This is a genomic window from Niveibacterium sp., assembly GCF_041909475.1.
Taxonomy (GTDB): Bacteria; Pseudomonadota; Gammaproteobacteria; order Burkholderiales; family Rhodocyclaceae; genus Niveibacterium.
Window position 1 is genome coordinate 56,983 of the sequence record NZ_JAYRDJ010000008.1, and the last position, 54,390, is coordinate 111,372.

Sequence of the window (54,390 nt, forward strand, 5' to 3'; positions counted from 1 at the left end):
CTGGCAGGGCGCCCGCCAGGTGCGATTGGCGTTTCCGCAGGCGGTCGGCATCTTCATCCTGCCGCCCTCCATGGAAGAACTCGAGCGCCGTCTGCGCGGTCGTAATTCTGATTCGGATGAAGTCATCGCCCGTCGCCTCGACGCCGCGCTGGGCGAGATGGAGCATGTCGACGAATTTCATTACTGTATTATCAACAATGACTTAGCCGAGGCTCAGGCGGATCTGGCGGCGGTGGTCCGCGCCTGCCGCGTGCGCCTCAATGTGCAGAAGGCGCGTCATGCCGACGCGTTCTCCTTCCTGCGGGCTGAGCACTGAATCGGGGAAGAGCGCATGGAATCTGATGGCATGCATCGCTGTCGACCGGCTACGCAGAGCGGGGCGGGTCGCGTGCATGCACGCCGATGGTGTCGGGGGTGAGTATGGAAGCCGCCGCGCCACAGATGCCGAACCCGACGACGCTTGCCAACGCCGCCGCTGCGCCGCACGGCGGCGAGATTGACCCGCTGGAGGGTGTCGACCTCTCGACCTTGCGACGACGCGTCGCCGAATACCTCAAGGACGACGACCGCGAACGCCTTGAGCGCGCCGCGCGCTTCTCGGCGGAAGCCCACCTCGGACAGTTCCGCAGCAGCGGCGAACCCTATGTCTCGCACCCGGTTGCGGTGGCCGAGATCCTCACCGAGTGGCACCTCGATGCGCAGGCGCTGATCGCGGCCCTGCTGCACGACGTGATGGAAGATACCGAGATCACCAAGCAGGCGATCGCGGATGCCTTCGGCAAGGTGTCGGCCGAACTGGTCGATGGTGTTTCGAAGCTCGACAAGATCGAAGCGCGCACGCATGAGGAAGCGCAGGCGGAGAACTTCCGCAAGATGTTCCTCGCGATGGCGCGCGATGTGCGCGTGATCCTCATCAAGCTCGCCGATCGCCTGCACAACATGCGCACGCTCGATGCGGTGCGGCCCGAGAAGCAGCGCCGCATCGCGCGCGAAACCCTGGAGTTGTATGCCCCGATTGCCAACCGGCTGGGGCTCAACAATCTTTACCGCGAGCTGCAGGAGCTTTCGTTCCGTTACCTGCACCCGATGCGCTATCGCGTGCTCGCCAAGGCCGTTCGCGCTGCGCGTGGCAACCGCCGCGAAATCGTCGGCAAACTGCTTGGCGCGATTCAGGAGCGCCTGCCGACCTGGCAGATCGATGCCGAGGTGTGGGGCCGTGAGAAGCATGTGTACGGCATTTACCGCAAGATGGTCGACAAGCACCTGACCTTCTCGCAGGTACTCGATATCTACGGCTTCCGCATCGTCGTGAAGGACATCCCGACCTGCTACCTCACGCTCGGTGCGCTGCATGAGCTGTACAAGCCGGTGCCGGGCAAGTTCAAGGATTACATCGCGATCCCGAAGGCCAATGGCTACCAGTCGCTGCACACCACGCTGTTCGGCCCCTACGGCACGCCGGTCGAGGTGCAGATCCGTACGCGCGAGATGAACCAGGTGGCGGACAGCGGCGTGGCCTCGCACTGGCTCTACAAGGAGTCCGAAGGCCCGCTGTCGGACATCCAGCAGCGCACGCACAACTGGCTGCAGTCGCTGATTGAGTTGCAATCCACCTCGGGTGATTCAACCGAATTCCTTGAACACGTGAAGATTGACCTCTTCCCGGGCGAGGTCTTCGTGTTCAGCCCCAAGGGCAAGATTTTCAATCTGCCGCGTGGCGCGACGGTGGTCGATTTTGCCTACGCGGTGCATACCGATATCGGTAATCGTTGCGTGGCCTGTCGCATCAACGGTGATCTGATGCCGCTGCGCACCGAACTGAAGAACGGCGATCAGGTGGAGGTGGTGACCGCGTCGCATGCCAGCCCGAACCCGGCCTGGCTGTCGTATGTGCGTTCGGGCAAGGCGCGCGCGCAGATCCGCCATTTCCTCAAGACCGCCCAGCAGGAAGAGTCCGTCGCGCTGGGCGAGCGTTTGCTGGCGCAGGCCCTGCGTGCCCACGGGCTGACGCCGGCGGCGCTGAACAAGTTGGTATGGGACCGCTTCCTGCGCGACGCTGGTGCGCGGGAGAAGAACGATATCTACACCGATATCGGGCTCGGCAAGCGTTTGCCGGCGGTGGTGGCGAAGCGGCTTGCGACGGTGGTCGAGTCGGTCGGCGTCGAGGGCGTCGAAGGGCAGCCTATCCGGCCGCGCCCGGCAGGGGCGATCCTGATTCGCGGCAGCGAAGGCATGGCGGTGCAGCTCGCACGCTGCTGCCGGCCGATTCCCGGCGACCCGATCGTGGGGCTGCTGCGCAAGGGCCAGGGCATGGAAGTGCATTTGAACGACTGCCCCAATCTGTCGCGCAACCGCGCTGACCGCGAGCGTTGGGTCGACGTCGAGTGGGAATCCGAAACCGAGCGCCTGTTCGATGTGCAGATCCGTGTGATCACCGAAAACCGCCGTGGCGTGCTGGCTAAGATCGCCGCCGCGATTGCCGAGGAGCACTCGAACATCCAGCATGTGAGCATGGATGGCGAGGGTGCGTCGCATCACCAGATCTACTTCACGCTGCAGGTGAGCGATCGCCTGCACCTTGCGCGGCTGATGCGCGCGGTGCGCCGCATCCCGGAAGTGGTCCGCATCGCGCGGCTGAAGGCCTCGGAAGCCCGCCCGGGCTGAACTGCCGGGTGGCTCAGCCTGCTAGAATTGCGGGCTGAGGAGGAATCACCATGGCGATGTACGAATCCGAGCACACCAAATTCATGCGCGAGTGGATGGAAAAGCATCCGCAGGAAGCCGAAGAGCAACGCAAAGGCCGCGCCCTGTGGTGGGACAAGCCGCAGGATCTGGAAACCTCGCGCCGCAACGCCGACGCCAAGGTCGCGCAAAAGCCCTATCCCTATCAGAGCGAAGTCTGATTGCCCCAAAGCCTCTCGTTCGAGAGGCTTTTCGCATTTCCGGTCCCCATGAATCCGCTCTTTGAACGCCCGCTTGCGATCGTTGACCTTGAAACGACCGGTGCCGACCCGCACCGCGACCGCATCACCGAGGTGGCGATCGTGCGGGTGGAGGGCGGTGAGGTGGTTGATCGCTGGTCCAGCCTGGTCGACCCGGAAATGCCGATCCCGTACCGGATCCAGGAATTTACCGGCATCTCCAACGAGATGGTCGCGGGAGCGCCGAACTTTCGCGCGCTCGCCGACGAGATCGCTGAACGACTGGCGGGCGCGGTGTTCGTCGCACACAACGCGCGTTTCGATTACAACTTTCTGCGTGCAGCCTTCGCCGCGCGCGAAATCGCCTTCGACCCGCCGGTGCTGTGCACCGTGAAGCTGTCGCGTGCGCTGTACCCGGAGCATGCGCGTCATGGGCTGGCGGGGATCCGCGGGCGCCGCGGCTCGGGGGTGGAGAACCGTCCGGGCGGGCTGCCGCACGCCGACCTGGTGTGGCGCCTGATGCAGGATGCGGCGGCCGCCTTCGATCACGACCGCCTGCTGCTGGCGCTGCGCCGTGCTGGCAGCGAAGGCGCGGCGGTGCCGAAGTTGCCGGAAGGCGACCTGGAGGCGCTGCCCGAGGCGCCGGGCGTCTATCTGCTGTTTGGCGCTGGCGGGCAACTGCTGCAATGCGGGCGCTCCAATCATCTGCGCTCCAAGCTTCTGGGCCTGTTTACCGGCCGCGGGGACGCCAAGAGCGTGAAGCTGGGCAACCAGGTGCGGCGAGTCGAAACCGAATTCACCGCGGGCGAGCTGGATTCGCAATTGCGCGAGCTCGCGCTGCTGCGCCGCCATGTGCCGGAAAAGTATCCGACCCGCTCGCTCGGCTGGCGCTTCGTGCCGAACCGGCGCCGGCCGCCGGTGCTCGACGAGGTGGAGCTGCATGGCAGCGATCCGCTCGAGTGGGGCGAGGTGTTCGGCAGCTTCCGTGGCCGGCGCGAGGCCGAGAACACCTTGCGCGAACTCGCGCTGCTGCACCGCCTGTGTCCGCAGCGGCTCGGGCTGGAAAACGGTCGCGGTGCCTGTCAGGCCTATGGCCTGAAGCGTTGCGACGGCGTCTGCGTCGATGCCGAGCGGCCCGAGGTCCACGACGCGCGCCTGCGGCGTGCCTTGGCCTCACTCGCGCCGCGCGCCTGGCCCTGGTCCGGCCCGGTGGCGATTGCAGAGCTGCATGAGGACAGCGGCCGCGCCGCGACGCACGTATTCGACCAGTGGTGCCACCTCGGCAGCGCTCGCGATGAGGCGGCGCTCGCGACCCTGCTGAACGATCCGCCGCCACGCCGCTTCGATCTCGATATCGCGCGGCTGCTGCAACGCTGGTTGATGCAGCCAGGCCACGCGAATGCGGTGAGGGTGCTCGCTCAGCGTGCTAGCTGACGCGATTCGATCAGCCGGCGCAGGTCCGCCGGCAGCAGCGCACGCAGCTGCTCGGTCAACCGCGCTTCATGTTTGCGCCAAGCCACGCCGGCGAACACGATGCCCAGCCCGATCGCGGTGAGTGCGAGCGGGAACAGCCAGCTGTCACGGAAGTAGTGGTGTGACAGATCGCCCAGCACGATCGCGACACCGAGCGCGCCGAACACCACGAAGGTCCGCCGCACCAGCACGGCGCCAACGCCGATCAGCAGCAGGTTGATCGCGAGGTAGATCAGCTTGCCCGACAAGAGCCCGGAGCCGAGCGAGCTGAGCCCGCCCCAGAACGCCATCAGGCCGAACAGGTAAAGCCAGAACGGGTAGTCCTTGCGCGAGCGGCTGCGCAACTCGAACCAGAAGGCCACCAGCAGCATGATCAGGCCGAAGGCGAGCGAGAACCACTTGCGGAAGGTCCAGGACGCCTCGCTCCAGTGGTAGGCGTCGTCCTCCGCGAGGATGAAGACGGCGAGGTCCATGCTCATGTACCACAGCGTCACCGCGATCGGCATGACCAGGAAAGGCGTGCGCCAACGGTACAACATCAGGGCGCCGGCGATCAGCGTGGCGAACTCCAGCGTGATCCAGCGCCAGTCGATGTACACGTGGTAATCGCGGTAGCCCTTGATGTGCTCGGCTTCCGCCCACAGCCCGAACGCGTGCTGCAGGCCCCACACCGCAAGCGGCACCAGCACCACGATCAGCGCGGCCATGATGCCGCTGGGCACCGCTAGCCCCATGCGCTCGAAGCGCTCGGCGAGCTTCCAGGCGACGCCGGCGTACAGCAGCGCGATGAAGAAGATGCCCCAGCCGCCGAACTGCTCCCAGCCCAGCGTCATGAACAGCGACATCGCGCCGATCGCGAGCAAGCCGCCGAGGTAGTACAGCACATGGGTGAAATCGAAACGTGGCGCGTCGGGGTCGCCGGCGCGGCGGGCGACGAGGAACTGCCACAGCGCTTCGGTTGATTTGGCCGGCAGCAGACCCGCCTGGCTGGCGGCGTCGAGGTCGGCGCGTTGGATGCGGATCGTCATGTCTGGCCTTTGGAACAGCGCGATGGCGACATTGTGCCTGCACGCATCGGCCGGCCGCATGCGGGATTCACTGTCGGCGAATGCGCCGCCGCCGGTATCATTTCCTGATACGCGTTTCAGGCTTACACCATGACCCAGGCTGTCGAAGTCGTCGATCTGCTCAAAGCCGCGCTGAAGGCGCGCGGCATCACCTACGCCGAACTTGCGCGCCGCGTCGGGCAGTCCGAAGCGAGCGTGAAGCGCTGGTTCGCGCAGCGCAACTTCACGCTGGCGCGGCTCGATGCCGTGTGCGACGCAGTCGGCATCGATTTCGCCGAGCTGACCGGCGGTTTCGACCGCGAAGCGCGGCTGGTGGCGCGGCTCACGGTGGCGCAGGAGCGCGAGATCGTCAGCGAGCCCAAGCTCTTCCTCGCGGCGCTGTCGGCGCTGAATCTGCTCGGCTTCGACGACATGCTCGCGCTGTACGAATTCGAGCGCGCCGAGCTGATCGGCCTACTCGCGCGGCTCGATCGCATCGGATTCATCGAACTGATGCCCAACAACCGGATACGTTTGCGCGTCGCGCGCACCTTTTCGTGGACGCCGAACGGGCCGATCATGGAAGCCTTCAAGGACAACGTGGCGGATTTCTTCGCGAGCGACTTCGCCGGCGCCGGCGAGGCGATGTTCCTGCTCAACGGTCGCCTCACGCCCGGTGCGCGGCACGCGTTGGCCGAACGCCTGAAGAAGCTTGCGCGTGAGTTCGCCGAACTACATTGGGATGAAGGCGCGCTGCCACAGAGCGAACGCCAGCCGGTGAGCCTGCTGCTCGCCTGCCGCCCGTGGCAGGTCGCGGCGATCCGCCCCTTCATCCGCGCCACGCCGCAGCGCAAACCGCGCTGAACGATTCAAGGAGTAACTGATGTTCAAGAATCCGGATACCGAAGTGCTGCGCGCCGCGCTGGCCGCGGTGAAGACGATCGCCATCGTCGGTGCGTCGCCCAAGCCAGAGCGCCCCAGCCACTACATCGGCGCCTTCCTGAAGCAGCAGGGTTACCGCGTGATCCCGATCCACCCGGCGGCCGAGGAAATCTTTGGCGAGAAGGTCTACAAGCGCCTCTCCGACGTGCCTGAGAAGATCGACCTGGCGGACTTCTACATCAACGCGGAGCGCGTCGGCCCGATGGTGGACGAGGCAGTAGCGCTGGGCATTCCCTTCATCTGGATGCAGGACCATGTTGTCGACGAAGCGGCCGCGCTGCGCGCACGCGACGCGGGGGCCACCGTGGTGATGGACGACTGCATCTATCGCCGCTGGCGGCAACTGACTGAATGATCGAGCCGCGCTGGCCTGTGGGACAATTGCACGCATGAAACTCCGCTTCACGAAAATGCAGGGCCTGGGCAACGATTTCGTCGTGATCGACGCGGTGCGCCAGCCCTGCGAGATGACGCCCGAGCGCGCGCGCTTTCTGGCTGACCGCCGTTTCGGCGTGGGCTGCGATCAGATCCTGATCGTCGAGCCCAGCCGCATGGCGGGCGTGGACTTCCGCTACCGCATCTTCAACCTCGACGGTGAGGTGGAGCAGTGCGGCAACGGTTCGCGCTGCTTCGCGCGCTATGTGCGCGACAAGGGCCTCACCGACAAGGACGAGATCCGCGTCGAGACGCTGGCGGGCGTGATCTCGCCGCGGCTCGGCGCCGACGGGCTGGTGACGGTCGACATGGGGGCACCGGTGCTCGATCCGGCGCGCATCCCGTTTGTCTCCGACACCGATGCGCCGGCGCAGCCGCTGGACGTGGCGGGCGATACGATCACGATCGGCGCCGTCAGCATGGGCAACCCGCATGCGGTGCAGGTGGTGGCCGATGTCGACAGCGCGCCGGTCGCGACGCAAGGTCCGCTGATCGAGCACCACCCGCGCTTTCCGGCGCGCGTGAACGCCGGCTTCATGCAGGTTGTTGACCGCCACACGATCCGCCTGCGGGTGTTCGAGCGGGCGGCCGGTGAAACGCTGGCCTGTGGCACCGGCGCCTGCGCGGCGGTGGTGTCCGGCATTCGCCGTGGCCTGCTCGACAGCCCGGTGCGCGTGCATGCGCGCGGCGGCGAGTTGAGCATCGCGTGGGCCGGCCCCGGCCAGCCGGTGCTGATGACCGGCCCGGCAGTTACCGTATTCGAAGGCGAGATCGAAATCGATTGATGACTGCGGTGGCACGCCACCGCGGAAACGAGGCTTACACGCATGACCGATCAGGAAGTCGTTGCCTACCTGCAGGCAAATCCGGAGTTCTTCAACGAGCAGCCGGCGCTGCTGGCCGAACTGGCCGTGCCGCATCCCGATACCGGGCAGGCGATCTCGCTGACCGAGCGCCAGTTGCTTGCGATGCGCGAGAAGCTGCAGCTGATGCAGGAGAAGATGGCCGAGCTGGTGCGCTTCGGTGAAGAGAACGACGTGATCGGCGAGAAGGTGCACCGGCTCACGCTGGGCCTGCTCGAGTCGAACAGCGTCGAGGCGGTGGTCGGCGTGATCGACACGCATCTCGTCGAAGATTTTGCGGTGCCCCATGTGGCGCTGCGGGTGTGGAACAGCATCATCCAGCGCGACACGGTGGAGTTCTCGCCGGTATCGGAAGAGCTGCGCTTCTTCGCGGCCGACCTGCGCCACCCCTACTGCGGCCCGGCCACGCAGCCTGAAGTCACCGGCTGGTTCGGCGAGGCCGGCGCGCATGTGCGCTCGGTGGCGCTGCTGCCGCTGCGCCGCGATGGCGTGGTGTTCGGCCTGCTCGCGCTGGGCAGCGAAGACATCGAGCGCTTTTACCCCGAGATGGGCACGCTGTACGTCGCGCGCATTGCGGATCTGGTCAGCGCTTCGCTGATCAATCACCTCGGTTAGCTCAGCACTGCAGCCCCGATGAGCGTCGCGATCGAGAACATCCGCGCCGACGACATCCTGCCGTTTCGTACGGCGGTCGATAGTGTTGCGCGCGAGGGGCGTTTCCTCGCCAGCTACGAAGCGCCGTCGCTCGATGCGGTGGGCCGCTTCGTCAACGCCAACATCGAACACGGCTACCCGCATGTGGTTGCGCTGGCCGATGGCGCGCTGGTGGGCTGGTGCGACATCACGCCGGAAGGTCGCCCGCTCAAACGCCATGTCGGCCTGCTCGGGATCGGCGTTGTTGCAGGTTGGCGCCGCCGCGGTATCGGCAATGCGCTGATCAATGCTGCGCTGGCGCGCGCGGCGCAAGCCGGCTTTCTGCGTATCGAGCTGAGCGTGCGGGCCGACAACGCCGCGGCGATCGCCCTGTATTGCAAGCATGGATTCGTGCAGGAAGGGCTCAAGCGCTTCGCCGTGCGGGTGCCGGATGGCTTTGAGGATGTCGTGATCATGGCGCGCCTCTCCCCGGCGCTGGGCTGAGATGGATCTGTCAGCACCAGCGGAGCTCACGGCGCCGATGGAGGCGTGGCTGGCGATGCTCGCGCATGAGCGGCGGCTCGCGGCGCTGACGATCAGCAACTACCGGCGCGATCTGCAGCGCTTGCTCGAGCTGAGCGCCGGGCGGGCGCTCGAACAGGTCTCGCCACACGATATCCGGCGCTATGTGGCCCGCTTGCATGGCCAGGGGCTGAGCGGGCGTTCGATTGCGCGGCATCTGTCGTGCTGGCGCGGTTTCTTCGCCTGGTGGGCCAAGTCGGGTGCGCTGGGCGCCAATCCTGTCGTGGGCATCCGGCCGCCCAAGTCACCGAAGGCGCTGCCGCAGGCACTCTCTCCCGATCAGGCAGCGACGCTGCTGGATGCGCCGCAAGGGTCGGAAAACGATCCGTTTGCGCTGCGCGATCGGGCGATGTTCGAACTTTTCTACTCGTCAGGCCTGCGCTTGTCGGAACTCGCCGGGCTGGACATCGGGCCGGCACTCGACCTGCGCGAGGCCGAAGTGATGGTGACCGGCAAGCGGAACAAGACGCGCACCGTGCCGGTTGGCGCCAAGGCACGTGAGGCGCTGGCGGCCTGGCTGGCTGCACGCAGCCAGCATGCACGCGCCGACGAGGTGGCGCTGTTCCTCAATAGCTGCGGTGGCCGCATCAGCCCGCGCATGATCCAGCAGCGCCTGTCGCTGTGGGCGCAGCGCAGCGGCCTTGGCGTGCATGTTCATCCGCATATGCTGCGGCACAGCTTTGCGAGTCATCTGCTGCAGTCGTCCGGTGACCTGCGTGCGGTGCAGGAGTTGCTGGGGCACGAGAGCATTGCCACCACACAGATCTATACCCATCTCGACTTCCAGCACCTCGCCAAGGCTTACGACGCGGCGCATCCGCGTGCGCGGCGAAAGCCGAAAGAGTGAGTCATGTCATAACGCTCGCATTGTCTGCGCGCGTATGATCGGCAGTTCCTTCATTTGCGCCGGAGCAAACCATGAAACTTCATTCCGCCCTGCTTGTTGCCCTGCTTGCGTGTGTGCCGGTCGCCGGCATGGCTGCCGATGCCGCTGTTGCCGTGGGTCAGGCGCCGGGCAAGGTTGGTGCCGCAGGCCGTGTCAGCGCCAAGGCAAAGGTCGAAGCGGTGGATGCCGCTACCCGCACCGTTACCTTCAAGGGTGAAAAGGGCAATGTGTTTGAAGTTGTCGCTGGCGACGAGGTGAAGAACTTCGACCAGATCAAGGTTGGCGATGTGCTGACGGTGACCTATGCCGAAGCGATCGCTTTCGAGTTGAAGAAGGGCGGCAAGGGCGTGCGTGAGCGCCGTGAAGCCACCGATGCGGTTGCTGCCGCACCGGGTGAAAAGCCGGCCGGCGCAGCGGGCCGCCGCATGATCATCGTGGCCGATGTGACGAAGGTCGATCACAAGGCGGGCACCGTAACGCTGCGTGGTCCGAAGCAGTCGCGCACCCTGAAGGTGGATGATCCGGCGAAGTTGAAGAACGTCAAGGTTGGCGATCAGGTCGAAGTGACCTACGTCGAAGCCGTGGCGCTGGAGATCGGCGCGAAGTAAGCGTCGGCCACCGTTGCCCGAAAGCCCCGCCGCGAGCGGGGCTTTTTCATGGCTGCTCGCGTGACGTGATTCGACAAGACGCGAAGCCGTGGGCCGACCGTAAGCTACATGCCGGCTTACAGGAGGGCGCTGCGTGCAAAGGGTGATCCGTTTCAAGCGCTATGCCTACGCACTGTTTCTGATTCCGCTGGTCTTGCCGCCCGCCGGTTTGATGCTCGGCGCGCATTACGCGGTGCCGGACTGGGGGGCTTGGCTGACGGTGGTCGTGGTGTTCGGTCTGGTGCCCTTGCTCGATACCTGCTTGGGTCGCGATACAGCGAACCCCGGCCCGGACGAAGAGCGCGCGCTGCTGGCCGATCCCTGGTATCCGGCCCTGACGCTGCTGGCAGTGCCGGCCTGGAGCGCTCTGCTGGTGTGGGGTGTATGGGCGGTGAGCCAAGCGACGTTGGGGCTGGCCGGTCGTGTGGGCTTGCTTGCCTCACTTGCAACCGTGGGCGGTGCGGTGGCGATCAACGTCGGGCACGAGCTGATCCACAAGACTCGCCGCGCAGAGCGTGCCGGCGGCGGCTGGCTGCTTGCGAGCGTCGGCTACGGCGGATTCAAGATCGAGCATATCCGCGGCCATCATGTGGATGTCGCCACGCCGCGGGATACCTCTACCGCGCGCCTGGGCGAGAACGTGTATCGCTTCCTGTGGCGCGCGTTCACGACCAATCCGGTGCGGGCCTGGGAACTCGAACGGGCGCGCCTGTCACGCCGCAACCTGCCGTGGTGGCGCAACGAGCTTTTGCTGTGGTGGGGGCTGTCGCTCGCCTGGGCGGTTGGTTTCGCGCTGTGGCTGGGGGCGCCCGGCTTGGTCGCCCACCTGGCTATCGGCTTCGGCGCGATCGCGTTGTTGGAGATCGTGAACTACCTCGAACACTACGGTCTGATCCGCACTCCGCTGCCCAACGGCCGCCACGGGCCGGTCACCGAACATCATTCCTGGAACAGCCCCTTCCTGCTGACGAACCTGCTGCTGTTCCAGTTGCAACGCCACTCGGATCACCACGACCACGCCGCACGGCGTTACCAGATCCTGCGCCACATGGCGGCTGCGCCGCAGTTGCCTGCGGGGTACGCCGCACTCGTGCTGCTGGCCTTGGTGCCGCCGCTGTGGCGCCGGGTGATGGATCCGCGCGTGGCGGCCTGGCGCGCGCAGCAGGGGCTTGCTTGATCAGTCGGGCTGGCCGTCGGAGAACCAGCCGATGTGCGTGAATTCGAGCTTGTATGGCGGGTTCAGCGCCACAGCCTGCCAGCGATCGCCGTGCTTGGGATCAAGGGCAAACACGGCGCACTGGCGCTTGCCTTTGATCGCGAGGGCTTCACTGCCGCTGCCGGTGAGCAGCGCAGCTTCGCCGCCGTCGCGCTCGAAACAGGCGCGCATCGCGTTCGGGTCCGAGATCAGCAGGCGGAAGTACCAGGGCACGATCTCTTTCACCAGCCGCCGCGCCTGATCGGCGGAGGCCAGGGCGTCGGCATAGCTCACTTGATCGGCAATCGGCAGGTTCGGCGTCAGGGTTAGATGGACTTGCAGGCTGTCCTTCTTCTGGTTGGTGACAAACTCGGCCTTGTCGGCGAGCGCCGCCTCGGAGCGCGGTACTTCGATGTCGCCTTCCTCGCCGAGCGGCACCGCGATGTCGGTGTTGTCACCGATCAGGCGGATGCGGATGTCCGCGGGTTTGACCGACTTGTCTGCCGACTTCACTTGCATGCGCATGAGCACCTTGTCGTGTTCGACGCGGTCGACCTGGCTGAAGAACTTGTAGGCGTCGGCGTAGGGCATGATGGCCGGATCGCGCACGCCTTTCACGACCAGCTTCTCGGTGGGGGCGTCCGCCGCCGGTGGTGGCGGCACATCGTCAGCGAGGGCGGTGAGCGGCAGCAGCAGTAAAGCGAGGGCGATGCGCTTCATGGCAGGTCCTGTTGATGAGAACGGCGGCGATTCTCGCTGCGTCGTTGATCGGCAAAGTGTCCGAAACGTAAGCGTTTGTCAGTGCTGCAGCGTCAGCGCGAGTGCGATCGGCAGGAAGATCAGCGCGAACAGGTTGCCGATCATCACGATCGAGGCGACTTTCTCCGGCTCCTGCCGGTAGCGCTCGGCGAACATGAAGTTGAGCACTGCCGGCGGCAGCGCGCCGAACACGATCACCAGCGCGCGCTGCAAGGGCGGCAAATCGACGACCGACACCACAAGCGTTGCGACCAGCAGGCCGCCGATCGGTCGCAGCAACGCACCGCCAACGCCGATGCGCCAGGCGTGGAAGTTGGCATCGGTGAGGCGCACGCCAAGCGAGAACAGCATCAGCGGAATCGAGATGTCGCCAACCATCTTGATCGCGAGCATCAGCGGCGGCCATATCGCAATGCCGGCGCTGCCGACCGCGATGCCCGCGAGCGTGGCGAGCACCGAGGGCACTTTCCAGATCGTCGCGAGCCGGGTCTTGTGATCGAGCAGCCAGGCGCCGTATGAAAAGTGCAAGAAGTTCGACACCATGAACATCACCACGGCCGGCGCCAGTGCCTGCTCGCCGAAGGCCAGCACCGCGAGCGGCAGGCCGAGGTTGCCGCAGTTGTTGAACATCGTTGGCGGCACCAGCGTCTTGACTGCGATACCGCTGATGCGCGCGGCGGCCCAGCCGACGAGGCCGAACGCGACCACCATGAAGAAGGAAATGCCGGCCAGCGGCAGGAAGTCGGCAAGGCGGAATTCCTTCGATACCAGCGCGGCGAACACCAGCGCTGGCACGAAGACATCCATGTTCAGCTTGTTTGCGACGCTGAGATCGGGCTTCGCGCGGCGCGCGACTAGCCAGCCGAGGCCGACGATGGCAAAGAGCGGGAACAGGATCGAGACGATGCGCAGGAACATGAGGCCATCCGCCGGTTGGAGAACGGATTCTAGCCAGCTTGGGGCGGGCGGCTATCCGTAGTGTTACGGGGCCGTAGCGTTCGCGCAGCAAAAAGGGCGCCGAAGCGCCCTTTGATGTTGGATCGTCGTGTGGATCAGAAGCGATAGCCGACGCCGATGCCGATCAGCCACGGATCGATGTTGAGCGTATCGACGACCACGCCGCCCGCTTTCACATCGGTGCCGATCCAGGTCTTCTTGATGTCGGCGTTCAGATACCACTGCGGGCTGATCTCGTAGTCGAGACCGGCCTGAACCGACGCGCCCCAGCTGGTGCGCTCGATGTCTATGCCTGCCGGCAGATCCACATCCCAGAAGCGCGTCATGTTCACGCCGAGGCCGACGTAGGGTTTGAACGCGCCCATCGGGTGGTGGTACTGCAGCATGAAGTGCGGCGGCAGCTGCTTGACGGTGCCGATCTTGGTGCCGCCGAGTTCGATGTCGTGCGTTTGCGGCACGCTCAGCACCACCTCGAGCGCGATGTTCGGCGTGAAGAAATAGCTGATGTCGAGATCGGGCAGCCACTTGTCGCTGGCCGTCACTTCGGCGGGCAGCAGGTTGTCGCTGTTGCCGTTGTCGTTGATCATGCTGACGGCGCGGCCACGTACGAGCCAATTGCCATCGGCAGCGAATGCCGCCCCCGCGGCAAACATGCTGGTTGCGATCGCCCCCGCGATCGCAGTCCGGATGATGCTGGACATAACTCCCCCAATTGATTGAATGTTGCTGTGCAGAAAAACTGCACGTGCAGTGTGGTTTTTGTCCGGCGCTGGCGTTTGAGCGGTATCAAGTGTTCAAATTCCAGCCTGACGCCGGATGCGACGACTGTCGTTTTTCCGCACTCCGTTGCAGCAACCATTTGATCCATCAACGCATTTACTTCGGGTACCACCGATGCATCGCTACTGGCTTGCCGACGTTTTCACCGACCGCCCGTTTTCGGGTAACCCGCTGGCCGTGTTTCCGGAAGGTGCTGCGGTCGATCCGGCGCAGATGCAGACGATCGCCGGCGAGCTGAACCTCTCGGAAACCGTGTTCGTGCTGCCGCCCGACAACCCGGCGCATGCGGCGCGGGTGCGCATCTTCACGCCGGCAAGCGAGCTGCCATTTGCCGGCCACCCGACCATCGGCACCGCTTTGCTGCTGGCGCGTTTTGCACCGCAAGCCCTGGCCGATGGCGAGCATCTGCTGGTGCTGGAAGAAGGCGTCGGGCCGGTGCCGGTGCGGGTCACGATGCAGGGCGGGCAAGCGCTGCGCGCCGAGTTTGCCGCTGCGCAGGCACCCAGCTTCGCGCCGGCGCCGCCGCACATCGCGACGATGCTGGGCCTTGGCGAGGACGACATCCTGCCGCGTTGCAGTGTCGCGTCCTGCGGCGTGCCCTTCCTGTGCGTGCCGCTGCGCAATCGCGCGGCGCTGTCGCGCATCATGCCGAACAACGCGGCGATGCAGCGCGGGCTCGCCGGTCTTGCGCACGGCATCTACGCCTACACCGAAGACCTCGATCGCCCGACGCTGTTGCACGCGCGGATGTTCGCGACGGGCCTTGGCATCGTCGAAGACCCGGCCACCGGGTCGGCCGCAGCGGCGCTGGGCGGGCTGCTGGGCACCTACGACTCGCGGAGCGATGCGGATCTCTCGTGGGAGATCTCGCAAGGCGAGGATCTCGGGCGCCCAAGCCGCATCGTCGTGACCACCGAGATCCGGCAAGCGCGCGTGGCGGCGGTGCGCGTGGGCGGGCAGGCGGTTTTCATGGGCGAAGGCCAACTCTTCGCCCGCTGACTTCACAGAGATGGATGATTGATATGGATATCCAGCGTATCGGCGTAACGCCGCGTTATGCCGACGCCGTGGTGCATGGCGGTGTCGTGCACGCCGTTGAAGTGCCGCCCACCGAAGCGGGCGACATCACGGAGCAGACCCGGGGCCTGCTCACCGCGCTCGAAACAACGCTTGAGCGCGCCGGCAGCAGCAAGGCGCGGCTGTTGACTGCAACGGTGTACCTGACCGACATGGCCGACTACGACGGCTTCAACGCGGTCTGGGATGCCTGGCTGGTGCCTGGCTGTGCGCCGTCGCGCGCCTGCGTCAAGGTGGCGGGGCTGGCGCGCGCGGGTTGGCGCGTCGAAGTCGTGGTCAGCGCCGCGTCGCTGGCTTAGCCGCCGCAATACAAGACCGCTGGCCTTGTGCCGCGTGCTTAACGACTCGCAACAGTCAGCGCCTGGTTGAAGCGGTCGAGTACCGATTGCGCCACCTTGAAGCTGCAGAACAGGTGGCGCCATTCGCCGGCCGGGGTATCCGGGTAGCGGATGTAGGCGAAGTGCTCGGGCTTCAGTTCGCGATGCCGGATCAGCGCGTTCGCTTCCTCGGGCGCCATGATCAGTGCATCGGTCATCGATTCGGCCAGCATTCGCAGCATCTGGCCGTTTTCGTTGTACACATGCTCGGTCGGCCCTTTGCGTGCCTGCAGCAATGCGTCGAAGCCGGGTCCGTAGGAATAGCTTTCCTTGATCAGCAGCCGGAATTGGCCGTCGGTGATGGCTGCGCGGAGGCTCGGGTAGCGCTGGAAGCTGACCTCGTCGTCCGCGCGCACCAGCAGGATCTGCGGGCGGTCCTGGTACACCGGCGCCGAGTAGCGGCCGATACGCTCGCGCCCGGGCTTCTTGAACACGCCGATCATGCAATCGGCGCCGGTGTTGCCCTTGATCGTCGCCATCTGGCGGCTGAACGGCGTCTCGACCCAGTTGAACGGCAACTTCGCCGCTTTCAGCGCGCGGGCGATCGGTTCGGCCATGAGGCCCCGCACTTCGCCGTGCTCGACGTAGGCGTAGGGCACCCGGGTGTTGTAGTGAACACTGATCGGCTGCTCGCCCGCCGCGGCGACCTCGCTGCCGCCCAGGCTCAGCACCAATAAGAGAATCTGCTGCCAGGCACGCATGGGTAGCGCTCGCAACGTTTGGGCATTGAGTCTATCGCGCTGATCCGGTGTACGGCCACAGGTGCTTGCGGCGGATCGCCGCAGGCGCCAGCGCCGGATCAGGCGGAGGCGGGTGCGGCGCCCTGCCAAACCACGCGCAGGCAGGGGTAGGTGGCGCCGTCTGGCATTTCATGGTGTTCCGGTGCCAGCTCGCGGCCGCCGAGGCGGCGGTAGAACGCGCGTGCGGCGAGGTTCGCCTCAAGTACCCACAGATGGAAGCCTTGCGTTGCACCGGATGCAGTGATGCGCTGCTGCAGCGCGCCCATCAGCTGCCGGCCGAGGCCTTCGCCCTTGAGGGCCGGCTGCACATGCAGGTTGTCGATCAGTGGCCCCCAGGCGGGGTCGGCATCCGGGCACAGGCAGCCGAAGCCGAGCAGGCCGCGCGGGTCTTCCATCAGCAGCACTTCGAGCGGTGCGTCGGCACCATTCACCAGGCGCTCATGCCACAGCGCGGCGCGTTCGCTGTCGAGTGCGCCGTCGAGGTAGGCGTCGCGCAGCACGCCGCGATAGGCGCTGCGCCAGCTCGCTGCATGCAGTTGCGCGACGGCCGGCGCATCGGCGGCGCCGGCGATACGAAAGCGAAGATCCCGAGCGATCAATGCATGTGCTCGTGGGTGGTGGTGTCGCCCAGCGGCCGCACGGCAGCGTCCACGGTGATCTGCTCGCGCTTGCCGCCCTGTTCGATCTCAAGCGTCAGCTTCACGATGTCGCCATCGTTCACCGGTGCCTTCAGATCCAGCAGCATCACGTGATAGCCACCGGGCTTGAGCTCCACCGTCTTGCCGGCGGGCAGCGCGAGCTTCTGCACCGGGCTCATCTTCATGTTGTCGGCGACCATCTTCATCTCGTGCACCTCGGTCTTGCCGGCAATCGGCGACGATGCGCCAACCAGCGTCGCGCCCTGCGCGCTGGTGAGTCGCATAAAGGCGCCGGTGGCTTTTTGCGACGGTGTCGTGCCGCGCACCCAGGCGCCTTCGACCTTGACGTCGGCGGCGAAGGCGCCGGCAGCGCCAAACGAGGTGAGCAAGGCGGCGAGCAGGGAAGCGATGGCGAAGCGACGCATGCGGAACTCCTGTGAAATGGTTGGGCGGATCGAAGGCAAGCTGCGATTGTAGGGCCTACTCCCCGGTGGCGCCGCGCCGGCACCCGCAGGGCGGCCGCGCACAGGCCACGGCCGCGCGCTATCCTCGCGGCTTCACAGGCAAGGAATTTGCGCATGGATCAGGATCCCGGCGCGCGCACGCGCATCGACAAATGGCTCTGGGCGGCCCGTTTCTTCAAGACCCGCAGCCTTGCCACCGATGCGGTGGAAGGCGGCAAGGTGCGCATCAACGGGCTGGGCGTGAAGCCGGCAAAAGACGTGCGCCCCGGTGACCGGGTGGCCTTCAGCAACGGCCCGGTCAGCCGCGAAGTGATCGTGCTTGGCATCGCCGACAAGCGCGGCCCGGCGCCGGTGGCGCAGCAACTCTACGAAGAAACGGGCGAGAGCCTTGCCGCGCGCGAGCAGGTGGCCGACGCACGACGCCTGAAGGTGGAGCCCGCGGCCGATCGTCACGGCCGGCCAACCAAACGCGAGCGGCGCGACTACGAGCGCTGGCGTTCGTGAGCCGGGCCGGTTGCACTCTGTAAGAATCGTGAATGCGCAGCGTCGCGTGCGCGCGCTAGAGTGGCAGGCATGGAACGAAAAACGCTGATCTGGGTGATCGATGACGACCCCGAACTGCGAGCGCTGCTCGCCGAATACCTCGACCGTGAGGGCTTCGACACACGCGTGTTTGCCGATGCTGCTGATCCGGTGCGCCGCTTGCCGCGCGAACGCCCTGATCTGCTGGTGCTGGATCTGATGATGCCGGGCGAGGATGGTCTGTCGGTCTGCCGCCGAATCCGCGCGACCGGCGACGATGTACCGATCATCATGCTGACTGCGCGCAACGACCCGATCGACCGCGTCGTCGGCATCGAGATGGGCGCCGACGATTACCTCGGCAAGCCCTTCCTGCCGCGCGAGCTGTCTGCCCGCATCCGCGCCGTGCTCAAGCGCCGCACGGCACCGCGCGCCGGCGCGCCGCTGCCGGAAGAAGAAGCGGTGAGCTTTGGCGACTGCCGGCTCGATCTCTCCAGCCGTAGCCTGTGGCGACGCGGCGAGCGGATCGAGATGACGACCGGTGAATTCGCCTTGCTCGCGGCGCTGGCACGCCACCCGCACCAGCCGCTGACGCGCGAACGCCTGATCGAGATCGCGCGCGGGCCGGAATCCGAAACCTACGAGCGCAGCATGGATGTGCAGATCTCGCGCGTGCGCCGCCTCGTCGAACCCGATCCGGCACGCCCGCGCCACATCCAGACGGTGTGGGGCGTGGGCTATGTGTTCGTGCCCGATCCACCCGACGCCGCTGCCCCATGAACCGACTGCGCTGCTGGTCGCAGTCCCTCAACCTGCGCCTCGCGCTGATCCTGTTTCTGGTACTCGGCGGCAGTTATGGCCTGATGGCGTGGCTGCTGCAGACCCATGTTGCCGATCTGCGTGCCGCGCAGGCCGCGCAGACGATCGCGGCCCGCGTGAAAGCCGCCGAAGGCCAGCTCGCCCAGCCGGGTGGCACGCTGCGCGACGACATCCGAATTGCGGAGGGCGACGAGCCGCCGATGTTCGGTCGCGGGCGTGGTTGGTTGCGCCCGCAAGCGCCGGGAGCGGATGATCGCCGTCCGCCGCCCGCTGGCGAAGATCATCAGCCCCCGCCGGATGGCGACATCGGAGGCCCTGGCGGGCCGCCGCCCAACGATGCGGCGCCCGGGGCGCCACCGCGCTTGCGCGGCCACGGGCTCCGCCTCGAACAGTTCGATACCGCGCTGACCCAGGCGCTCGGGCGCAGCGCCGAGATCCGCCCCGGCGGCATGCGTGGCGAAGGGCCCGGCATCTGGATCCGCCTCGCCAGCGACACCCCAAAGTGGCTATGGGTGCCGGCTTCCGCCTTGCCGTTTCCGCCGCCGATCCGCCGCTTCGACTCGGCGATCGTGGTGCCGGTGCTTGGCTTCGTGATTGCGTTTGCCGCAGCCCTCTTCCTCGTCGTGCAGGTGAATCGGCCGCTGCGCCGCTTGGGCGACGCCCTCGGCGCCGTCGGCTCCGCGAGTGCGCCGCAACCGCTGTCGCTGACCGGCGCGAGCGAGATCCGCGTGCTCGCCGGGCGCTTCAACGACATGCTCGCGCGACTCGGCCGGCTGGAGAGTGATCGCACCACGATGCTCGCGGGCATCGCGCACGACCTGCGCACGCCACTCACTCGCCTGCAACTGCAGATCGAGCTGGCCGCCGGCCCGCAGGGCATCGACGACAAGCGCAAGGCAGCGATGCTGCGCGAGCTCGACCAGCTCGGCGAGATCATCGACCACTTCCGCCTCTTCGCCGGTGGTGCAGGTGGCGAGCCGCTGGAAACCCGCGAGCTTGGTTTGCTACTCGAAGAAATGGCTGCGCCGTGGCGCGATCAGGGGCTGCAACTCGCGCTCGAACCCGGCCTGCGCGCGCAGGTGCGCTCGGCCGCACTGCGACGCATCGTCACCAACCTGCTCGGCAACGCGTTCGCGTACGGCGCGCAGCCGGTGCAACTGACGCTGCGTCGTGACGGCGCACTGGCGATGCTCGAGATCGCCGATCACGGCCCCGGCATTCCGCCCGAGCGCCTCGATGAAGCGCGCCGCCCCTTCGCCCGCCTCGACGCCGCGCGCGGCGGCAGCGGTCACAGCGGGCTTGGCCTTGCGATCGTCGACCGCCTGATCGGCGAGATGGGTGGGCGGCTCGAACTTGAGAACCGCCCCGAGGGCGGACTGCTCGCGCGGGTGATACTTCCGCTGCAAGGCTGAAGCCTTGATCTACTGCCTTCGCCCTGCACGCATCGCAGCCCGATGCGTGCCGTGGCGTGAGAGACGCTGTCAGGCCGCGAGCGCCCCTTCCAGATCGCCGACCTCGTTCTTGTAGCGTACGAAGGTTGCGCTGTCGGCCAGCTGCGGGTTGGTGCATTTGAAGGCCATGCTGCCGTCTTCGCCCGGCGAACCGGCGTAGCCGAAGATGTTGAGCGCGAGCACTTCGCGCTGCGTCACACGCAGATAGGGCGTGTCGCCGGTGTGGAAGTCGAGCTGTTTGGCGCCGGCAAAGCCCATGCGCTGATCCTTGCCCGCCGCGACCCAGCCGTGTTCAAGCCGGTCGGTATGCACCAGCGTGAACGGGCCGTGCGAGTGGATGCCGCCGAGGATGAAGGCGTCGTTGTAGAACAGGCGCCAGCGGTCCTGGTTGCTGGTATCGACGAAGATGCCGCCACCATCGAAGACGGATTTGTTCTTCGCAAGCAGTTCCTGAAGGTGTTCGATCAGGCCGATGTTGAGCCCGCTGCGGGCACCTTGTTCGAGCCCGTGCAGGTAGTACCTGAAGGCGGCTGCGGCCTGCGCGAAATCCGCCTTTGCATCGAACTGGTAAGTGCTTTTGTGTGCGGCGAGAAAGTCCGACTTGAACGCCACGAAAGTCTCATAGGCCATGATCCGAGCTCCACGAGCAATACGGCGAGATGCCTGATTGCAGCCTAGGCCCGCAGGGGGTGATCGCAAGCAGGCGCGCCGGTGTCGTTGACGCAGGGCCAAGGCGGTGTGGGTCGGGTCAGTCCGGCAGTGGTGCGAACAGCGCCTGTAGCCCGGCTTCGTCGAATTTCGCGTCGCCGGCGTGGTCTTCGGAGAGGATGCCGGCGGCGAGTGCGGCCTTCTGTTCCTGCAGCGCGAGGATCTTCTCTTCGATGCTGCCGGCGACCACGAGTTTGTAGACGAACACGTTCTTCGTCTGGCCGATGCGGTGGGCGCGGTCGGTGGCCTGGTCCTCAGCGGCCGGGTTCCACCACGGGTCGAAGTGGATCACGGTGTCGGCGGCGGTGAGGTTCAAGCCCACGCCACCGGCCTTCAGGCTGATCAGGAAGACCGGCGCATCGCCGTGCTGGAACTGTTCCACCACCGCCTGCCGGTCGCGCGTACTGCCATCGAGCCGCACATGCGCGATCTTCGCCTCGGCGAGCGCCTCACCGATCAGATCCAGCATCGTTGTGAACTGCGAGAACAGCAGCACCCGGCGGCCTTCTTCGACGAGGCCGGGCAGCAGGTCCATCAGCAGGTCGAGCTTGGCGTGCTCCTTCACCTTTGCGGCGGCCGGGGTCTGTAGCAGGCGCGGGTCGCAGCAGACCTGGCGGAGCTTCAACAGCGCATCGAGGATCACGATCTGGCTGCGCGCAAAGCCGCGCGCGGCCACTTCGTCGCGGATGCGTTTGTCCATCGTCGCGCGCACGGTTTCGTAGAGGTCGCGCTGGCGGCCTTCGAGTTCAACGCTGCGCACGATGATGGTCTTGGGCGGTAGTTCGGCGGCAACCTCCTGCTTGCGGCGGCGCAGGATGAAAGGCGACAGCCGCCGCGCCAGCAACTCGCGCCGCAGCAGGTTGCCGTGCTTTTCGATCGGTGTGCGCCAGGCTTGCGTGAAGGCCTTGCTGTCGCCAAGGAAGCCGGGCATCAGGAAGTCGAACTGCGACCACAGCTCGCCGAGGTGGTTTTCCAGCGGCGTGCCGGTGAGGCAGAGCCGATGCCGCGCTTCGACTTCGCGCACCACCTGCGCGGCGAGGCTGCGCACGTTCTTCACCGTCTGCGCTTCGTCGAGGATCAGGTAGTGCCAGCTGCGCGCGGTGAGCGCTTCGCGGTCGCGCGCGAGCAGGGGGTAGGTGGTCAGCACCACATCGTGCGCGGCTATTGCGTCGAAGCGCTCGCGGCGATCCGCCCCGTGGAGTTTCAGCACGCGCAGATCCGGTGCGAAGCGGGCCGCTTCTTGTTGCCAGTTGAACACCAGCGAGGTCGGCAGCACGATCAGCGTGGGTTTATCCATGCGGCCTGCACGCTTTTCGGTCAGCAGATGCGCGAGCGTTTGCGCCGTCTTGCCGAGGCCCATGTCGTCGGCGAGGATGCCGCCCAGTTCGTGTGCGCGCAGGTGTTGCATCCACGCGAGGCCTTCCTGCTGGTAGGCGCGCAACGTGCCGGTGAAGCCTTCGGGTGTCGCCACCGGGGCGACGTTTGCCGCGTCGGCAAGGCGTGCGATCCAGGGCGCGAGGCGATCTGCGCCTTCGAGCGTCCAGTCACTGTCGGTGAAGGCCTGCTTCAGACGCGGGGCATCCAGCGCGCTGAGCTTGAGTGTGGCGCTGGGCGTGTCGAACAGATCGACCAGGGTCGATGCGAGCGGCTTGACGCGTGCCGCCGGCAGTTGAATGCGGGCGCCGTCAGGGCCGATCAGTTCGATCGCTTCGTCGTCGGCGATCGCGTCGATCGCGGCGCGGTCCAGCCAGCGTGCGTCGCGCTGGAACAGCGCATGCAGCAAGGGCGCCAGATCGAGCGTCTGGCCCGCGACCTCGATGCCGAGCGACAGCGCGAGCCAGCCGTTGGTGTCCTCTTCCAGTTCGGCGTGCCAGTCATCGACGGTCAGCACATGGTGGCGGAAGTCCGCCGCGCATTCGATCTGCCAGCCGGCGGCACGCAGGCTCGGTGCCTGCGCGTTGAAGAAGTCGCGCCAGGCGGCTTCGCCTGCAAGGCCCAGCATGCCGTCGGGCAGGCGCTCGAAAGTGTTCAGCACGCGCACCGGCACCGGTGCGAAACCGGCGCGGCGCAGGGCGGCCAGCGCATCGGTTTCGGCGGCGCTGTCGCGCACGATGCGGGCTGCGCGGCCGTCGGGCAGCGTGGTCAGCGTTTCGCTGCTGCCGGCGGGCAGCTCCGCATCGCCGTAGCGGAAAACGGCTTGCGCATAGTCGTAGGTGGCGTGCAGCGTGTCGCGGTAATCCCGATGCGCCTGCAACTGCCACACATGCAGGCTTTGCAGCCGCAGCACCGGGTGGGCCGGGGCTTCTAGCCTGGGCAGCGCGGCTGGCGTGGGGGCCGGCAACTTCGGTGCGACTTCAGCCAGCACGCTGGCGACGAGGCTCAGTTCGGCGCTGTTGAGCGGTGGTAGTGCAAGCGCTTCGGCCACCACCTCTGCCTCGGGCACTTCCAGTACGCCGCAGCGGCCTTCCGCGTCGATGTAGCGGAAGGGCTGCGTGTGCAGCACCGCCAGCACCGGCGGCGTGGTGTCGAGCCGCGCGCGCAGGCCGCCTTCGCGGGTGGGTTGCCAGCTCATGCGGCCGGTGCGTTTGGGGCCTTTGCTGAGCGGCAGTTCGGCTGGCAGCGAGGTGTCGTGGTCGGTGTCGAGGAAGGCGCGGCCGCTATCGAGCAGCGCATCGAGCAAGGCGCTGCCATAGCGGCCGTTGATCGGCACTTCGCCCCAGTCTGCCGCACGTGCGTTGCTGCGTTCGATCGCGCGGATATGGCGCAGCACGGCGAGGTCTTCCTCGCCGACGAAGGCAGGGGGTTTGAGCAGCGCCTGATCGATGTTGTACCAGGGCTCGCACTGCGCGATTTCGCCATCGGCGAGCCGCCGCACCTTGTCGATGCGCAGGGTGGCCCCAGCGCCGTGCGGCCCCGGCGTCACGGTGTAGTGCAGCATCTGGCGGTTGGCGGCAGCCTTGGGTTTGGTGCCGAGGCGTTGCTTGCTGACCCGGCTACGTAGTTGCTGTGCCCAGGCCAGCACCTCGGCGCGGGGCTTCTCGACCAATGCGCCGGGGCGCTGCGCGGCGAGCAGCAATGCCACGACGTGCTTGCAGCGGGTGCCGACCGGGCAGGAGCAGCGGCTGTGCAGATCGAGCGAAATCTCGCCGAGCAGTTCGCGCTGGCTGATGCGTGCCGTGGTGCGGTAGGGCCGCGGCGCGCTGCCGGTGACCAGCGCACTCAGCGAGTCGCCGGACACCTCCAGCTCGCGCACGCGGCCGATGTACTGGCGGCCTTTCGCAATCGCGGCGCTGGTGAAGAGTTCCTGCAGCACATCGTCGGTAAAGCGGCTGAGCAGATCGGCGAGCGGCATTGTCGAGGCAAAAAACGGGGTGCAACAGCATACCGGTTAGCGCGTCGCTCACGAAGGCGTGGCTGATAGCGAGCAAATCCGTGCCTCGATGTAGCGCGGACATTCAAGGCCGACAAACAGGGCGCTGCCCTGATCTTTCGCGGCCTTATTTCGTTCGACTTTTGCGCGCTTCGTCGGCGATGAACCATGCGAGGGTCGAGGTCGCAAGCGAAATTGCGATGAACGAAATCACAAGAAGCGTTGTCTGGTCAGACGCTCGTAGCAGGAGCTCACGTCTCGCCACATCCTCCGCACTTAGCGCAATGCTTGGCGGGCTGGACCAAGAGAGCTGTGCGGCTTCGCTCTCACTGTTGTGCCGAAGGCAGATATGTACTGGTACATATTCAACAGAACGTCCGGTTTCGCTCTTGTCTCGGAGCCATTTGCAGAAATCCGTGACTGCGGTGCAATTCAAGCTCTGGCGCGATATTCCTGTACTGGTTTTCAGCTCAAGCGTGCCACCGCCGAAGTTCTTTTTATCTGTATCAGGCGGGCATCGCCTCGAAACTCCCTGCAGGCCGAGGGTGTCTCCCACAAAGAAGCGGACAGAAGTGCTGCAGCCATCGCGCCACCAAATGCAACCGATCCTATCGCGAACGGGTTCGCGGCCCACCGGAAGATCCCCCGACACGTCGTTCCGGGCGAACTGCTAAGTCGTCGCAGCGCAGTTGCGATCGCTAACGGTAGAAGCGCTGCGAGTGACATGCCGACGAGACTGGGCCAGATTGGATTCAAGGTCGATGTCCAAGTGACGTTGCTGCGCTTCTCTTCACGCTGATCGTTAGGCGCTGCTCAGTCCGCGCGCAGACGGCCGTCGATCATGGTCACTGCGCGGTCACAACGTTCCGCCAGACGCGGGTCGTGGGTGACGATCAGGCAGGCCGAGCCGCGCTCGTGGTTCACCTCGCGCATCAGCGCGAAGATCTCGTCGGCGGTGTGGGTGTCGAGGTTGCCGGTCGGCTCGTCGGCGAGGATCAGGCGCGGCCCCAGCAGCAGCGCGCGCGCAATCGCCACGCGCTGTTGTTGCCCGCCGGAGAGCTGATTGGGTTTTTTGTGCGAATGCGTTTCGAGCCCGACACGGCGCAGCAGCTCGCGCGCGGCAGCTTCGTGGGCGTCGGTGGCGCGGCCCTCGGCGATGATGCCGGGCATCATGGCGTTCTCCAGCGCGCTGAACGCCGGCAGCAGGTGGTGGAACTGGAACACGAAGCCGATGCTGCGGTTGCGCAGGCGGGTGAGGCCCGCATCGTCCTGCGTCGCCGAGTCGATGCCGTCGATCTCGATGCGGCCGGCGGTGGCGCGTTCGAGCAGTCCGACGATATTGAGCAGCGTGCTCTTGCCTGAACCGGAAGGGCCGATCAGCGCGACGAACTCGCCCGCTGCGATGTCGAGGTCTATGCCATGCAGGATTTCGGTCTCGACCTCGGTGCCGATGTTGTAGGACTTGCGGATGCCGGCGAGGCGGATCACGGGTTGCGCCATCGTCAGCTCCGGATCGCGTCGACCGGGTCGAGCGAGGCGGCGCGCCGCGCCGGGATCATCGCCGCGAGTGTGCCGACCACGGTGGCGATGAGGCAGGCGCCGATGACGATATCTGCCGGCAGCTCGGGCGAGAAGATCGGCGTGCCATCGCCGTTGCGGAACACCGACGCAAAGATCTGCAGCAGCCCCCAGCCGAGCGATGCGCCGAGCGCAGAACCCACGCTGCCGACCAGCGCGCCCTGGATCAGGAACACCGCCAGCAGTTGCCGGCGGCCCGCGCCCATCGCGCGCAGGATGCCGATCTCACGCTGCTTCTGCACCACCGACACGACCAGCACGCTGGCAATGCCGAGCGCGACGATCAGCGTCACGAAGCTGCGGATCAGGTTCAGCGAGGTGCTCTGGTTCTTCAGGCCGGCGAGCAACTGTGCGTTGGTCGTCATCCAGCTCTCGACCTTGAGGCCGGTGGCGTCGGCGAGCGGGCGCGCGATCGACTCAGCCTCGAAGATATCCGTCACCCGTAGGTCGACCTGCGACACGCCGCCGGCGAGATCGAGCAGTGACTGCCCCAGCCGCAGCGATACGAAGACCCAGCGGCGGTTCAGGTCGCGGTTGCCGATATCGAAGAGCCCGCTGATCGTCAGCACTTCCTCGCGGCCGCCCGCAGTCTGCACCCGGATGCGGTCGCCGAGCGAGACCCCCAGATCCTTCGCCAGTTCGATGCCGATCACGGTGTTGGTGCCGGATGGCGCGAAGCGACCCGCGCTGAGGTACTTGTCCATCAGCACGATGCGGCGGTAGGCGTTGGGCTCGACGCCCATCAGCGCGACCGACTTGCTCGCTTCGCCACGTAGTGCGAACGCGGGGCCGGTGACCAGCGGCGACACCGCCACCACATCCGGCGTGGCGGCGGCGAGTCGCGCGACCGATTCCCACTGGTCCACCGGCCGCAGGCGCTGCGCGCGGGGCTGGTCGGTGGCGAGCGTGCCGGGTGTGTCGGGCAGTGCGCGGCGGTTGGCTTCGTCCGGTGGGCGGATCACCACATGCGGCTGGCTGCCGAGCACGCGTTCGATGATCGAGCTTTGCAGTTCGCCGATCAGGTGTGTGAGGAAGATCGTCACCGCGACGCCCGCGGTCACACCACCCAGAATCAGTAGCGACTGGGTACGCCCCTCGCGCAGAAAGCGCAGCGCGACGAGCAGTTCAAACGGCAGGCGGATGCGCATCGGCGGCTCAGCGCGTCAAACCCGGTGCGCCCTGCAGGCCGGCCTTGCGCTGCGGCTTGCCGCGCACGCGTTCGCGGGGCTGGGTGGGTTCCGACGCGGCGACGACGAGTTCGCCCGCGTCGAGGCCCTTCGCGATTTCGGCGGCACCCATGCCTCGCACGCCCAGCGTGACGGCGACCCGCTCGGCACGACCTTCGCGCACGCGCAGCACCCAAGGCGATTCGCTTTCGGCTGCATGAATTGCGTCGAGCGGCAGCACCACGGCGCTGTCCTTGCGTGCCACCACGATCTCGACCGAGACGGTCATATCCGGCCGCAGGAAGGCCGGCGGTTGCGGCACCGAGAACTTCACTTCGACCGTGCCGCGCAGCGCATCGATGCCCGGTGCAACATAGTCGATCACCACGTCGAAGGGCTGGCCGGGGTAGGCGTCGGCCACCGCCTTGCCGGCTACGCCGGGTTTGAGGCGCGCGAGGTGTTTCTCATCCATCTGCGTGACGATGCGTTGAGTGCCGCCGGCGGCGAAGCGCATCAGTACCCGGCCAGCCTGCGTGATGTCGCCCACGTTTACTTCGCGCGACAGCACCGTGCCGTCGGCTGGCGCGCGCAGTTCATGGTTGGCCATGCGAGCGCGGGCGGCTCGCAGGTTGGCCTCGGCCTGCGCCAGCCGGCTCGCCGCTGCGGCCATCTCGCTGCCGGCGGGCTGGTTCGCTGCGGCCTGGCTGCGTGCGGCCGACAGCGCGGCTTCGGCGTTCTGCAGGGTGCGGCGGGCGTCGTCACGGCGGCTCGGTGACACAAAGCCTTGCGCGATTAGGGCCTCGACCCGCTGGTATTCGAGCTGGGCGACGCGCAGGTTTTCTTCCGCTTGCCGCTGCTGCTGGCTGCTTACCGGGCCGGCCACCTGTTCCACCTGCCGAAGCCGCGCACGCGCTTCGACCACCGCCGCGTCGGCGGCGGCCAGGCTGGCGCGGGCTTCGTCGGCACGCAGCGCGATCAGCAGTTCGCCTTGCTTGACGATGCTGCCTTCCTTCGCGGCCAGCGTATCGACGATGCCGGCGACCGGCAGGCCCAGTTGCACCTGGGCGGGCGTTTCGACGCGGCCGGTGGCGATCAGGGTTTGTGCGATCGCCTGGCGGCTCGCGCTGCGCAGTTCGACTTCCTTGCCGCGGCTGAGCATCCAGCTGATCAGCAGGATCAGCGCGAAGACAACGGTAATCGGCAGGCGCCACGGGCGCAGGCGGGTGCTCAGGTGCTTGAGTGTCGGCATCGTTGTTCTTGTCTGTTCGGGCGGCGTAGCCCAGACCGCCATTCTCGCTGCGGGTTCCCGGCAAGGCCCTGCGGTGGATCAGCGCTTCCAGAGCGCGTGGAAGTGATGCACCGGCCCGTGGCCTTTGCCGACCTCCAGCTCGCCCGACGCAGCGATCGCGCGCAGCAGCCATTCGCGGGCGTGGCGCACTGCGGCTTCGACCGGCAGCATCTGGTCTTGCGCCTGCGGCAGCAGCGCCGCAATGGCGGAGGACAGCGTGCAGCCCGTGCCGTGGGTGTTCTTCGTCTCGATGCGTCGCCCCGGCAGCTCGACCATGCGGTCGCCGTCAAACAGCAGATCCATCAACTCGCCACCGGGCAGATGGCCGCCCTTGAGCAGCACCCAGCGTTCTGAAGACAGCGGCAGCAGCTCGCGCAGACGTTCCGCCGCGCGATACATTTCCTTGACCGATTCGGGCGCGCGCTGATCCAGCAGCACGCCGGCTTCGGGCAGGTTCGGCGTGATCATGAAGCTCTGCGGCAGCAGCGCCTCCTTGACCATCGCGACGGCGTTCTTCGCCAGCAGGTGGTCGCCGCTCTTGGCGACCATCACCGGATCGCACACGACGAACTTTGCCGCGTAGTGCGCGAGGCGGTCGGCCACGGCGGCAACGATGTCGGCGGTACCGAGCATGCCCAGCTTCACGGCATCGATGCGTACGTCGGCGAACAAGGTGTCGATCTGCAGGCGCAGAAAGTCGATTGGCGGGGTGTGCACCCCGGTCACGGCCTGCGTGTTCTGCGCGGTGAGGGCGGCCACCACGCCACAGCCGTAGGCGCCGAGTGCGGAAAAGGCTTTCAGGTCGGCATAGATGCCGGCGCCGCCGGAAGGGTCGATGCCAGCGATGCTCAGCGCGTTGGGGATACGGGAAGACAAGACGGGGCTCCTGCATGTTACCGGCCGCCTTGGATGCGGCAGGCGGCGAGCTTATCGCATCTCGCGAGCCGGGTTGACCTGTAGGGATGCCATTGGCTGCCGTAATCTGGTATTCAGTGCAGTGCCTCAAAGCCCGTATCGGCCAATCCTGCAAGCGAAAGCCCCCTGATGAAGAAGATTCGCCCTCTCGTGTTTGCGTTCGTCGGTATCACGATCGCGCTGGTCGTGGTGCTGGCCGCGGTTGTCGTGCTGCAGCTCAGCGCCCTGCGCGCGCAGAGCGAATACGAGCACAGCGTGACCGACGTGATGGTTGATCAGCTGGCAGCGGCCAAGCTGCAGATCGTTCAGGTACAGCAGTTCCTGACCGACGCGTCGGCAACCGGTGAGCAGGACGGTGTGGCGGACGCCGAAAAGGCCTACGCCGCGGCACGCGCCTCGCTTGCGAAGCTGAGCGGGCTTGCGCCTGCGTTCGCCGCTGAGGTTGAAGCGCTGTCGCGTGAGGTCGAGCAACTGCGTGAGGTCGGGATGCGCATGGTCGAGGCCTACAAGACAGGCCGCGAAGCCGGTAACCAGGTGATGAAGGGCGCGGACGGTTTCGACAAGCGTGCTGAACTCGCTCAGGCGGCGATCGACCGCCTCGGAGCCCGGATCAATGCGCTGCAGGACGATACGCGCGGGCGGGTGCAGGCTTCGATCGAGCGCACGCTGTGGGGCGCCGTCGGACTGGCCTTGCTGATCTGCCTTGTGGTTAGCGGTGTGGCCTGGAAACTGGTGGATCTGATCTATCGCCTGATCGGCGCAGAGCCGCTGCACGGCGCGAAGCTCGCGGCCTATCTCGCTCAGGGCGATCTGACGCACACGATTGCCGTACGCCCCGGCGATACCGACAGCCTGATCGCGCAACTGGCCACGATGCGCGCACGCTGGACCGATGTGGCAAGCGGCTTGCGCGGCCAGGCGGCGCAGATGAGCGCGGGTGCCGGCGAGTTGCAGCACAAGGCCCATGCGCTGGCCAGCAACGGCGCGCGGCAGAGCGAGGCGGCCGCCGCGATTGCGGCGAACGTGGAACAGCTGTCGACCAGCGCCGAGCAGATCGCGGCCGACGCCGGTGAGGCGAACACCCATGTGCGCAGCATGGGGCAGTCGGCGGTGGAATCGAGCCAGATCATTTCCTTCGTGCGGCAAGAGGTCGAAGAGGTGGCGCGCACTGTTCAGGAGGCGGCCAGCCAGGTCAGCCGGCTCGATGCCCGGGCGCAGGACATCGCCGGCATCGTCACCACGATTCGCGCGATCGCCGACCAGACCAACCTGCTCGCGCTGAATGCCGCCATCGAGGCCGCGCGCGCCGGCGAAACGGGCCGCGGCTTTGCCGTGGTGGCCGACGAAGTGCGCAAGCTCGCCGAACGCACCAGCGGCGCCACCGTTTCGATCGCGCAGATGATCGCCGACGTACATGCGGTGACCGGCGAAGTCGTCAGCACCATCTCGCGCGGCGTCGAACGCGTCGAGACCAGCGCGGCCATGGCTGAGGACGCGCGCCTTGCGATGGATGCGCTGAAGCAGGAGTCGCTCGGCGCCTGCGATCAAGTGAGCCGCATCCATACCGCGTTGTCCGAACAGCGTGCCAACACCCACGACATCGCCACCAAGGTCGAACAGATCGCGCAGATGGCGGCGGAAAACGCCGATGCCTCGGAAGGCGTGTCCGTCACCAGCGACCGCATCGATCACATCGCGCAAGCGCTGGCGCAGGACGTTGGCTACTTCAAGCTGAGCACGCCGGAGCAAACCGAAGTCGAACTGTTCTAAGGTCAGGAGGCGCCCCTTGCAGGTGCGCAGTCCGGCCCTGCGTTGCGTTAGCGTGTCGTAGCCTGGGCTGGGGGCTGAGCGTCGCCGGGTCACGACGTCTCGCACGCTGTCGAGGCAGGGGTTACAATCGCCGCCTTTCGTTTCACCATCCGGCGGAATCGCGGCCGGATGCTGGTTTGATGACCCGTCCCGCTTCACGCCTGCCTTGTGTCGATCTCATCAAGGCGGTCGCATCCCAACTTATCGTTCTGCACCACCTCGCGTTCTACGGCCCGATGTCCGACGTGGCGGCGGTGCTGGCGCCTGCGCTTTTTGAATGGCTGGCGCGCGACGCGCGGCTGGCGGTGCAGGCTTTCCTTGTCGTCGGAGGCTTTCTCGCCGCGCGCAGCCTTGCGCCGCAGGGGCGCCTGGCCGTGGATACGTCGCTGCCCGCACTGGCATGGCAGCGCTATGTGCGCCTCGCGTTGCCGCTGCTGGTAGTGCTGTCGATCGCGATGCTGACGGCGGCCTTCGCGCGCACCCAGTTCGAGCATGAGCTGCTGCCCGCGGCGCCGACGCCGGCGCAAGTGCTGGCGCATGTGTTCCTGTTGCAGGACCTGGTCGGCCATGCGGCGCTGTCCGCCGGTGTCTGGTACGTCGCTATCGATTTCCAGCTCTTCCTGCTGTTTGCAGCGCTGATGCAGGTGTCGCGCTGGCGGGCGGTGCGCCGCCGTCTGCCGCCGCCGCTGCTGGTCGCCCTGCTGGCGGTGCTGTCGATGTTCGGCTTCAATCGCGATCCGGCCTGGGATGTGGCCGCGCCCTACTTCTTCGGTTCCTACGCGCTGGGCGCCTTCGCCTGGTGGGGGGCTCAACGCGGGCGCGCCAGCTGGCTCGTGCTGATGGTGGCGATGGCAGCGCTGGCCTTGCTGATCGACTTCCGCGATCGCCTTGCGCTGGCCACCGTGCTTGCGGTGGTGTTGTCGCTGACGCAGCGGCATGCGGCGCTCGCGAGCTGGGCTTCGCACCGTGTCATCGCCTACCTGTCGCGAATCTCGTATTCGGTGTTCCTGATCCACTTCCCTGTCTGCATGGTGGTGACGGCGATCGTGTGGCCCAACCTGCCCGCCGATCCGGTGCTGCAAGGCTTGGGCGTGTTGCTGGTGTGGCTCGGTAGCGTGGCGGCCGGCGCCGCGTTCCATCATGGCTTCGAGTCGCGCATCGGTACCTTGGCCTGGCCGCGCTTGCGGCCCGCCTGAGTCGGCTTGCATTTGCTTGCAATTTGCCCGCGGCTGCCGGCGTCGGGCCGTCGCCCGATCCGCGATACTCGGGCGATGTCGTCTTGCAAGGTAGTGCTGCTGGCGCTCGCGATGCTTGGCGCGGTGAGCGTCGCCAGCGGCGCAGAATACGTACGCGAACAAACCCTCACGGTGCGCCCGGATGACCCGCAGCTCAAGCTGCGTGCGCAGTCCGATGCGGCCACGCGCGGTACCGACACGCTCGGCATGAGTGTGGATTTCGGCAAGAGCGCAGCTGGCAGCACTTCATTCACTACCGAGGCGCTCAGTACCGGTGGCGGTGGGCCGCGGCTCGATTCGCTGCGGCTCGATCACGATGTCGACTTCGGCAAGTTCAGGCTTGGCGGCGTGCCACTGCGGGTGGACATGGGCATGCGGCTCGACCGCCAGTTCGACGACGATTCGCGCTGGGGCATGGGCCTGCGGCCGCGCGTGCGTTCGCGCATCGGTCGGCTGAATCTGGGCGCCGATTTCTCGGTCGAGCGCGAACCGATGGCCGATCTACGCAAGACCGAGATGAACTACACCTGGCGTGCCGACTACGAGTACCGCCCGGTGCTGTCGTTCGGCATTGCTGCATCCGGCACCCGGCGGGTGGACGAAGGGCTTCTTGCGGCACCCGAACCGACGCTGACACCGCGCGTGAGTGGCCGTTATCTGCTCGACGATGGCGTGGTGCTGCGCTACGGCGTCGGCATGGCGGTCGACACCGCGCGCAACAGCACCAGCCCCGACCTGAAGGTGGGGCTGGAGTTGAAGTTCTAGGCGCCGATTCCTGCCGCGCTGAACAGGTTCAGCGCGGCGTATTGCAGCAGCATGATGGTCTTGGCGTCGCAGATGCGGCCATCGGCAACCATCGCCATCGCTTCGTCGAAGTCCAGTTCGAACACTTCGATATCCTCGCCCTCCTGCTCCAGCCCGCCGCCATCGCTGACCTTGTCGCCGGGGTCGTATTCGGCGACGAACAGGTGCAGGCGCTCGGTGACGGCGCCCGGGCTCATGAAGGCCTCGCACACCTTGCGCACCTTGCCGACGCGGTAGCCGGCTTCTTCCTCGGCTTCGGTGCGGATGCGGGTTTCCGGATCGGCTTCGTCGAGCAGGCCGGCGGGCACTTCGATCATCAGCTCGTCGTAGTGATTGACGAAGGCCGGGTAGCGGAACTGCCGCGTCATGATCACGCTGCGGCGCGGCAGGCTGTAGAGCAGGATCGCCGCGCCGTTGCCGCGATCGTAGGTTTCGCGATGCTGGGCCTGCCAGCGCCCGTCGCCACGGCGGAACTCGAAATGCGTGGTTTTCAGGATGTACCAGTTGTCGGAGAGCAGGCGCTCTTCGATCACTCGGACACGGTCACGGACGCTCATGGGCCAAACTCCTGCGTTGGGGCCCCACAGGCTATGCGGAGGGCGGCCATCGGGCAAGGCCGCAGGCGAAGCCGGTGTTGAGCGCCCGGCCGGATGCGGCCTCAGGACGACGCGGCGGTGGCGGCGCAGTGGGCGGCCAGCGCGCTGGCGACGATGCGTTCCAGATCCGCCTTGCCGATCTCGTTCTTCCACACGAACGCATGGATCGGAATGTCACTGAATGCAACGCATCCGCCGTATCCTCCGGCCGCCGTGCGGACGACGATTTGGATCTTGTCGTAGCGGGGTGTCGCGCGGATCGTCCGGGCGAGCCGCGTGCCGGCTTCCTCGTCCTCCATCACAACGTCGAGCAGGATCAAGGCAAGGTCCGGCAAGGTCGGCAATACTGCCTGCGCCTCGCGGGCGGTGTAGCAGTCGACGAACTTCAGCGGCCGTCCCTCAAACCGGAAGTGATGCAGCGCCATCTGAGTGACGGCATGCACGTCGGGATCGTCGTCGATGACCAGAACGACCCAGCCGGCCCCATCAGCCTCGGCGGCAGGGGGTTCCGCTTCTTCGTTGTCGTCGATGAATAGCAGGTCGTCCACTGCCGCCGCCGTGCGTCAGTCCTTGGGCAATGTTTCAGTGTAGGCCCGCAGGGCGGGCCACCCCAAGACCCGGTGACGAACGGCCCTCAGGGCAGCGCGGGGGCGTCAGCGCGGCGCTTGTAGAAGGTCAATGGCGCGCTGGCCGGCACCTGCGAGGGCGGCGGGCTTTGCAGGACGTGCTTCTTGGCTTTGCCGATCACATGCATCTCGCAGGGGCGGCAGTCGAACTTGAGCGTGAAGCGCTCGTTGCCATTCACCAGCGTCATCGGCTCGGCACGCACCTGCCCCTGCACGCCCTGAACGCCCTTGGCCTGCTTCGGGCACAGGTTGAAGGAGAAGCGCAGGCAGTGCTTGGTGATCATCAGCGGCACTTCGCCGGCTTCCTCGTGCGCCTCGTAGGCCGCGGCGATCAGCTTCACGCCGTGGCGGGTGTAGAAGTCGCGCGCCGCCAGGTTGTAGACGTTGGCGAGGAAGGACAGCGTCTCGTCCGGGTAGGGCACCGGCGGTTCGACTTCCGGCCGGCGCAGCGGGCGCTGCCAGCCGGCCAGGCGCGTGGCCATCAGGCGCTCGGCGGCGTCGCGGCGCAGCGCGTTGGCGACCGAAGCCGGCACAAACAGCGGCGCCGACCACGACAGCGTCAGTTCCTGCAGCGCGAATTCGGTGGCGCCGAACTTGGCGAGATGCTCGCGCAGCGTCGTCTCGGCGCGTTCGATGTTCTGCGCCGGCTGCTTGTCGAAAGTGGCCTCGGCGGTGGCGGTGAAGCCGTCTTCGTCGGTCAGCGTCAGCGCGAGGCCTGCAGCAGTCTCGGCGCACTGCGCCCACACCGCGATGCGGCGTTCGGCCGATTTCTTCAGCAGCGCCAGTTCCCAAGCGTGGTCGCGGTTGCGGCTCACCGCCACGCCGGGCTTGAGGCCCGGCAACTGCGCCACCGGCTCGTTCGGCAACACGCGCCACAGGGTGCCTTCTTCGCCGGCGCCCAGCTTTTCGACGACGTTGGCCTGCAGGCCGACGACTTCGCGCTTGTGCATGTAGTTGAGCCCGTCGCCGTTGGCGAGCGGCTCAAGCGCGTCGATCTCGAAGCTGTCCTTGCCGACGCGGGTCACGGTGCCGAGCGACAGACCGACGAAGGTCGGCGTGTCGAAGGCGCCGATGTCGGCCTTGCGGCCAGTGGCGAAGTAGTCGGTCGCGCCGCGGTGGAAGGTCTTGTCCGGGTCGGGCGTGAAGAAGAGTTCGGTGCGGCCGCTGGAACTGCGCCCAAGCTCGGGCTGCGCGTCGATCAGCGCATCGATCAGGCGGCGGTAGTGGCCGGTGATGTTCTTGACGTAGCTCGCGTCCTTGTAGCGCCCTTCGATCTTGAAGCTGCGCACGCCGGCAGCGATCAGGTGGGCGAGGTTCGCACTCTGGTTGTTGTCCTTCATCGACAGCAGGTGCTTCTCGAAGGCCACCACGCGGCCTTGCTGATCCTGCAGCGTGTAGGGCAGGCGGCAGGCCTGCGAGCAGTCACCGCGGTTGGCGCTGCGGCCGGTGTGGGCGTGGCTGATGTTGCACTGGCCCGAGAAGGCCACGCACAGCGCGCCGTGGATGAAGTGTTCGATCACCGTATCGGCCGGCACCGCTGCCCGCACCGCGGCGATCTGCTCGATCGTCAGCTCGCGCGCCAGCACGATCTGCGAGAAGCCCGACTCGGCGAGGAACTTCGCCTTTTCTACTGTGCGGATGTCGCACTGCGTCGAGGCGTGCAGCTCGATAGGTGGAATGTCGAGTTCCAGCAGGCCCATGTCCTGCACGATCAGCGCATCGACGCCGGCGTCGTAGAGCTCATGCACCAGCTTGCGCGCGGGTTCCAGCTCGGCGTCGTGCAGGATGGTGTTGAGCGTGACGAAGATGCGCGCGCGGTAGCGGTGCGCGAAGGCCACCAGCCCGGCGATCTCGCTGACGGTATTGCTGGCGTTGTGGCGCGCGCCGAACGAGGGGCCGCCGATGTAGACCGCGTCCGCGCCGTGCAGGATCGCCTCGCGGCCGATCTCGGCGGTTTTCGCGGGGGATAGCAGTTCAAGCGGGTGGGTGGGCTGGCTCATCGGGGCGTCTCGTCGGGGTCTGGCGGATGTGATTGCGGCAGGCGCGCGAAGCTCTCCGGGCCCGCTGCGCGAGGGCGCGGATTGTAGCCCGATCCGACCCGTCGGATCGATAAAAATCGTTTTGCATCCGGCACTTGGCGGCGCCGGACGCTCGCGGGTTCAGCCGACCGAAATGATCCCGTGGCCATCCGCATCCGGCGCTGGCTCGGCTTTCGCCCGGTGGGGTTCGACACCCGGTGCGCGCGGTTTTTCGCCGTAGCGCAGGCCTTCCGGGTGGCTTTCGGTGGCGTAGGCGGCGTCGAAGCCGACATCGCCGAACAGCGTCGGTCGCTCGCTACTGAAGCGGGCATCACCGATCGGGTCTTCATCGTGCGTTGCCTTGGTGGATCGCGTGTCCATGCCGATGTCCCCCTGTCAGTCGCGCCGCCGGTGGGTGGCGCTGCGCGTTGCGGGGGCAGGGTCTCTGCCGCCCGCTTGAGTTGGATGCCTTTCACGAGGCTTCGTTCCGGCGCATGCCGTGCACACCGGTGCGCCATGCTTCTTGATAGGCGCGCGCTGGCAGGAGTGCAACGCTGCGGTGCCGCACTCAACCCTGAGGCGTGATGCGCGCCAGCAGCGCCTGACTTGCGCGCTGCACGGCCGGCCCGCAGCTGACGACGATCAGGAAGGCCGCCGGCCAGGCTGCGACAAAGGCGGCGCGCCAGTGCGCGAAGAAGCCGGGCTGCAGGCCCAGGTTGAGCCAGGTGACCCAGCCGGTCATCAGCGCGGACATCAACAGCGACATCAGCAAGGCGAACAGGATGCGCTGGCGTTGTGGGGTGCTCATGGTCGGACTCCTCATTTGGAAAGACGTGCTTGGAGTCTAGGGTTCATACTTGAATGCAACTACGGCCGAAAATTCAATAATGGATTCCAAAAATGGAATATCTGTTCGATGACCTTGCGCTCTTCGTCGCAATCGTTGAGGCCGGTAGCCTGAACCAGGCTGCGGCGCGCAGCGGTACCCCGCCGGCAACCGTGACTCGCCGCCTGCAGCGGCTTGAACAGCAGCTTGGCGTGCGACTTTTGCATCGCTCCGCGCGCCGTCTGGTGCCCACCGCGGAGGGCTGGCAGTACTACGCCCAGTGCCGCCCGCTGCTGCATGCACTGACGCAGGCGACGCAATCGCTCGATCAGTCGATGCATCAGGTGAGCGGTTCAATCCGTGTGCTGGCGCCGGTGAATCTGGCCAACGGGGCCTTGCTCGGGGCCTGGCCGGGCTTCCTCGCGCGCTATCCGGCTGTCAGCCTGGAGCTGGAATTGAGCAACGAGGTGCAGGATATTGTTGGCCGCGGGGCCGATCTGGCGATCCGCGTCGGCCCGCAGGCCGATTCACTGCTGTTGCAACGCCGGTTGGGCCGGATCGAGCTGGTGCTGGTGGCTTCGCCGGCCTACCTTGCGCAGCACGGCGCGCCGGCAGATCCCGAATCGCTATCGGGGCATGCGCTGATCGTGGCGGAGCCGATCCGCGAATGGCGCTTCCGTGATCCGACCAGCGGCGTCGAGCGCATGCTGATGCCGACTGCCAGCCGCCTGCGCGCGAACGACATGCGGCTGGCGGTGACGATGGCCGAGCAGGGCTTCGGGCTTTTGCTGTGCCCGCTGACCGAATGCCATGCGGCAATCGAGCGCGGCGCTTTGCGCTGCGTGCTGGAGCCGTGGCGCGCCGCGGGGCGCGATGTATTTGCGGTGTGGCCGCAGCAGGGATTTACGCCAGCGCGGGTGAAGGCCTTGATCGAACATCTGGCCGCTTACGCCGCGAGTTCGCCGCTGCTAGGCGGCGACAACCAGGCAGTCGCGGCCCGCGGCCTTGGCGCGTAGCAAGGCCATGTCGGCGCGCTGCAGCAGGCTGTCGAGGCGGTCGTCGCGCGCGGGGTCGAAGTGGGCGATGCCGATGCTGAGGGTGCAGTGGATCGGGCGCCCCTGCCAGCCATGTCCGCATGTCGCGCAGCAGGCGCGCAGGCGCTCCGCGGTCCGGTGGGCCTCGACGGCGTCGGTGTCGGGCAGCAGCACCAGAAACTCCTCGCCGCCGTAGCGGCCGATTACGTCGGTCTGCCTCAGCGAGCCCTGCAAAGCGATCGCCAGCCGCCGAAGCACATCGTCGCCGGCAGCATGCCCGAAGCGATCGTTGATCCCCTTGAAGTGATCCAGGTCCAGCATCAGCGCGGCCAGTGGCAGGCCGCTGCGCTGCGCGCGCCGGAATTCCCGTGCGGCGAGCTCGAACAGGTGGCGGCGGTTGTAGAGGCGCGTCAGTTCGTCATGGGTGGCGAGGTCGGTCAGGCGCCGGTTGGCGTGTTCGAGTTCGGCGGTGCGCGCGACGACGCGCTGTTCAAGCGCCTCGTTGGCTTCGCGCAAAGAGGCCTCGGCGCGGCGTAGTGCAGAGATGTCGCGCGAGATGCCGAGGATGTACTCGACCCGCCCGGTGGTGTCGTTGGCGGGCACTAGCAGCGTTTGCCAATGGCGCGGTTCTGCGTCAGCCGGGCCGGCGGTTTCCTCGTAGGTCATCGGCTCGCCGCGGGCGACGCAATCGCGATAGCGCTGCAGCGTGGCGGCGAGGTAGTCCGGCGGTACGACCGCGTCCAGTTCGAGCCCGACTACGGAGTCGCCGGCGCGCCCGATCACGTTGGCGAGCACCGGGTTGATCGCCTCGATGACGAAACGCCCGTCGGCTTCACAGCGGATCACGAACACGCTGTCGGGGAAACGCAGCCACAGTTGCTCAAACGCAGGGAAGCGCCGCCTCAGCAGCGTAACGAAACGTCGCGGCAATCGGGACTCCGCTCGCGGGTTCATGGTGGGTCACGGGCTGCAAACGGCTCGCTGCGGGCGTCCGGCAGTGTCAGCGCCTGGGCAGCGATCCTTCGGTGACAGCACATCACAAGCGGCAAACCAGCGTGGTGACCCAAAGCAAATGCGGCGGTGCGCGGCGAGGTGCGGCTCAGTTCAGCGACGGGTCGTTGCGCAAGCGTGTCGCCATCAGGTCAACGAAGCTGCGGATCTTGGCCGACGCGTGGCGGCCTTCTCGATGCAGGATGTGCACCGGCATGCGTGGCGGTTCGAAATCGCGCAGCAGTAGCACCAACTCGCCGGACGCAAGCTGCGGCGCAACCTGATACGACATCAGGCGCGAGATGCCGAGTCCGCGGACCGTGGCTTCAATCGCGGCATCGTTGGTGGTGACGGTGAGCCGTGGCGCGACACGCACCGCGCTGGCGGCGTCGCCACGCAGGAAGCGCCATTCGGCGGTGGGGCCGATCGCGCTCGCCGCCACGATGGTGTGCGATGCAAGTTCTGCGGGGGTTGCCGGCGTGCCGTGGGCGGCGAGGTAGGCCGGTGCGGCGCAGACCACGCGCCCGACCTGGCCGACGCGGAGTGCCTTGAAGCTCGAATCGGCCAGCTCGCCGATGCGGATGCCGACATCGACCCCCTCTTCAAGCAGGTTGACGACGCGGTCGAGCAGCATTGCGGCGACCTCGGTGCCCGGATAGCGCTGCAGGTAGTCGACGATGCCCGGCATCACGTACAAGCGGCCGAACATTACCGGCGCAGTCACCGTGATGTGGCCACGTGGTGCGGCGTTCAGTCCGACAGCCGCTTCGTCCGCTTCATCCGCCGCGGCGATCACGCGGCGCGCATCGTCGAGGTAGCGCTGGCCGGCCTCGGTGACCCGCACATGGCGCGTGGTGCGGTTGAGCAGCTTGACGCCGAGGTGCGCTTCCAGCGCGGCCACCGCCCGCGTCACGGCCGGTGGCGACATCGCGAGCCGGCGCGCACCGCCGGCAAAGCTCTCCGACTCGGCCACGGCGACGAACACGCTCATCAGGTGCAGGCGATCCATGTTGGGCTCCGATTATTCCGATCCGAGGAATTATCTATTGTTCTGTGTGCGGATTCTTCTTCTGTTCGTGCTTTGGAAGAATGCAGTCACGCCACAGCACACAGGGTGCAGCGGCCTCCGAACCCAACCGAATACAGGAGTTACACCATGTCCCGCATCGCCATCCCCTCCGTCGAACAATCGCCCGCCGCCACCAAGCCGCTGCTGGATGCGGTCCACAAGCAACTGGGCGTGGTGCCCAACCTGATGAAGCTGGTCGGCCACAGCCCGGCGGCGCTGGAGGGCTACCTCTCGCTCAACGGCGCGCTGGCCAAGGGTGTGCTGAGCGTGCAACTGCGCGAGCGCATCGCGCTGGCGGTGGCCGAATTCAACGGCTGCGACTACTGCCTGTCGGCGCACAGCTATCTGGCCACCCATGTTGCGAAGATCGACGCAGCGGAGATCGCAGCCGCCCGCGATGCGCACTCGGCCGATGCGAAGACCCGCGCCGCACTGCACTTCGCCCGCCGCGTTGCCGCCGAGCGTGGCCGCGTCAGTGATGCCGACCTCGCCAGCCTGCGCGCCGCCGGCTTCGACGACGCCAGCGTGGTCGAGATCGTGCTCAGCGTCGCGCTCAATGTGCTGACGAACTACATCAACAACGTGGCCGAGACCGATATCGACTTCCCGCGCGTGTTGCGCAAGGCCGCTTGATTGCAGCGCGGGTCGGCGGCCTGAACGCGAGTTCGGGCCGCCGCATCGAAGAGAAGGGAGGTCCATCATGCCCCGCGCCTTTGCCGACATCAGTTTCACGCCCGGCGTCAAGGCCGCGCAGGCGCGCTATGGCAGCCGCGACAATAACCGCGGTTTCGAGCTGGCTGAAGACCCCCGCAATGAACTGCACGAGCACGAGATCGAATTCATCGCCTCGCGCGACAGCTTCTACCAGGCCACCGTGAGCGAGAGCGGCTGGCCCTATGTGCAGCACCGCGGCGGTCCGCCTGGCTTCCTGCGAGTACTCGACGCCCGCACGATTGGCTACGCCGACTTTCGCGGTAACCGGCAGTACCTCAGTGTCGGCAATCTCAACGCCAATGATCGCGTATCGCTGATCCTGATGGACTACGCGAACCGCCGTCGCCTCAAGCTATGGGGCCGTGCGCGCATCGTGCACGAGGCGGATGCGCCGGCCTTGCTCGCGCAGCTTGGCGTGCCGGGCTACCGTGCCCAGGTCGAACGCGGCGTGCTGATCCATATCGAAGCGATCGAATGGAACTGCCCGCAGCACATCACCCCGCGCTTCACACAGGCCGAAGTGAATGCGGCGGTCGCGCCGCTGCTTGCCGAACTGAATGCACTACGCACCTTCGCCGAAACGCACGGGCGCATTGCAGCAGAGCCGTCTGCTTCCAACGACACAGCCAGGGAGTAAGCCCATGAACGCCGCAACCCACGCCCGTCCGCCGCTGCCGCCTTTTACCCACGAGACGGCGGTCCAGAAGGTCCGCATGGCGGAAGACGCCTGGAACAGCCGCGACCCGGCGCGTGTCGCCCTCGCCTACACGCCCGATAGCGTCTGGCGCAACCGTACGGAATTCCCGCGCGGCCGTGCCGAAATCGAGGCCTTCCTCGCCCGCAAGTGGGCGCGCGAGATCGAATACCGCCTGATCAAGGAACTCTGGGCCTTCACCGACAACCGCATTGCGGTGCGCTTCGCCTACGAATGGCGCGACGACGCCGGCAACTGGTTCCGCTCCTACGGCAACGAGAACTGGGAGTTCGACGAGAACGGCCTGATGGCCCGCCGCTTCGCCAGCATCAACGACCTGCCGATCGCGGAGTCCGAACGCAAGTTCCACTGGGAGCAGGGCAGACGGCCGGATGGGCATCCGGGGCTGAGTGAGTTGGGGTTGTAGGCCGCGCGCTCCCATTGGCCGGGAGCAGCGCGGCGCGCGCCCTCGTCAGCTTACGTCCTTGCGCGATGCGGCCACAGACGTACCGCCAGTGCCGCAAGTGCCGCGCTTCCGGCGAAGGCGCACAGGCCTCGCCAGCCGGCGAGATCCAGTGCGAGGCTGCCAAGCGCTGACCCGCCAGCCATGCCCACGAACATCGCGCCGATCAGCAAGGCGTTGAGCCGGCTACGCGCACCGGGCTCCAGGCCATAGACGATGCTCTGGTGCGCGATCAGTGAGGCCTGTACGCCCAGGTCGAAGACGAGTGTTCCGGCGATCAGCATGCCGAGGCTGTGTGGCAACAGCCCAAAGCCGGCGAAGCTGATGATCACGAGTACCGCGCCGATGCGCGTGACGTGTTCGGGCCCTCGGCGGTCGGCGATGCTCCCTGCAACCGGCGCAGCGAGTGCGCCGATCGCGCCGGCAAGGCCGAACGCGCCTGCGATGGCGCTGCCATAGCCAAACGGGGGTTGGTGCAGCATCACCGCGAGGGTGGACCAGAACGCGCTGAAGGCGGCGCTGAGTAGTCCTTGTGCCAGCGCCGCGCGGCGCATGTCGGCATGGCGTTGCCACAGGGTGAGCAGCGAGCCGAGCAGTGCTGCGTACGGTAAATCGGTGGTCGGCGCGAAATGCGGCAGGCGGCGCGCCGCCACAATGCCAAGCAGCGCAACCAAGCCGGCCGCGATCACGAACAGCGCTCGCCAGCCAAGCAACTCGGTCACCAATCCGCTCGCCACCCGCGACAGCAGAATCCCCAGCAGCAAGCCGGTCATCACACTGCCGACGATCTTGCCGCGTCGGTTTTCCGGCGCCAGTGCCGCGGCGGCGGGCACCGCGTCCTGCGCAAGGCTGGCGGTGATGCCGATGACGACCGACAGGGCGCCGAGTTGCGCGATCGACTGTGCCGCCGCTGTTGCGAGCAAGGCCAGCGCGAGCAGCGCCGTTTTGCTCAGAATGATCGTGCGGCGATCGAAGCGGTCGCCCAGCGGCGCCAGCAGCAGGATGCCGAGCGCGTAGCCGAGTTGTGTCAGCGTGGGGATACGACCGATAGCCGTTGGTGAGGCATGGAATTCAGCCGCCAGCGTGCTCAGCATCGGCTGGTTGTAGTACAGCGAGGCGACGCTGAGGCCCGCCGCACTTGCGAGCAGGAAGACGAGCCCTGCACCAAGCGGCGTATCGGCGCTCTGCGCGGGTTCTTCTGCTGTCAGGACTTGGGTGTTCATGGGCGACCTGCGTGGCGATGATTCGTTGCGGGCAGTGTGCGAGCGAATCCGTTTGCGCGGTAGGCGTATGAAACGAAGAACGGCTATACACTGAGCGTATGAAACCGAGCCTGGATCGCCTCGCGTTGATGCAAACCTTTGTGCGGATCGTCGAGGCCGGGAGCCTGTCCGCCGCTGCGCTGCAGATGAACGCAACGCAGCCCACGATCAGCCGCCGCCTGAAAGCACTTGAAGCGTCGCTTGGGCTGACGCTGCTGCATCGGACAACCCATGCGATGACCCTGACCGAGGCCGGTGCACGCTACTTCGAACGCGCTAAAGATCTGCTGGCTGCATGGGGCGAATTCGAATCGGGCTTGCGCGGGGTGATCGACGAGCCGCAGGGCATGCTGCGCGTGGTGGCGCCCCATGCTTTCGGGCAGCACCATCTGGTCGGCCCGCTCAGCGAATACCTTGAGCGATACCCCAAGGTTTCAGTCGAATGGTTGCTGCACGACGCGCCGCTGAACTTCGTCGAGCAGGGTGTCGACTGCGCCATCCGGGTTGGCGCGATCAGCGATCTATCGGTCGTAGCGCTCAAGCTGGCCGAGGTGTCGCGTATCGTCGTCGGCAGTCCGGCGCTGCTCGGTGGCCACCCAACGCCGCGAACCCCTGACGACCTGGCAGGCCTGCCTTGGCTGGCCTTGCGGCCCTTCTATCGCAACGAAGTCACCTTGCGTGATGCCGATGGTGCCGAGGCGAGCATCGCGATCCAGCCACGCATCGCTTCGGATAGCCTCTACGCGATCCGCAGCGCGCTGCTGCGAGACGTGGGCATTGCCGTGGTGTCCGCCTGGGTCGTCGAAGACGAGCTCAAGCGCGGCGCCTTGGTGCAGCTCGCCCCCAACTGGGAAGCGCCACCGCTGCCTGTCTATCTGATGTACCCCTATGCCGCGCACTACCCGGCCAAGCTACGCAGCTTTGTCGATTTCATGCGACATGCGATGGATGTGCTGCCGGGCGCGGAACGGAGTTGTCGGAGTCGAAGTGTCGATGGTCGACCGACGAGCCCAAGTTCAAGACTCTCGGAGCCGAAATGAGCAACCAAAATCCCTTTTACGTTTACGCGTTGAAAGACCCCCGATCGAACCCCGCTAAGGCGTTCTACATCGGAAAAGGAACTGGCAATCGTGCATGGGAGCACCAAAGTCAAATTGACGACTCAGAGAAAGGGCACGTGATTGCGGCTATCCGCGATGCAGGCCTGAAGGTTCTTCACACGATCTTGGCGGACGACCTGACAGAGTTGCAGGCGCTCAAACTTGAAGCAGAGCTGATCGCCGCTTTCGGTGTGCGCGCGCATGGCGGCGTGCTCACGAATCAGGTACGCCCCAACGCTGATCAGTCGTTGCGGCAGAGCGGGTTGAACGTGCCCGAAGGCTGTTACGAAAAGGCCCAGATGGCGCTTCAACTGCTCAAGGCAGCGGTCATGGAGCTCGCCAAGGCGAATCCAACAGGCATCAGCAACAGTGACGCGGCCAAATATCTTGGCTTGCAGTCCGACTACGGCGGTGGCTCAAAGGACTACTTGAGCTACAGCATCTTGGGAATTCTGATGAAGGAGGGGCGTCTTCGGCGCGAGCGCAATCGCAAACATCTTGCGGTCACCGAGTAGACGCAACAAGGGCCGCTTACGCGGCCCTTCGCATGGTGACGCGCGTGATCACACCTTGTGATAGACCTGCGCGCCTGTCTTCACGAACTCCACCGACTTCACTTCCATCCCCTTCTTCAGCGCCTCTTCTTCCGATACGCCTTGCGCGGCGGCGAAGTCGCGCACGTCTTGCGTGATCTTCATCGAGCAGAAGTGCGGGCCGCACATCGAGCAGAAGTGGGCGACCTTGGCGCCTTCCTGCGGCAGGGTCTCGTCGTGGTAGCTGCGCGCGGTGTCGGGGTCCAGGCCGAGGTTGAACTGGTCTTCCCAGCGGAACTCGAAGCGTGCCTTGCTCATCGCGTTGTCGCGGATCTGGCTGGCCGGGTGGCCCTTGGCGAGATCGGCGGCGTGGGCTGCGATCTTGTAGGCGATGATGCCGGCCTTCACGTCGTCCTTGTTCGGCAGGCCGAGGTGTTCCTTCGGGGTGACGTAGCACAGCATGGCGCAGCCGTACCAGCCGATCTGCGCGGCGCCGATGGCGCTGGTGATGTGGTCGTAGCCCGGCGCGATGTCGGTGGTCAGCGGCCCCAGCGTGTAGAACGGCGCTTCGTCGCACCAGTCCAGCTGCAGGTCCATGTTCTCCTTGATCAGCTGCTGCGGCACGTGGCCGGGGCCTTCGATCATCACCTGCACATCGTGCTTCCACGCAATCTGCGTCAGCTCGCCGAGCGTCTTCAATTCACCGAGCTGCGCTTCGTCGTTGGCGTCCCAGATCGAGCCGGGGCGCAGGCCATCGCCGAGCGAGAAGGCCACGTCGTAGGCCTTCATGATTTCGCAGATCTCTTCGAAGTGCGTGTAGGTGAAGTTCTCCTTGTGGTGCGCGAGGCACCACTTGGCCATGATCGAGCCGCCGCGGCTGACGATGCCGGTCATGCGGTTGGCGGTCATCGGCACGTACTTGAGCAGCACGCCGGCGTGGATCGTGAAGTAGTCGACGCCCTGCTCGGCCTGCTCGATCAGCGTGTCGCGGAAGATCTCCCAGGTCAGGTCTTCGGCCTTGCCGTTCACCTTCTCCAGCGCCTGATAGATCGGCACTGTGCCGATCGGCACCGGCGAGTTGCGCAGGATCCACTCGCGTGTTTCGTGGATGTTCTTGCCGGTGGAGAGATCCATCACCGTGTCGCCGCCCCAGCGGATGCTCCAAGTGAGCTTGTCGACTTCCTCCTGAATGGAGGAGGACACCGCGCTGTTGCCGATGTTGGCGTTGATCTTGGTGAGGAAGTTGCGGCCGATGATCATCGGCTCGCTTTCGGGGTGGTTGATGTTGCTCGGGATGATCGCGCGGCCGCGGGCGACTTCGTCACGCACGAACTCTGGCGTGATGACGTCCGGAATCGCGGCGCCGAAGCTTTGCCCCGGGTGACGACGGCCCATGAAGGCGGCCATCTTCTCGCCGGTGGGGCCGGTGGCCTTCAGCGACTCGATGTAGGCGGCGCGGTTGAGGTTCTCGCGGATCGCGATGAACTCCATCTCCGGCGTGATGATGCCGCGACGCGCGTAGTGCATCTGCGTCACGTTGGCACCGGCTTTGGCTTTGCGCGGCTTGCGCTGCAGGTTGAAGCGCAGTTCGTCGAGTTTGGCGTCGGCCTCGCGTGCGCGGCCGTATTCGGACGACAGATGCGGCAGCACTTCGGTGTCGCCGCGTACCTCGATCCACTTCGCGCGCAGCGCGGCGAGGCCGTTGCGCACATCCACCTTCACCGCTGGATCGGTGTAGGGGCCGGAGCAGTCGTAGACATAGATCGGCGGGTTTTTCTCGCCACCGAAGGCGGTCGGCGTGTCGGCCTGCGTGATCTCGCGCATCGGCACGCGGATGTCGGCGCGCGAGCCTTCGAAGTACACCTTGCGCGAATTGGGCAGCGGCTGGATGGCGGCCTCGTCGACATGCGCGTTCGAGGCGATGAATTGTTCTTTGGCGTTCATGGTGCTTCCTCTCTTGGGGCGGGGAGGAAGCAGGCAGGCGGGCAGGGTGCCCGGTGGCGGCTTCGCCTCCCTACGCCGGCATGACCCGGATCAGGTGCAGAGGGTGTCTCTCACCCCGCCGATTTCGAAAGTGCGGCGGGGACCCCTGGCGAAACAAACAGGCTAACCAATGGGGCAAGGGCTGGCAAGTCGGATCTGTCCGCCCAGGCTGGGCGCGCCTTGGCGGGAACGACCCTGTTCGTCGCATGGTCTCAAGCGATGCGCCCGAGGGCCGTTACGAAAGTTCCGGGCGGGCCGCGACGCGCGCGGCGGCGACCATTGATCCGGTCGAGCAAGCGGAAATCGGTGCGGTGGTATACAAAGGACTGATGATCACTGGAGGTGCAAGCATGTCAGCAACAGCGCGAATCCTGCCGATGGTGGCGGCGCTCTGGCTGGGCGCGTGCGCAACTGCGCCTGAACCGCCCCCATCCGCACCGCCGGAGCCCCAACCCGCGCCGGTGATTTCGTCGGTGGAGCCTGTCGTACCCGCGGCGAAGCCGGCCGCACCGGCCAAGCCGGCCAAACCCAAATCGAAGAAGGCCGAGAAAGCCGAGAAGGACAAGGCGGCTGCCGCTGCAGCCGCGGCGGGCACCACGGCGGTGGCACCGCCCAAGGTCGAGAGCGAAGCGGCCTTGCCGCCCTCACCGGCTGCCAAGCCGGAGCCGGAGATCAAGGGCCCGGCCTGGCTGTCGCGTTGCGTGACGAAGCGCTATGAAGGCGGTGCGATCCTTTGCGACGCCGATTCGTTGCTGGCCAACCCGTCCGGCAACATCAAGGTCTATGCACGCGATCAGAACCTTGCCGGCCCGGTCGCCAACGGTGGGCGGATCGAGTACCGGCCCGGCCTGCCGCGCCGCTACCGGCTGTTCGTGTTCCCCTGACGCGCTGACGCTGCGGGCATTCGGCGCCCGAGCGCCACGCAGATGACCACCCCCGCGGCGAACGACCACATTTCCGGGGCGACCAGTTCGCCAAACAGGAAGGCAGCGGCCAGCAAGGTCAGGAAGGGCTGCAGCAGTTGAATCTGGCTGATGCGTGCGATGCCGCCCTTCGCGAGGCCGCGATACCACGCAAAGAAGCCGAGGAACATGCTGAAGGCGCTGACGTAGCCGAAGGCGCCCCACGCCGCGAGCGAGGCAGGCTGCCAGCGCAGCGGATAGATTACGAGCACCAGCAGGATGAAGGGTGCAGCGATCACCAGCGCCCAGCAGATCACCCGCTCGGCGGGCATTTCGCGCGCCAGCAGCGCGCCCTCGGTATAGCCGATTGCGGCGGCCATGACCGCGCCGACAAGCGCCAGATCGGCGCCCTGCAGCCCGCCAGCCCCGGCGCGCAGCGCATGGGCCAGCACCAGCACGCTGCCGGCCACCGCACATATCCACCATTGCAGGCTCAACCGTTCTTTTGCGCGTAACGCGCCGCCCGCCGCGGTGGCGAGCGGCAGCAGGCCCGCGATGACGGCGCCGTGGCTCGAATCCACCGTGCGCATTGCCCATGCGCTGAGCAGTGGGAAGCCCACCACCACGCCGAGTGCGACAACGATCAGCCGTCGCACCTGCCGCCCTGTCGGCCGAGGCGCCTGCTGCCATTTCAGCACCAGCAAGGCCAGCAGCGCTGCGACGATGGCGCGGCCGAGGCCGACAAATACCGGATCCAGTTCCGCCACCGCCAAGCGCGTCATCGGGAAGGTCAGGCTGAAACTGGCCACACCGAGGGAGCCCAGCAGGTAGGCGCTGGCGGGGGCGTGTGCGGTACGCAAGGGCGTTACTCGATTCAGCGGCGCGGCTGGGTGGCTGCGCGTGCGATGCGGGTTTCGTCGCGACTCAGCAGCCGCAAGCTGCGCGCGTCGTAGCGGTAGATCGCGTCGTCGCCCCACACCGTTAGCACCGCGCTCTTGCCGTCCAGCGCGAGCTGCGACACACCGCGGCGCTGCGGCGCACGCAGCACGCCGAACTCGCTGACCCCTTGCCGGATGCCGACTGCATGCACCGCACCGGTATCTGCTTCGGCCCAGAACACGATCTGGCGATCGGCCCACACGACTTCCGGGCGGGGAGGGCCGGCATCCGATGCGGTGGCGACAAGTGCCAGTGCAGCGGCGACAAGGCGGCCAAGGGGGCGGGGGCGTTGTAGAGGGGGGCGTTGTGTCATGGTGACCTCCGTTGCATTTGAGCGGACAATACCGGACACTTGTTGCATTGAACCCTGACACTTGCCGTGGTGTGTGCGGGACCGTACCGGTCGTTTCGCCATGACACCTGTAATCGGAGCCGCCCATGCTGAGCCTCACTCTCGACACTTCGACCAGCCTGCCCTTGGTGGAGCAGATCGTGCGCGGCGTGCGCGAACAGATCGACGACCGTCTGCTGCGGGGTGGCAGCCGCCTGCCGCCGATCCGTCAATTCGCCACGCACTACGGCGTGAGCCGCTTTACCGTGGTCGAGGCCTACGAGCGGCTGGTCGCACTGGGCTACCTGCAGTCGCGCCGCGGCTCTGGCTTTTATGTGCAGTCGCGTGACGACAGCGGGCCTGTGCGCGCCGCCGAACCGGTGCCAGATCGCGCACTCGATGTGGCCTGGGTGGTGCGTAGCGGCCTCGACGCACCGGACGAACAATTGCGAGCCAGCGCCGGCTGGCTGCCGCCCTCGTGGCTGCCGGAGGAGGAGATCCGCCGCCAGCTGCGCGCCATCGCACGCGAAGAGAACCCGCGCCTCACGCGCTACGGCAACTCCATGGGTTACCTGCCACTGCGCGAGCAGATCTGTGTGCGGCTGGCAGCCCGCGGTGTCGTGGCGCAGCCCGAGCAGGTGTTGCTGACGCAGGGTGCTTCGCAGGCGCTGGATCTGGTGGCGCGGCATCTAGTGCGCCCGGGCGATGCGGTGCTGGTGGACGACCCCGGCTACCACGCCTTCTTCGGCAACCTCAGGCTGCAGGGTGCGCGCCTGATCGGTGTGCCGCGCACCGCGCAGGGGCCGGACCCTGATGCGCTGGAACGCCTTGCCGCCGAGCACAAGCCGCGCTTCTTCTACACCCAGTCGGCGCTGCACAACCCGACCGGCACCGACCTCTCGCCAGCCGTGGCGCACCGCGTGCTGCGCTGCGCGGAGCAGCACGACTTCGCGATTCTGGAGGACGATGTGTTCGGCGGCTTCCAGCCCACGCCGACGGTGCGGCTGGCGACGCTCGACCAGCTTGCGCGGGTGATCTACGTGAACAGCTTTTCGAAGACGATCTCGGCGGATCTGCGGGTCGGCTACATCGCCGCCAACCCGGCGCTGATCGCAGCGCTGCGCGACTTGAAGCTGCTCACCAACAACACTTCGCCCGAAATGAACGAATCGGTGGTGCACGGCATGCTGATCGGCGGCCAGTACCGCCGCCACTGCGAGCGCCTGCGTGAGCGGCTCGACGCCGCGCGCGCCAGCACGCTGCGGATGCTCGAGCGCACCGGCTGCGAAGTGCCCTATGTGCCGAGCGCCGGCGTGTTCCTGTGGGTGCGCAAGACCGGCGTGGAGGATGCCGCGCCGCTGGTGGACGCGGCGGCGCAGGCCGGCATCCTGCTCGCGCCGGGCCAGACCTTCCGCCCGCAGATGCAGGCCTCGCCGTACTTCCGCATCAACATCGCCTACGGCGGTGATCGCAGGCTGGAGCGCTTTCTGTCGCAGTACGCGCCGGCCTGATTCACTTATTCAGACCTTCCCTAGACCGCGTCGGCGGTGGCGAGGCATTCGAGCAGCACCGCCGCCCACAGCCGCGCGGTGACCGACGGGTAGTAGCTCAGATAGAAGCCGGTTGCGGCCGGTTTGGCGTCGGCGAGTGGCACTTCGACCAGCCGCCCGATGTTGATCTGCTCGGCGACCAGATAGCGCGGCAGCAGCGTGATGCCGAGCCCGGCCCGCACACCTTCGAGCAGCGCGAAGCTGTTGCCGAGCACCCGCGTATCGGCCAGCGAGCCCAGCTCCAACCCGGCCACCGCCAGCAGGTCGCCCCAGCTGTGGCTGCGCTCGGCGTTGCGCAGCAGCAGGCGATGGCGGGCGAGCGCGCTGACGGAGTCCGGTATGCCGTGCGCCGCGGCGTAATCGCGGCTGCACACCAGCACGTTGGCACTGGTCAGCAGCGGTTCGTGCACCAGCCGGTCATCGTTCGGCTCGTTGCGGACGGCAAGGTCGAAGCGGCTGTCGACCAGCGGCACCGGCTGGTCCGACAGGTGCAGATCGACGATCAGCCCGCGCGCCTCGATCTGCGGCAGGCGCGGAGTGATGTAGCAGCTGCCCAGGTCTACCGGCGCGGTCACGCGGATGCGCTGGCGCTCGTTGCCGATGCGGATCATGTCCAGCGTGCGTTCGATCGACTTCTCCGCGAGCCGGTATTCCTCCAGCAGCAGGGCGCCACGCTCGGTCAGCTTCAGCGGCTGGCCGTGGCCGCGAATGAAGAGCGGAAAGCCGAGCCGGTCTTCGAGCTGGCGGATCTGGTAGCTGACGCCGGCCTGGGTCAGCGCCAGCTCTTCGGCGGCCTTCGAGAAGCTCGCATGGCGGGCGACGGCGGCAAAGCCCGGCAGATGATGAAGCAGGGTTCTGATCACAAGTAACCCTTATCAAAACAGAAGAAATACAAGTTTGGCTTTTGATGACCTGCGGCGCAAGATGAATCCATGGCCCTGCGAACAGGGTGTCGTTCAGAGGATTCGAGCATGAAGATTGAACATATCGCGATCTGGGCGGCGGATCTGGAAGCGCTGCGGCGCTTCTATGAAACGCGTTTCGGCGCCACCGCCGGTGATCAGTATCACAACACCCGCAAGGACTTCCGTTCCTACTTTCTGAAGTTCGCCGATGGTGCGCGGCTGGAACTGATGGCGATGCCCGGCATCCCGGCCAGTCAGGACAGCGCGCAGGCGCAACGCCTTGGCCTGATCCACCTGGCGTTCTCGGTCGGCAGCAAGGAGGCGGTGGACCAGCACCATGCGCAAAGCGTGGCCGAAGGGCTGCGCGTGCTCGACGGCCCGCGCTGGACGGGTGATGGCTACTACGAATACGTGCTGCTGGATCCAGAAGGGAACCGCCTCGAAGTCACTATCTGAGGGGCACGGCGGGCCTTTCTAGCCACCGTCAAACGCAACAAGGTTGAACAAACATGAACGGAATACGACTGATCGCCTGCGATCTGGATGGCACGCTGCTCGACGAACACAAGCAGCTACCGGCTGATTTCACGACCACGCTGGCACAACTTGCGGCGCGCGGTGTGGTGTTCTGCCCGGCGAGCGGCCGGCAGTACCACAGCATCCTCGCGCTCTTCCCCGAGCTGGCCGCGACGATGCCGGTGATCGCCGAAAACGGCGCACTGGTGATGATGGGCGAGCGCGAGCTGGCTTCGAGCTGTCTCGCTCAGGCCGATGTGCAGCAACTGGTTGCCACCTGGCGCGGGCTGACGCAGCGTGGGCTTGAGATTGGCGCAGTGATGTGCGGCAAGCGCTCGGCTTACGTCGAGCGCAGTGGCACCGGTTTCATTGCCGAAGTGGCCAAGTACTACCCGCGCCTTGAAGTGGTCGAAGACCTCGCCGCCGTGGCGGACGATTTCCTCAAGCTGGCCCTCTGTGTGCCGGGCTCGGCGGAACGCGAGATCTATCCGCACTTCGCCGCGTTGGGCGCATCGCTCAAGGCGGTCGTGTCAGGCGAACACTGGGTCGACGTGATGGCCAGCGGCGTCAACAAGGGGCGCGGGCTGCAGCAGTTGCAGGCGGCGTTGGGCGTCGAGCGTGCGCAGACGATGGCCTTCGGCGACTTCGTCAATGACCTGGAAATGCTCGACGAAGCCGCGCACTCCTACGCAATGAAGAACGCCCACCCGGCGGTGGTGGCGCGTGCGCGTTTCCGCGCGCCGTGCAACACCGAGCGCGGCGTGCAGCAGGTGATCCACAAGCTGCTGGCCGCCGCTGCCTGAACCGCATAGAGTAGGGGCCGACCCGGCGAGCCGGGTCGTGCTTCAACGCGCCAGCCGGTACATCGCCATGCTGGCAAGGAAGTTGGCTTCGCCGCTCACCGGTTTGTCGTCGTCGAAGGCTGCACGTTCGAGGATGCGGATGCCGCGCTTCTCGCACAGCGCTTCAAAATCCGCGATCGTGAAGAAGCGGACGTTGGGCGTGTCGTACCACTCGTAGGGCAGGCTTTCCGACACCGGCATGCGGCCGTTGAGGATTGCCTGCCGGTGCTTCCAGTAGCCGAAGTTCGGGAAGCTCACCACCGCCTCGCGGCCGACGCGCAGCATCTCGTCGAGGATCTTCTCGGTGTGGTGCACCGCCTGCAGCGACAGGCTCATGATCACATGATCGAACTGGCCGTCGTTGAAGTCGGTGAGCCCTTTCTCAAGGTCGATCTGCAGCACGTTCACGCCGTTGCGGATGCAGGCGACCAGGCGCTCGGGGTCCGCTTCCACGCCGTAGCCCTTCACCTGGCGGGTGTCGCGCAGGAAGGCGAGCAGGCTGCCGTCGCCGCAACCCAGATCCAGTGCGGTGTCGCCGGGCTGCACCCAGCGGGCAATCACTTCAAAGTCGAAACGGGTAGACATCTCAAACTCCAATGCCGTCGAACCACGCGCGCAACACCGCGTGGTACTGCGGATCGTCGAGCAGGAAGGAGTCATGGCCAGCGGTGCTTTCCAGCTCGGAATAGCTCACCTTGAGGCCGTTCTGGATCAGCGCGAACACCAGTTCACGTGAGCGCTCCGGCGCGAAGCGCCAGTCGGTCGAGAACGACGCGACGAGGAAATCTGCCTTCGCGCGCGACAGTGCCGCAGCAAGGTCGCCGTCGTAATCGAAGGCCGGGTCGAAGTAGTCCAGCGCCTTGGTTGCCAGCAGGTAGGTGTTGGCGTCGAAGTAGCCGGCGAACTTGTCGCCCTGGTAGCGCAGGTAGGACTCGATCTCGAACTCCACGTCCCAGTGGTACTTGTGCTCACCGTGGCGCAGCTTGCGGCCGAATTTCTCACCCATCGCATCGTCGGAGAGATAGGTGATGTGGCCGACCATGCGTGCGAGCTTGAGGCCATTCACCGGCACCACGCCGTGTTCGTAGTAGTGGCCGCCGTGGAATTGCGGGTCGGACTTGATCGCCTGCCGCGCGACTTCGTTGAAGGCGATGTTCTGCGCCGAAAGCTTCGGCGCCGCGGCGATGATGGCGGCGTGGCGCACGCGGTCCGGGTAGGCCAGCGTCCATTCAAGCGCCTGCATGCCGCCAAGGCTGCCGCCGACGACCGCGGCGAAACGCGCGATACCCATGCGGTCGGCCAGGCGCGCTTGCGCCTCGACCCAGTCTTCCACCGTCACGAAGGGGAAATCCGCACCCCAAGGCTTGCCGGTGGCCGGGTTGATCGAGGTCGGCCCGGTCGAGCCGTAGCAGCCGCC

57 protein-coding genes and 1 riboswitch (2 of these 58 cut by a window edge) are annotated in these 54,390 nt (G+C 66.4%); of the genes, 30 read left to right on the plus strand and 27 right to left on the minus strand.

What is annotated here, in order from left to right; translation table 11 throughout:
- From gmk to ACE3P0_RS07795, 4 genes are all read left to right on the plus strand, one after another.
- Positions 1-316, plus strand: the 3' portion of a protein-coding gene (gene gmk, locus ACE3P0_RS07780; RefSeq protein ID WP_374401539.1) for a guanylate kinase. It extends 302 nt beyond the left edge of the window; 316 of the gene's 618 nt are visible here — the last part of the coding sequence; the start codon falls outside the window, past its left edge; it ends in the stop codon at positions 314-316.
- Between the two features lie 104 nt (positions 317-420).
- Positions 421-2,664, plus strand: coding sequence for a bifunctional (p)ppGpp synthetase/guanosine-3',5'-bis(diphosphate) 3'-pyrophosphohydrolase (locus ACE3P0_RS07785; protein ID WP_374401678.1), 2,244 nt, complete (start codon positions 421-423; stop codon positions 2,662-2,664).
- 50 nt (positions 2,665-2,714) lie between these two features.
- Positions 2,715-2,903, plus strand: coding sequence for a DUF3460 family protein (locus tag ACE3P0_RS07790; protein ID WP_374401541.1), 189 nt, complete (start codon positions 2,715-2,717; stop codon positions 2,901-2,903).
- A 48-nt stretch (positions 2,904-2,951) separates the two neighbouring features.
- Positions 2,952-4,355: an exonuclease domain-containing protein gene (locus ACE3P0_RS07795; RefSeq protein ID WP_374401543.1), complete on the plus strand. Its 1,404-nt coding sequence runs from the start codon at positions 2,952-2,954 to the stop codon at positions 4,353-4,355.
- On the opposite strand, the gene ACE3P0_RS07800 is transcribed toward ACE3P0_RS07795, so the two are convergent.
- Entirely contained in the window at positions 4,340-5,422 is a 1,083-nt protein-coding gene (locus ACE3P0_RS07800) for a hypothetical protein (RefSeq protein ID WP_374401546.1), read from the minus strand. The two genes, ACE3P0_RS07795 and ACE3P0_RS07800, sit on opposite strands and share 16 nt — an antisense overlap.
- A 129-nt stretch (positions 5,423-5,551) precedes the next feature.
- Here ACE3P0_RS07800 and ACE3P0_RS07805 point away from each other — a divergent pair, with 129 nt between their 5' ends.
- The 8 genes from ACE3P0_RS07805 to ACE3P0_RS07840 all read left to right on the plus strand — a co-directional run bounded on the left by ACE3P0_RS07805 (position 5,552) and on the right by ACE3P0_RS07840 (position 11,605).
- Positions 5,552-6,304, plus strand: a complete 753-nt coding sequence (locus ACE3P0_RS07805; protein ID WP_374401548.1) for a helix-turn-helix domain-containing protein — start codon at positions 5,552-5,554, stop codon at positions 6,302-6,304.
- 19 nt (positions 6,305-6,323) lie between these two features.
- Complete coding sequence (locus ACE3P0_RS07810) at positions 6,324-6,737, plus strand: CoA-binding protein (RefSeq protein WP_374401550.1); 414 nt, start codon at positions 6,324-6,326, stop codon at positions 6,735-6,737.
- 34 nt (positions 6,738-6,771) lie between these two features.
- Positions 6,772-7,602, plus strand: coding sequence for a diaminopimelate epimerase (gene dapF, locus ACE3P0_RS07815; protein ID WP_374401552.1), 831 nt, complete (start codon positions 6,772-6,774; stop codon positions 7,600-7,602).
- A gap of 42 nt (positions 7,603-7,644) precedes the next feature.
- Positions 7,645-8,295: a DUF484 family protein gene (locus tag ACE3P0_RS07820; protein WP_374401554.1), complete on the plus strand. Its 651-nt coding sequence runs from the start codon at positions 7,645-7,647 to the stop codon at positions 8,293-8,295.
- Positions 8,296-8,313: 18 nt separating this feature from the next.
- Positions 8,314-8,817 (plus strand): N-acetyltransferase family protein, encoded by a 504-nt coding sequence (locus ACE3P0_RS07825; protein WP_374401556.1) that lies wholly within the window; start codon positions 8,314-8,316, stop codon positions 8,815-8,817.
- Position 8,818: 1 nt separating this feature from the next.
- Positions 8,819-9,742: a tyrosine recombinase XerC gene (xerC, locus tag ACE3P0_RS07830; protein ID WP_374401558.1), complete on the plus strand. Its 924-nt coding sequence runs from the start codon at positions 8,819-8,821 to the stop codon at positions 9,740-9,742.
- Between the two features lie 71 nt (positions 9,743-9,813).
- Positions 9,814-10,389 (plus strand): hypothetical protein, encoded by a 576-nt coding sequence (locus ACE3P0_RS07835; protein ID WP_172201516.1) that lies wholly within the window; start codon positions 9,814-9,816, stop codon positions 10,387-10,389.
- 133 nt (positions 10,390-10,522) lie between these two features.
- Positions 10,523-11,605, plus strand: coding sequence for an alkane 1-monooxygenase (locus ACE3P0_RS07840; protein ID WP_374401560.1), 1,083 nt, complete (start codon positions 10,523-10,525; stop codon positions 11,603-11,605).
- On the opposite strand, the gene ACE3P0_RS07845 is transcribed toward ACE3P0_RS07840, so the two are convergent.
- The 3 genes from ACE3P0_RS07845 to ACE3P0_RS07855 form a co-directional block, all read right to left on the minus strand.
- Positions 11,606-12,343 carry a hypothetical protein gene (locus tag ACE3P0_RS07845; RefSeq protein WP_374401562.1) on the minus strand — a complete coding sequence of 246 codons (738 nt, stop codon included), beginning with the start codon at positions 12,341-12,343 and terminating at the stop codon, positions 11,606-11,608.
- Positions 12,344-12,421: 78 nt separating this feature from the next.
- Positions 12,422-13,300, minus strand: a complete 879-nt coding sequence (locus ACE3P0_RS07850; protein ID WP_374401564.1) for an AEC family transporter — start codon at positions 13,298-13,300, stop codon at positions 12,422-12,424.
- Between the two features lie 134 nt (positions 13,301-13,434).
- A complete protein-coding gene (locus ACE3P0_RS07855) occupies positions 13,435-14,040 on the minus strand; it encodes an OmpW family protein (protein WP_374401566.1) in 606 nt (201 codons plus the stop codon).
- 193 nt (positions 14,041-14,233) lie between these two features.
- On the opposite strand from ACE3P0_RS07855, the gene ACE3P0_RS07860 reads away from it, so the two are divergent.
- Together ACE3P0_RS07860 and ACE3P0_RS07865 are read left to right on the plus strand one after the other, a co-directional pair.
- Complete coding sequence (locus ACE3P0_RS07860; protein WP_374401568.1) at positions 14,234-15,118, plus strand: PhzF family phenazine biosynthesis protein; 885 nt, start codon at positions 14,234-14,236, stop codon at positions 15,116-15,118.
- A 23-nt stretch (positions 15,119-15,141) separates the two neighbouring features.
- Positions 15,142-15,495 (plus strand): RidA family protein, encoded by a 354-nt coding sequence (locus tag ACE3P0_RS07865; protein ID WP_374401680.1) that lies wholly within the window; start codon positions 15,142-15,144, stop codon positions 15,493-15,495.
- Between the two features lie 38 nt (positions 15,496-15,533).
- Here ACE3P0_RS07865 and ACE3P0_RS07870 read toward each other — a convergent pair whose 3' ends face one another.
- The 3 genes from ACE3P0_RS07870 to ACE3P0_RS07880 form a co-directional block, all read right to left on the minus strand.
- Positions 15,534-16,274, minus strand: a complete 741-nt coding sequence (locus tag ACE3P0_RS07870; RefSeq protein ID WP_374401570.1) for a transporter substrate-binding domain-containing protein — start codon at positions 16,272-16,274, stop codon at positions 15,534-15,536.
- Between the two features lie 98 nt (positions 16,275-16,372).
- Positions 16,373-16,912: a GNAT family N-acetyltransferase gene (locus ACE3P0_RS07875; RefSeq protein WP_374401572.1), complete on the minus strand. Its 540-nt coding sequence runs from the start codon at positions 16,910-16,912 to the stop codon at positions 16,373-16,375.
- On the minus strand, positions 16,909-17,376 hold the full coding sequence (locus ACE3P0_RS07880; protein WP_374401574.1) for a copper chaperone PCu(A)C: 468 nt from the start codon (positions 17,374-17,376) through the stop codon (positions 16,909-16,911). Before ACE3P0_RS07880 ends, ACE3P0_RS07875 begins: the two co-directional genes overlap by 4 nt.
- A gap of 153 nt (positions 17,377-17,529) precedes the next feature.
- On the opposite strand from ACE3P0_RS07880, the gene ACE3P0_RS07885 reads away from it, so the two are divergent.
- The 3 genes from ACE3P0_RS07885 to ACE3P0_RS07895 all read left to right on the plus strand — a co-directional run bounded on the left by ACE3P0_RS07885 (position 17,530) and on the right by ACE3P0_RS07895 (position 20,168).
- Positions 17,530-17,919, plus strand: coding sequence for an RNA-binding S4 domain-containing protein (locus tag ACE3P0_RS07885; protein ID WP_374401576.1), 390 nt, complete (start codon positions 17,530-17,532; stop codon positions 17,917-17,919).
- A 69-nt stretch (positions 17,920-17,988) separates the two neighbouring features.
- Positions 17,989-18,717 carry a two-component system response regulator OmpR gene (ompR, locus tag ACE3P0_RS07890; protein ID WP_172201498.1) on the plus strand — a complete coding sequence of 243 codons (729 nt, stop codon included), beginning with the start codon at positions 17,989-17,991 and terminating at the stop codon, positions 18,715-18,717.
- Positions 18,714-20,168, plus strand: coding sequence for an ATP-binding protein (locus ACE3P0_RS07895; RefSeq protein WP_374401578.1), 1,455 nt, complete (start codon positions 18,714-18,716; stop codon positions 20,166-20,168). The genes ompR and ACE3P0_RS07895 overlap by 4 nt, the downstream gene beginning before the upstream one ends.
- Before the next feature lie 69 nt (positions 20,169-20,237).
- On the opposite strand, the gene ACE3P0_RS07900 is transcribed toward ACE3P0_RS07895, so the two are convergent.
- The 6 genes from ACE3P0_RS07900 to thiD all read right to left on the minus strand — a co-directional run bounded on the left by ACE3P0_RS07900 (position 20,238) and on the right by thiD (position 29,193).
- Positions 20,238-20,837, minus strand: a complete 600-nt coding sequence (locus tag ACE3P0_RS07900; RefSeq protein ID WP_374401580.1) for a hypothetical protein — start codon at positions 20,835-20,837, stop codon at positions 20,238-20,240.
- A 118-nt stretch (positions 20,838-20,955) separates the two neighbouring features.
- The gene (locus tag ACE3P0_RS07905; RefSeq protein WP_374401582.1) at positions 20,956-24,267 is read right to left on the minus strand and encodes an SNF2-related protein; all 3,312 of its coding nucleotides are present in this window, start codon (positions 24,265-24,267) and stop codon (positions 20,956-20,958) included.
- A gap of 831 nt (positions 24,268-25,098) precedes the next feature.
- Positions 25,099-25,785: an ABC transporter ATP-binding protein gene (locus ACE3P0_RS07910; RefSeq protein WP_374401584.1), complete on the minus strand. Its 687-nt coding sequence runs from the start codon at positions 25,783-25,785 to the stop codon at positions 25,099-25,101.
- A gap of 2 nt (positions 25,786-25,787) precedes the next feature.
- On the minus strand, positions 25,788-27,011 hold the full coding sequence (locus ACE3P0_RS07915) for an ABC transporter permease (RefSeq protein ID WP_374401586.1): 1,224 nt from the start codon (positions 27,009-27,011) through the stop codon (positions 25,788-25,790).
- A gap of 7 nt (positions 27,012-27,018) precedes the next feature.
- Entirely contained in the window at positions 27,019-28,278 is a 1,260-nt protein-coding gene (locus ACE3P0_RS07920) for an efflux RND transporter periplasmic adaptor subunit (RefSeq protein ID WP_374401588.1), read from the minus strand.
- A gap of 78 nt (positions 28,279-28,356) precedes the next feature.
- Positions 28,357-29,193, minus strand: coding sequence for a bifunctional hydroxymethylpyrimidine kinase/phosphomethylpyrimidine kinase (gene thiD / locus ACE3P0_RS07925; protein WP_374401590.1), 837 nt, complete (start codon positions 29,191-29,193; stop codon positions 28,357-28,359).
- Positions 29,194-29,361: 168 nt separating this feature from the next.
- Here thiD and ACE3P0_RS07930 point away from each other — a divergent pair, with 168 nt between their 5' ends.
- The 3 genes from ACE3P0_RS07930 to ACE3P0_RS07940 all read left to right on the plus strand — a co-directional run bounded on the left by ACE3P0_RS07930 (position 29,362) and on the right by ACE3P0_RS07940 (position 33,041).
- Complete coding sequence (locus tag ACE3P0_RS07930; protein WP_374401592.1) at positions 29,362-31,002, plus strand: methyl-accepting chemotaxis protein; 1,641 nt, start codon at positions 29,362-29,364, stop codon at positions 31,000-31,002.
- A 179-nt stretch (positions 31,003-31,181) separates the two neighbouring features.
- Positions 31,182-32,237: an acyltransferase family protein gene (locus ACE3P0_RS07935; protein ID WP_374401594.1), complete on the plus strand. Its 1,056-nt coding sequence runs from the start codon at positions 31,182-31,184 to the stop codon at positions 32,235-32,237.
- Between the two features lie 75 nt (positions 32,238-32,312).
- Positions 32,313-33,041: a hypothetical protein gene (locus ACE3P0_RS07940; RefSeq protein ID WP_374401596.1), complete on the plus strand. Its 729-nt coding sequence runs from the start codon at positions 32,313-32,315 to the stop codon at positions 33,039-33,041.
- On the opposite strand, the gene ACE3P0_RS07945 is transcribed toward ACE3P0_RS07940, so the two are convergent.
- The 5 genes from ACE3P0_RS07945 to ACE3P0_RS07965 all read right to left on the minus strand — a co-directional run bounded on the left by ACE3P0_RS07945 (position 33,038) and on the right by ACE3P0_RS07965 (position 37,128).
- Positions 33,038-33,637 (minus strand): NUDIX domain-containing protein, encoded by a 600-nt coding sequence (locus ACE3P0_RS07945; RefSeq protein WP_374401598.1) that lies wholly within the window; start codon positions 33,635-33,637, stop codon positions 33,038-33,040. The genes ACE3P0_RS07940 and ACE3P0_RS07945 overlap by 4 nt on opposite strands.
- A gap of 101 nt (positions 33,638-33,738) precedes the next feature.
- Positions 33,739-34,224 (minus strand): hypothetical protein, encoded by a 486-nt coding sequence (locus tag ACE3P0_RS07950; RefSeq protein WP_374401600.1) that lies wholly within the window; start codon positions 34,222-34,224, stop codon positions 33,739-33,741.
- 86 nt (positions 34,225-34,310) lie between these two features.
- Positions 34,311-36,302, minus strand: coding sequence for a U32 family peptidase (locus tag ACE3P0_RS07955; protein ID WP_374401601.1), 1,992 nt, complete (start codon positions 36,300-36,302; stop codon positions 34,311-34,313).
- Between the two features lie 159 nt (positions 36,303-36,461).
- The gene (locus ACE3P0_RS07960) at positions 36,462-36,701 is read right to left on the minus strand and encodes a hypothetical protein (protein WP_374401603.1); all 240 of its coding nucleotides are present in this window, start codon (positions 36,699-36,701) and stop codon (positions 36,462-36,464) included.
- Positions 36,702-36,888: 187 nt separating this feature from the next.
- Positions 36,889-37,128 carry a DUF2798 domain-containing protein gene (locus ACE3P0_RS07965; protein ID WP_374401605.1) on the minus strand — a complete coding sequence of 80 codons (240 nt, stop codon included), beginning with the start codon at positions 37,126-37,128 and terminating at the stop codon, positions 36,889-36,891.
- Positions 37,129-37,220: 92 nt separating this feature from the next.
- Here ACE3P0_RS07965 and ACE3P0_RS07970 point away from each other — a divergent pair, with 92 nt between their 5' ends.
- The gene (locus ACE3P0_RS07970) at positions 37,221-38,162 is read left to right on the plus strand and encodes a LysR family transcriptional regulator (protein ID WP_374401607.1); all 942 of its coding nucleotides are present in this window, start codon (positions 37,221-37,223) and stop codon (positions 38,160-38,162) included.
- On the opposite strand, the gene ACE3P0_RS07975 is transcribed toward ACE3P0_RS07970, so the two are convergent.
- The gene (locus ACE3P0_RS07975; RefSeq protein ID WP_374401609.1) at positions 38,115-39,110 is read right to left on the minus strand and encodes a diguanylate cyclase; all 996 of its coding nucleotides are present in this window, start codon (positions 39,108-39,110) and stop codon (positions 38,115-38,117) included. The two genes, ACE3P0_RS07970 and ACE3P0_RS07975, sit on opposite strands and share 48 nt — an antisense overlap.
- 169 nt (positions 39,111-39,279) lie before the next feature.
- Positions 39,280-40,179, minus strand: coding sequence for a LysR family transcriptional regulator (locus ACE3P0_RS07980; protein WP_374401610.1), 900 nt, complete (start codon positions 40,177-40,179; stop codon positions 39,280-39,282).
- Positions 40,180-40,326: 147 nt separating this feature from the next.
- On the opposite strand from ACE3P0_RS07980, the gene ACE3P0_RS07985 reads away from it, so the two are divergent.
- The 3 genes from ACE3P0_RS07985 (at position 40,327) to ACE3P0_RS07995 (ending at position 42,074) form a co-directional block, all read left to right on the plus strand.
- On the plus strand, positions 40,327-40,872 hold the full coding sequence (locus tag ACE3P0_RS07985; protein ID WP_374401613.1) for a carboxymuconolactone decarboxylase family protein: 546 nt from the start codon (positions 40,327-40,329) through the stop codon (positions 40,870-40,872).
- Between the two features lie 67 nt (positions 40,873-40,939).
- Positions 40,940-41,590: a pyridoxamine 5'-phosphate oxidase family protein gene (locus ACE3P0_RS07990; protein WP_374401615.1), complete on the plus strand. Its 651-nt coding sequence runs from the start codon at positions 40,940-40,942 to the stop codon at positions 41,588-41,590.
- A 4-nt stretch (positions 41,591-41,594) separates the two neighbouring features.
- Complete coding sequence (locus ACE3P0_RS07995; protein WP_374401616.1) at positions 41,595-42,074, plus strand: DUF1348 family protein; 480 nt, start codon at positions 41,595-41,597, stop codon at positions 42,072-42,074.
- 50 nt (positions 42,075-42,124) lie between these two features.
- Here ACE3P0_RS07995 and ACE3P0_RS08000 read toward each other — a convergent pair whose 3' ends face one another.
- Positions 42,125-43,333: an MFS transporter gene (locus ACE3P0_RS08000; RefSeq protein WP_374401618.1), complete on the minus strand. Its 1,209-nt coding sequence runs from the start codon at positions 43,331-43,333 to the stop codon at positions 42,125-42,127.
- Positions 43,334-43,461: 128 nt separating this feature from the next.
- Here ACE3P0_RS08000 and ACE3P0_RS08005 point away from each other — a divergent pair, with 128 nt between their 5' ends.
- Positions 43,462-44,412, plus strand: coding sequence for a LysR family transcriptional regulator (locus ACE3P0_RS08005; RefSeq protein ID WP_374401620.1), 951 nt, complete (start codon positions 43,462-43,464; stop codon positions 44,410-44,412).
- Entirely contained in the window at positions 44,409-44,987 is a 579-nt protein-coding gene (locus ACE3P0_RS08010; protein ID WP_374401622.1) for a hypothetical protein, read from the plus strand. The genes ACE3P0_RS08005 and ACE3P0_RS08010 overlap by 4 nt, the downstream gene beginning before the upstream one ends.
- Before the next feature lie 48 nt (positions 44,988-45,035).
- On the opposite strand, the gene thiC is transcribed toward ACE3P0_RS08010, so the two are convergent.
- Positions 45,036-46,949: a phosphomethylpyrimidine synthase ThiC gene (gene thiC / locus ACE3P0_RS08015; RefSeq protein WP_374401624.1), complete on the minus strand. Its 1,914-nt coding sequence runs from the start codon at positions 46,947-46,949 to the stop codon at positions 45,036-45,038.
- A 50-nt stretch (positions 46,950-46,999) separates the two neighbouring features.
- Positions 47,000-47,106, minus strand: a riboswitch (TPP riboswitch).
- A 232-nt stretch (positions 47,107-47,338) separates the two neighbouring features.
- Between thiC and ACE3P0_RS08020 the strand changes: the two genes are divergently transcribed.
- Positions 47,339-47,872, plus strand: a complete 534-nt coding sequence (locus ACE3P0_RS08020) for a hypothetical protein (RefSeq protein WP_374401626.1) — start codon at positions 47,339-47,341, stop codon at positions 47,870-47,872.
- Here ACE3P0_RS08020 and ACE3P0_RS08025 read toward each other — a convergent pair.
- Together ACE3P0_RS08025 and ACE3P0_RS08030 are read right to left on the minus strand one after the other, a co-directional pair.
- Complete coding sequence (locus tag ACE3P0_RS08025; protein WP_374401628.1) at positions 47,848-48,750, minus strand: DMT family transporter; 903 nt, start codon at positions 48,748-48,750, stop codon at positions 47,848-47,850. The genes ACE3P0_RS08020 and ACE3P0_RS08025 overlap by 25 nt on opposite strands.
- A 14-nt stretch (positions 48,751-48,764) precedes the next feature.
- Positions 48,765-49,142, minus strand: a complete 378-nt coding sequence (locus ACE3P0_RS08030) for a hypothetical protein (RefSeq protein ID WP_374401630.1) — start codon at positions 49,140-49,142, stop codon at positions 48,765-48,767.
- Between the two features lie 125 nt (positions 49,143-49,267).
- Between ACE3P0_RS08030 and ACE3P0_RS08035 the strand changes: the two genes are divergently transcribed.
- The gene (locus ACE3P0_RS08035) at positions 49,268-50,671 is read left to right on the plus strand and encodes a PLP-dependent aminotransferase family protein (protein WP_374401632.1); all 1,404 of its coding nucleotides are present in this window, start codon (positions 49,268-49,270) and stop codon (positions 50,669-50,671) included.
- 20 nt (positions 50,672-50,691) lie between these two features.
- On the opposite strand, the gene ACE3P0_RS08040 is transcribed toward ACE3P0_RS08035, so the two are convergent.
- Positions 50,692-51,573: a LysR family transcriptional regulator gene (locus tag ACE3P0_RS08040; protein WP_374401634.1), complete on the minus strand. Its 882-nt coding sequence runs from the start codon at positions 51,571-51,573 to the stop codon at positions 50,692-50,694.
- 108 nt (positions 51,574-51,681) lie between these two features.
- Between ACE3P0_RS08040 and ACE3P0_RS08045 the strand changes: the two genes are divergently transcribed.
- Both ACE3P0_RS08045 and ACE3P0_RS08050 read left to right on the plus strand, forming a co-directional pair.
- The gene (locus ACE3P0_RS08045; protein ID WP_374401636.1) at positions 51,682-52,071 is read left to right on the plus strand and encodes a VOC family protein; all 390 of its coding nucleotides are present in this window, start codon (positions 51,682-51,684) and stop codon (positions 52,069-52,071) included.
- 53 nt (positions 52,072-52,124) lie between these two features.
- Positions 52,125-52,934 (plus strand): HAD family hydrolase, encoded by an 810-nt coding sequence (locus tag ACE3P0_RS08050; RefSeq protein WP_374401638.1) that lies wholly within the window; start codon positions 52,125-52,127, stop codon positions 52,932-52,934.
- A 42-nt stretch (positions 52,935-52,976) separates the two neighbouring features.
- On the opposite strand, the gene metW is transcribed toward ACE3P0_RS08050, so the two are convergent.
- Positions 52,977-53,558 (minus strand): methionine biosynthesis protein MetW, encoded by a 582-nt coding sequence (gene metW, locus ACE3P0_RS08055; protein WP_374401640.1) that lies wholly within the window; start codon positions 53,556-53,558, stop codon positions 52,977-52,979.
- A gap of 1 nt (position 53,559) precedes the next feature.
- Positions 53,560-54,390, minus strand: the 3' portion of a protein-coding gene (locus tag ACE3P0_RS08060) for a homoserine O-acetyltransferase (RefSeq protein ID WP_374401642.1). 297 nt of this gene lie beyond the right edge of the window; the window shows 831 of its 1,128 coding nt (coding positions 298-1,128); its start codon lies off the right edge, out of view — the gene reads right to left on this strand; it ends in the stop codon at positions 53,560-53,562.

Coding starts and splice junctions, on each gene's coding strand:
- ACE3P0_RS07785 (WP_374401678.1), top strand. CDS start 421: ATGGAAGCCGCCGCGCCACAGATGCCGAACCCGACGACGCTTGCCAAC.
- ACE3P0_RS07790 (WP_374401541.1), top strand. CDS start 2,715: ATGGCGATGTACGAATCCGAGCACACCAAATTCATGCGCGAGTGGATG.
- ACE3P0_RS07795 (WP_374401543.1), top strand. CDS start 2,952: ATGAATCCGCTCTTTGAACGCCCGCTTGCGATCGTTGACCTTGAAACG.
- ACE3P0_RS07800 (WP_374401546.1), bottom strand. CDS start 5,422: ATGACGATCCGCATCCAACGCGCCGACCTCGACGCCGCCAGCCAGGCG.
- ACE3P0_RS07805 (WP_374401548.1), top strand. CDS start 5,552: ATGACCCAGGCTGTCGAAGTCGTCGATCTGCTCAAAGCCGCGCTGAAG.
- ACE3P0_RS07810 (WP_374401550.1), top strand. CDS start 6,324: ATGTTCAAGAATCCGGATACCGAAGTGCTGCGCGCCGCGCTGGCCGCG.
- dapF (WP_374401552.1), top strand. CDS start 6,772: ATGAAACTCCGCTTCACGAAAATGCAGGGCCTGGGCAACGATTTCGTC.
- ACE3P0_RS07820 (WP_374401554.1), top strand. CDS start 7,645: ATGACCGATCAGGAAGTCGTTGCCTACCTGCAGGCAAATCCGGAGTTC.
- ACE3P0_RS07825 (WP_374401556.1), top strand. CDS start 8,314: ATGAGCGTCGCGATCGAGAACATCCGCGCCGACGACATCCTGCCGTTT.
- xerC (WP_374401558.1), top strand. CDS start 8,819: ATGGATCTGTCAGCACCAGCGGAGCTCACGGCGCCGATGGAGGCGTGG.
- ACE3P0_RS07835 (WP_172201516.1), top strand. CDS start 9,814: ATGAAACTTCATTCCGCCCTGCTTGTTGCCCTGCTTGCGTGTGTGCCG.
- ACE3P0_RS07845 (WP_374401562.1), bottom strand. CDS start 12,343: ATGAAGCGCATCGCCCTCGCTTTACTGCTGCTGCCGCTCACCGCCCTC.
- ACE3P0_RS07850 (WP_374401564.1), bottom strand. CDS start 13,300: ATGTTCCTGCGCATCGTCTCGATCCTGTTCCCGCTCTTTGCCATCGTC.
- ACE3P0_RS07855 (WP_374401566.1), bottom strand. CDS start 14,040: ATGTCCAGCATCATCCGGACTGCGATCGCGGGGGCGATCGCAACCAGC.
- ACE3P0_RS07860 (WP_374401568.1), top strand. CDS start 14,234: ATGCATCGCTACTGGCTTGCCGACGTTTTCACCGACCGCCCGTTTTCG.
- ACE3P0_RS07865 (WP_374401680.1), top strand. CDS start 15,142: ATGGATATCCAGCGTATCGGCGTAACGCCGCGTTATGCCGACGCCGTG.
- ACE3P0_RS07870 (WP_374401570.1), bottom strand. CDS start 16,274: ATGCGTGCCTGGCAGCAGATTCTCTTATTGGTGCTGAGCCTGGGCGGC.
- ACE3P0_RS07880 (WP_374401574.1), bottom strand. CDS start 17,376: ATGCGTCGCTTCGCCATCGCTTCCCTGCTCGCCGCCTTGCTCACCTCG.
- ACE3P0_RS07885 (WP_374401576.1), top strand. CDS start 17,530: ATGGATCAGGATCCCGGCGCGCGCACGCGCATCGACAAATGGCTCTGG.
- ompR (WP_172201498.1), top strand. CDS start 17,989: ATGGAACGAAAAACGCTGATCTGGGTGATCGATGACGACCCCGAACTG.
- ACE3P0_RS07895 (WP_374401578.1), top strand. CDS start 18,714: ATGAACCGACTGCGCTGCTGGTCGCAGTCCCTCAACCTGCGCCTCGCG.
- ACE3P0_RS07900 (WP_374401580.1), bottom strand. CDS start 20,837: ATGGCCTATGAGACTTTCGTGGCGTTCAAGTCGGACTTTCTCGCCGCA.
- ACE3P0_RS07905 (WP_374401582.1), bottom strand. CDS start 24,267: ATGCCGCTCGCCGATCTGCTCAGCCGCTTTACCGACGATGTGCTGCAG.
- ACE3P0_RS07910 (WP_374401584.1), bottom strand. CDS start 25,785: ATGGCGCAACCCGTGATCCGCCTCGCCGGCATCCGCAAGTCCTACAAC.
- ACE3P0_RS07915 (WP_374401586.1), bottom strand. CDS start 27,011: ATGCGCATCCGCCTGCCGTTTGAACTGCTCGTCGCGCTGCGCTTTCTG.
- ACE3P0_RS07920 (WP_374401588.1), bottom strand. CDS start 28,278: ATGCCGACACTCAAGCACCTGAGCACCCGCCTGCGCCCGTGGCGCCTG.
- ACE3P0_RS07930 (WP_374401592.1), top strand. CDS start 29,362: ATGAAGAAGATTCGCCCTCTCGTGTTTGCGTTCGTCGGTATCACGATC.
- ACE3P0_RS07935 (WP_374401594.1), top strand. CDS start 31,182: ATGACCCGTCCCGCTTCACGCCTGCCTTGTGTCGATCTCATCAAGGCG.
- ACE3P0_RS07940 (WP_374401596.1), top strand. CDS start 32,313: ATGTCGTCTTGCAAGGTAGTGCTGCTGGCGCTCGCGATGCTTGGCGCG.
- ACE3P0_RS07945 (WP_374401598.1), bottom strand. CDS start 33,637: ATGAGCGTCCGTGACCGTGTCCGAGTGATCGAAGAGCGCCTGCTCTCC.
- ACE3P0_RS07955 (WP_374401601.1), bottom strand. CDS start 36,302: ATGAGCCAGCCCACCCACCCGCTTGAACTGCTATCCCCCGCGAAAACC.
- ACE3P0_RS07960 (WP_374401603.1), bottom strand. CDS start 36,701: ATGGACACGCGATCCACCAAGGCAACGCACGATGAAGACCCGATCGGT.
- ACE3P0_RS07965 (WP_374401605.1), bottom strand. CDS start 37,128: ATGAGCACCCCACAACGCCAGCGCATCCTGTTCGCCTTGCTGATGTCG.
- ACE3P0_RS07970 (WP_374401607.1), top strand. CDS start 37,221: ATGGAATATCTGTTCGATGACCTTGCGCTCTTCGTCGCAATCGTTGAG.
- ACE3P0_RS07980 (WP_374401610.1), bottom strand. CDS start 40,179: ATGGATCGCCTGCACCTGATGAGCGTGTTCGTCGCCGTGGCCGAGTCG.
- ACE3P0_RS07985 (WP_374401613.1), top strand. CDS start 40,327: ATGTCCCGCATCGCCATCCCCTCCGTCGAACAATCGCCCGCCGCCACC.
- ACE3P0_RS07990 (WP_374401615.1), top strand. CDS start 40,940: ATGCCCCGCGCCTTTGCCGACATCAGTTTCACGCCCGGCGTCAAGGCC.
- ACE3P0_RS07995 (WP_374401616.1), top strand. CDS start 41,595: ATGAACGCCGCAACCCACGCCCGTCCGCCGCTGCCGCCTTTTACCCAC.
- ACE3P0_RS08000 (WP_374401618.1), bottom strand. CDS start 43,333: ATGAACACCCAAGTCCTGACAGCAGAAGAACCCGCGCAGAGCGCCGAT.
- ACE3P0_RS08005 (WP_374401620.1), top strand. CDS start 43,462: ATGCAAACCTTTGTGCGGATCGTCGAGGCCGGGAGCCTGTCCGCCGCT.
- ACE3P0_RS08010 (WP_374401622.1), top strand. CDS start 44,409: ATGAGCAACCAAAATCCCTTTTACGTTTACGCGTTGAAAGACCCCCGA.
- thiC (WP_374401624.1), bottom strand. CDS start 46,949: ATGAACGCCAAAGAACAATTCATCGCCTCGAACGCGCATGTCGACGAG.
- ACE3P0_RS08020 (WP_374401626.1), top strand. CDS start 47,339: ATGTCAGCAACAGCGCGAATCCTGCCGATGGTGGCGGCGCTCTGGCTG.
- ACE3P0_RS08030 (WP_374401630.1), bottom strand. CDS start 49,142: ATGACACAACGCCCCCCTCTACAACGCCCCCGCCCCCTTGGCCGCCTT.
- ACE3P0_RS08035 (WP_374401632.1), top strand. CDS start 49,268: ATGCTGAGCCTCACTCTCGACACTTCGACCAGCCTGCCCTTGGTGGAG.
- ACE3P0_RS08045 (WP_374401636.1), top strand. CDS start 51,682: ATGAAGATTGAACATATCGCGATCTGGGCGGCGGATCTGGAAGCGCTG.
- ACE3P0_RS08050 (WP_374401638.1), top strand. CDS start 52,125: ATGAACGGAATACGACTGATCGCCTGCGATCTGGATGGCACGCTGCTC.
- metW (WP_374401640.1), bottom strand. CDS start 53,558: ATGTCTACCCGTTTCGACTTTGAAGTGATTGCCCGCTGGGTGCAGCCC.